Below are 54,471 nucleotides of genomic sequence, written 5' to 3' on the forward strand. Positions count from 1 at the left end.
CATGCGCCTGTCCGACCAGCCGGGCGCCGACAGCCGTCCGGGCGGCGGGGCCGCCAAGCCGTCCCCGGACGCGCGCGGCGGACGCGGCGGCCCCGGCAAGCCCGGCGGCAAGGGCGGCCCCAAGCGCGGCAATGGCGGCGGCGGGGGCACTCGGCCGCAGCAGGATGCCGGCGCCTTCGGTGGCGCTCTGGCGGAGGCCTTCGCCAAGGCCAAGGCCAAAAAATAAAAGTATCCAGGACAATTTTTCGACGCGGACGGAATACTTACTCCCATCTACGACGAAAGGTTGAATGCCGCGGTGCAGTAACCCCTGATTTATTTGCCCTCTTTCCAGCAGGGGGAAGTATCCGCTAGGGTATGCGAGGTGGGACGGTCGCGCCGTCGGCGCAACGACCGTCCCACGCCTCGTTTTCAACTGAACCGGAGGCGTGGGCATGATCACGCCGGACACGTTGCACATCCGCTGCGGATCGGACATCCGGGAAGCCCTGGCCCTCGGCGGGGTGCCCGGCGACTACCTGGAGTTCTCCGATCCCGTGTGCCAGGGTCCGCTGCCGCCGGGCATGGTCGATTCTGGCGACGCCCTGATCGAACGCCGCGCCCACTTCATCACCCGCGAATACGGGATGCCGCTGGGCGAGGCCATCCGCAAGCTCAAGGCCGAGTGGGAAGGCCTGAAGGCCGCGCGGGAGCGCGACAGCCTGGTGCTGTGGTTCGAGCACGACCTGTACGACCAGACCGTGCTGATCCGTGTCCTGTCCTGGCTGCGCCGCAACCCGCCCAAGGCGGGGTCCGAGGTGTCGCTGGTTACCATCGACCGGCATCCCGAGGTCACGGACCGCTTCATCGGCCTCGGCCAGTTGACGCCGACCCAGCTCGCCGCCCTGACGGAAACCGCCGTGCCGGTGGACGCGGCCATGCTGCGCGCGGCCTCAGACGCCTGGGCCGCCTTCCGCTCGCCCGACCCGGAAGAGGTGCAGATGCTGGCCGAGGCGGGCTCGACCCACCTGCCCTTCCTGTCGGCGGCCCTGCGGCGCCATCTTCAGGAGCTGCCGTGGACCCGCGACGGCCTCAGCCTGACCGAGCGCCTGGCCCTGCGCGCCGCCGCCTTCCGCCCGTCGTCGGATCGCGACCTGTTCCAGGCGGTGCAGCAGATCGACCCGCAGCCCTTCCTGGGCGACGCCATGTTCAACGCCGTGCTGCGCCGCCTGGAGGTTGCGCCGCGCCCGGCGCTGCGGCGCGATGATACCGGCCGCCTCGCACCCACCCGACAGGGCGAGGCCCTGTTGGCCGGCATGGGCGACTGGCTGGACTGGAACCCGCCGGAGCACTGGGTCGGCGCCGTCGACCTCGCCAACGACGCCCCGCCCTGGCGCTGGGACGAAGACGCCGGGTCGGTGGTGCGGTAAGGCCATCGACTGGTTCGCAGTGCCCGGTCGCCACCAGAGGAGTCGCAAGGGCGGCTGACGGAGCGTGTGGGTCCCTGCTTTCGCAGGGACGAAGGATTTTACTTAAGCTATTGTTTTAAAACACAAAAATGACCGTCATTCCTGCGAAAGCAGGAATCCACATCCGCTGCCGGCCATCCTGCATCTCTCCCGTCAGGGACTTCCCAACGTCCGGGATCAAACCGTCGCCGTGTGCGTCACCAGCCCGCCCGTCTTCGTCCACATGTGCATCTGAAAGCCCGGGGCCGCCGCCGGAACCAGACGGAAGTCCGCCCCCTCGCGAAGGTCGAGGGCGATCTCGAAGGAGGTCGAGGGCGCGGCGGTGACCGTGACGCCGTGCCAGCGGGTCGTCACCGGCCTGTGCAGGTGGCCGCACAGCACCCGCTCCACCTGCGGGTTGCCAGACAGGACGGACGCCAGCGCGTCCGCCCCCTCCATGGGGCTGCGGTCGAAGGGTGCGAGGCCTGTCAGGAAGGGGACATGGTGCATGAACAGCACGGTGGGGACGCCCCGCGCCTCCTCCAGCGTGCGTTCCAGCCAGTACAGCCGGTCCAGGCACAACCGCCCGCCGTCGTGGCCCTCGCGCAGGGTATCCAGGCCCACGAGCCGCACCGGAAACCCATCCACCGCATACTGCAGATAGCCGCTTTCCGGCAGATAGCCGTCCTGGCCGAACGCGGCGCGCAGGGCCTCGCGGTCGTCATGGTTGCCGGGAATGACGAAATACGGCACCTGCAAGTGCGACAGGATGCCGCGCAGGTGGTCGTAGTCCGCCGGGCCGCCGTCGTTGACCAGATCGCCGGTCACAAGCACAAGGTCGGGAGCCGGCGACGCGGCATTGAGCGCCCGCACCACCTTGAGCAGCCGCGCCGACGAATCGCCGCCCGGCTCGTGCTCCGGCGCCGCCTGGACGTGCGTGTCGGTGATCTGCGCGATCATCATGGACGGCATGGCGGTGTCCTCCCCTCCCTCACTCCGGCCCGAGTCGCCGGCGGCATCTTAAACCGGGGGCCAGGGGCAACCAACCCGGAAGAGAGGGATTTGTCTAAAATTTTCAACTTTTGCGGATCAGGAAGCCGAACACCTCGCCGTCCTCCCACTGGCGCTCCAGCACGTGCCCGGTCTGGGCACAAAGGCTTTTGAAGTCCGGCACCGCGCCGGGGTCCGTGGCGTGAACCTCCAGCAGTTGGCCGGACGCCAGGGCGTTCAGCGCCTTCTTGGCCCGCAGGACGGGCAGCGGGCATTGCAGGCCGCGCACGTCCAGCAGCGTGTCGGCGGCGGTGTCGGTCATGGCCGGGACTCCTCTTCTTTTGCAAGGGCGGGCAGGCCGTCCCATAATAGAAGCCGGAGCGCACCCGCGAAACACCGGCGAAGGGCCGTGCCGGCCCGCGACGTACCGCCGCGCCTTCGCCACGACGCGCGCCGCCACCACCGCCCCGTCATCCCGAGCCAGAGGCGCCGGCCGATGCCCCGAGACGGCTTTCCCGACGACAACCTGTCCGTCCGCGGCAGCGGCCTGCGGATGGGCCTTTACGCCGTGGCCCTGGCGCTGGGCGGCGGGGCCGTCGCTGCCATCGCCTGCGCCGGATCGTGGCTGTTGGCGGCGTCGGGCGACCCGCGCTGGCCGGCGGAGGCCGGAAGCGTCCTGTTGGGGCTGGCCGCAGGCGTGTGGCTGGGCGGATGGCTGTCGGGCCCTCTGTCCACGCTGCGCGGCACCCTGCGGCGCCTGGCGGCGGCGCTGGGCGCAGCGGCCGTGACCACGGTGGGAGCCGCAGCCCTGCCGCAGACCGCCATGCGGACGGTGGAGGCCATGGCACTGGCGCCCGAGGCGCAGCCCGTCGTCCTTTCCCTGGCCCTGCTGCTGCCGCCCAGCCTGTGCGCCGGTGCCGCGCTCGCCATGCTGCTCAAGCTGGCGGTGGACGAACGCCCGCTGGCGCGCGGCCCGGCGCTGGGCGCCATGCTGGCCAGCGGCACGCTGGGCGGGTTCGGCGGCACGCTGACGGCCGACATGCTGGCCCTGCCGCGCATGGGCGCGGCCGGGACGGTGATGGTGGCCGGCCTGGCTTTCGCGGCCCTGGCGCTGGTCTTCGTTCTGGCCGAGCCCCGCCCGGCACCACCGCCCGACCGCGCCTGACGCCGGCATGCGACCGTCAAGCCCCTTGTCCCGACGGCGCCGCGCCCCCATTCTTCCGCTGACGCAATCGTTTCCGCCCCCAGACGCGAGAGAGGACCCCGCGCCCCATGACCACGGTTCGCATGACCACGCCCGAGGAAGTGAAGACCTGGATCGACGAAGGCTCGGCCGTCATCGTCGACGTGCGCGAGCCGCACGAGTTCGCGCAGGCCCACATTCCCGGCGCCCGGATGGTGCCGTTGTCGCGCTTCGATCCCGCCGCCCTGCCCGAGGTGCCGGCGGACAAGCACCTGGTCCTGCACTGCGCCAGCGGCGTGCGCTGCGGCACGGCGGCCTCGGCGCTCAAGGCCTCGGGCTTTCAGGGCGACATCAACCGCCTGGAAGGCGGCATCATCAACTGGTACCGATCCGGCGGTGCCCTGGAATCCGGCGAATGACTTGCATCTGCCTCTTTCTTCCGTGGGCCGGACGCGATAGCGTTGCGGCAGCGCGTCGGTCGGCGCGCTTCCCCGAACACTGACGCGCCGCCGCCGAACCGCCCTTCATGGACATCTACCTTCCCGTCGCCAACCTGACCGAGAACGTCCTGCTCCTGTTCGGAGTCGGCGGCCTTGTGGGGGTGTTGTCGGGCATGTTCGGCGTGGGCGGCGGTTTCCTGCTGACCCCCCTGCTCATTTTCCTGGGCATCCCCCCCACCGTCGCCGTCGGCACCGGCGCCAACCAGGTGGTCGGCGCCTCGGTTTCGGGCGTGCTGGCCCACTGGCGGCGCGGCAACGTCGACGTGAAAATGGGCATGGTCCTGCTGCTGGGCGGCCTGGCCGGCTCCACCCTCGGTGTGTGGCTGTTCGCGCTGCTGCGCCAGGTCGGCCAGGTGGAACTGGTGGTGCAGATCCTCTACGTCGTCATGCTGGGGATCATCGGCGGCCTCATGCTGTTCGAAAGCCTGCAGCAGATCCGCCGGCGGCGCGGCGGGCGACGCCCCAAGAGCCGCAAGATGCACCGCCACGCCTGGGGCCAGAACATGCCGTTCAAGGTCCGCTTCCGGCGCTCGCGGCTTTACATCAGCGTCATCCCGCCCTTTGCCATCGGCGCCTTCGTCGGCATCCTGTCGGCCATCATGGGTGTGGGCGGCGGCTTCATCATGGTGCCCGCCATGATCTACCTGCTGGAGATGCCGACCGCCGTGGTCGTCGGAACGTCGCTGTTCCAGATCATCTTCGTCGCGGCGAACGTCACCTGGCTGCAGGCCAGCGCCAACCACGCCGTGGACGCCGTTCTGGCGGTGATCCTGCTGGCGGGAGGAGTGGTCGGCGCCCAGTTCGGCGCGCGCATCGGCTATAAGCTCAACGCCGAGCAGATGCGCAGCATGCTGGCGCTGATCGTGCTGGCGGTAGCCGGAAAGCTGCTGTTCGACCTGGTGACTCGGCCCGCCGATCTCTACAGCCTGGGCCTGCCGCCGACGGCCTGAACGGCCCCATAGCCGCACCGGTGCGGCGGTCTTCCGGTGTAGCTGTACCTCCTTGCGCTGCAACAATCGAGCAATGGGCGTGGATGCGGCCCTCTCTGTTTGTCTTGGCCTGATTCCGTTGCCATGATGGAGGCCGAGCACGAGCGGAGCCGACGCAAAAGAATTCGGCCCGACTGCCGGGAGGAACCGCAATGCAGATCGCGCAATGGGCCGCCCTGGGCGGTGGCCGCTTCTTTCCGTCCCGCGAGGCCCCGCCCCCATCGGCGCCGGAGGCCGATCCGGTCGATGGCCGGACGACCCTCGCCAGCAAGCCGCAGGGCCGCCGGGCCTTTCTGGTGGTGGTCGACGACAGCCCCGAAATGACCGCCGCCGCCCGCTTTGCCGCCCGCCGCGCCGCCCGCTCCGGCGGCCGCGTGGCGCTGCTGTCGGTGGTGGAGCCGGTGGACGGCGGCCACTGGATGTTCGTCGGCAACCTGATGGCCGAGGAAGCCCGCGAGGACGCCGAGCGGCGCCTTCAGCAAGTGGCCGCCACGGTCCATGCCTGCTCGGGCGAGCGCCCCGAACTGATCGTCCGCGAGGGCAGCCTGAAGGAACAGCTGTTCAAGCTGATCGAAGAGGATGACGAGATATCCATCCTCGTCCTGGGCGTGGCCGCCAACGGCGAGGGACCGGGGCCGCTGGTGCAGTCGCTGACCGGCAAGAACGCCGGCAAGCTGCGCATTCCCGTCACCATCGTCCCCGGAGACCTGTCGGACGCGGAACTGGAGGCCCTGACCTGAAGGGTTGGTGACCCCGCCGTCTTAGGTCCATGGTCGTCTTCCGGTCGGGGGGCGGGCGCTGCTATAGTGCGCGCCCGACACCGGTTCGCCGACCAGGAGACGCCTGCATGAAATTGTTGCGATTCGGCCCGCGCGGCGCCGAAAAGCCCGGACTGCTCGACACCACGGGCACGATCCGCGACCTGTCCGCCCTGGTGGACGACATCACCCCAGCCCTGATGACCGCCGACGACTGGACCCGCCTGCGCGCCGCCGCCGCCGACGCGGGGTCGCTGCCGGCCGTGGCCGCCGCCGATGCCGCCCGGCTGGGCCCGCCGGTGGCGGGCGTGGGCAACATCCTGTGCATCGGGCTGAACTATCGGGACCACGCCGCCGAGACCGGCTCGCCCGAGCCGACCGAACCCATCGTCTTCAACAAGCACACCAGCGCCCTGTCCGGCCCCGACGATCCCCTGCCCCTGCCGCGCGGCTCGCTGCGCACCGACTGGGAGGCGGAACTGGGCATCGTCATCGGCAAGCCCTGCAACGGCGCGCGCGAGCGGGATGCGCTGGACCATGTGGCGGGTTTCTGCGTGGGCAACGACGTGTCCGAGCGCACCTACCAGTTCGACCGCGGCGGCCAGTGGATCAAGGGCAAAAGCTGCCCCGGTTTCTGCCCGCTGGGCCCCTGGCTGGTGACGCCCGACGAGATCGACGACCCGCAAGACCTGGGGGTGTGGCTGGAGGTCAACGGCGAGCGCATGCAGGACGGTTCCACGCGCGACATGGTGTTCGGCGTCGCCCATCTGATCAGCTACCTCAGCCGCTTCTTCACGCTGATGCCGGGCGACGTGATCCTGACCGGCACGCCGGCGGGCACCGGCATGGGGCACAAACGCTACCTCAAGCAGGGCGACGAAATGCGCCTCGGCATCGACGGCCTGGGCGAGCAGCGCCAAAAGGTGGTGGAGAACGCCTTCGCGGCGGTGTGAGAACGGGCCGTTCCTGGCGGGGTGTTGACGTCCTATGCTGCGGCTTCAGCGGCTGCCGATCGATGTGAAACACCAAGGCATCAAGACACCAAGGCTTTCCGGCTGCGCCGGAAGTGAATGCGAGGGAGCCACGGGCTCCCTCGCGCTCCCTCGATGACTTAATCATCATCAACCTCCGCAAACCGGGACAAGACGGCAAACGGAGTGATGATGGCGCGCCTTCGCGCGCTGTCTTGCTGCCTTGGTGTCTTGGTGGCCTCGCCGCACCCCGGCAGGACAGAACCGCCCTACCCCAGCTTTTCCAGCTCGCCCTTGCGCAGCGACTCGAACAGGCCGGCGCAGACCATGCGCAGGTCCTCGGCGTTCTTGATGCTGCCCTGGCCCGACTGGGCATCGGCCTGGTAGTTGAAGCTGTTGTTGAACTTGGCCGGGATGGTCTGCCAGATCTTCAGGCGCTTGGGGTCGTTGCAGATGCGCGCGAAGGTTTCCTCGTCGGGGAACTCCTCGGCGGCGAACACCATGATGTCGCGGCCAAGCTCGCGGTTGTTGATCTGCTCCAGCACGCGGCTGACCGGCGGCGGGATGTGCTGCGTCAGGTGGCCGAGCGCCGGCGCCACATGTTCGGGCACGTTCATGACGTTGCGCAGCCGCTCGGGCTCGTCAAACAGGGTCCACAGCCCGTCGCCGAAAATGGGGGTCAGGCGGCGGATGGTGGCGTCGACGTTCGCACCCTGCTTGAGGACCTCCTTCAGGCCGGTGGCGTGTTCGGTCACCAGGCTTTCGAAGGTGCGGCTCTCCAGGGCGGCGATCTCGGGCTCCATCTCGTCGAGCTTGCGCTGCTGGGCCTGGGTGATCTTGCCGCGCTGGCCCGGCTTGGCCACCGGCACGCCGAGGCGCGTTTCCGCATAGGCCCGGCTGACGCCGCGCAGCACCGAGATGTCGGCGCTCTTGAGCGCCAGCACGGGTTCCAGTTCCTCGGGCGTGCGGAAGAAGCGCAGCAGGCCGCCCAGCGCCTCCGCCTGGGCGGCGCGCAGGCGGGCATAGGCGCGCACCATGGAGAACTGCCATTCCTCGCGCAGGTGCGGCTTGATGATCAGGTAGACGCCGTGACCGGGGTAGTACTCGCGGAATTCACGGGCGTCGAAGGTTTTTTCGCCCGAGATCAGCTTGCGCGTCGCCACCGAGATGCGGCCGCCGATGGACTTGCGCTCCTGCGCTTCCTCCTTGGCGTGGCGCTTGGCCTCGCGCTTGGCCTCCTTCTCCGCCCACGCCCGTTCCATGCGGTCGAGGTAGATGCGCGTCGCCCCCATGAGGTGGGCGCGCATCACCTCGTTGTAGGTGCGGCCGCAGGGGGCGATGGGGGTCTGGCGGTCCTGCACGACGGCCTCTCCACCGCCGTCCTTGGCGAGGAAGAACGGCCTGAACTGCGGCGATTCGCGCAGCTCCCAGACCATGTTCAAAAGCGCCGGCACGGTTTCGGGCAGGTCGCCCAGCACGTCGTCGACTCGGCGGCGCTCGCCCAGCGACTGGATGAAGTCCTGGCGACCGGCCTTTTCCAACAGCTTGAACAGCGCCTCGTAGCCCTTCTGCGCACGCTGGCGCAGTTCCGGACAGGCGCGGCGCTCCGACCCCGCCGAGGCCGACGACGGCCGGCCGCCGGAGGGCGCCTTCGCGGGTTTTGCCTGAGCTGTGTTACGCGCTGGAGACACGATGCGGCTTCTCCTGAACCCTTCCCACGGCACCGGGTGCGTGCCAGCGGCAGGGTATACCGCCTACCCCCAAAGGTCTAGCCAATGCCCCATTCTTTTGCCCAACGCAAGCCGGTGCGGGTGTTGATGCGCGGCTTGTACTCGCAGCCGATCCAGCCGTTGTAGCCGTGCGCGTCGATCAGATTGAACAGGTAGCGGTAGTTGATCTCCGAGTTCGCGTCGGGCTCGTGCCGGCCGGGAACGCTGGCGACCTGCATGTGCGCGATGCGCGCCATGTTGGCCTCCAGGAAATCCGTCAGGCCGCCCTGCACCATCTGGGCGTGGTACAGGTCGTACTGCAGGTACAGGTTCTTGTGGTCGACCGCCTCCAGCACCGTCAGGGCATCCTCGGGCCGGGTCATGAAGTAGCCGGGCATGTCCACGGGATTGATCGGCTCGATCAGGATCTTCACGTCCTGGGCCAGCGCCTCGTCGGCGGCATAGGCCAGGTTGGCGACATAGGTGTCGAAGGCGGCGTCGATGTCGTCCTCGTCGACGATGCCGGCCATGACGTGCAGGCGCGGGCAGTCGAGCAACTCTGCGTAGTGCAGAGCCAGTTCCAGCCCGTCGCGGAACTCCTGCTCGCGGCCCGGCACGGCGGCCAGTCCGCGCTCCCCGGCTTCCCAATCGCCGGGCGGGGCATTAAATAGAACCATCGATAGTTCCGCGCAGGCGACCATGTCGGCCAGCCGGGCGGCATCCACGTGGTAGGGAAACTGGATTTCCACGCCCTTGAATCCCACCTCCTTCGCGGCGGTGATCCGCTCGGGCAGGGGCAGGTCGGTGAACAGCGTGGACAGGTTGGCGGCGAAACGAGGCATGGCCCCTCCGGTTGACGACGCGCTAGACTAGCCGCACGGTAGCGGGATGCCAACGCCGGCACCACCGCCAAAAACAGGTGGAAACACAAGAGGACCCATGCGACACGATCTCGTCGAGAAGTACGACCTGCGGCTGCCGCGCTACACGTCGTACCCCACCGCGCCCCATTTCACCCCGCAGGTGACGGGCGAGACCTACGGCGCGTGGCTGAAGGAGTTGCCTCTCGACACCGAGTTGTCGCTCTACTTCCACATCGCCTACTGCGCGGAGATGTGCTGGTTCTGCGGCTGCCACACCAAGATCACCAAGCGCTACGACCCCATCGCCGTCTACCTGGAGGCCCTGCTGGCCGAGGTGGACCTGGTGGCATCGAAGCTGCCCGGCCGCTTCAAGGCCAAGCACGTGCACTTCGGCGGCGGCACGCCGTCCATCCTGACGGGCGAGGACTTCAAGCGCGTCATGGACAAGGTGCGCGAGCACTTCGACCTGACGCCCGAGGCCGAGGTCGCCATCGAGCTGGACCCCCGCACCGCCGACGAGGACTACATCATCGCCATGCGCGAGGCCGGCGTCACCCGCGCCAGTCTGGGCGTGCAGGACTTCAACCTAAAGGTCCAGGAGGCGGTGAACCGCGTCCAGCCCTACGACCTGGTGGCCGAGATCGCGAGCCTCTTGCGCAAGCACGGCATCAGCGAACTCAACATGGACCTGATCTACGGCCTGCCCTACCAGACCACCGACAGCGTGGTGGAGACCATCGACCAGGCCATCACGCTGAAGCCCCGGCGCATCAGCCTGTTCGGCTATGCCCACGTGCCCTGGATGCGCAAGCACCAGACGCTCATCCCCGACGAGGCCCTGCCCGGCATGGGCGAGCGCTGGAGCCAGTACGAGGCCGCCCAGGACCGCCTGAAGGAGCACGGATACGTCGCCGTCGGCCTGGACCACTTCGCCGCGCCCGACGACGAGATGGCCGAAGCCCTGGCCAACCACACCCTGCACCGCAACTTCCAGGGCTACACCACCGACACGGCGACGACCCTTCTGGGCTTCGGCGCATCCGGCATCGGCTGGCTGCCGCAGGGGTATGTGGTGAACGACGGCGGCATCCACGCCTACCAGCGCATGGTGCACGACGGCCTGCTGCCGACGGCGCGCGGCCGGGGCATCGACGACGAAGACCGCCTGCGCCGCGACGTGATCGAGCGCCTGATGTGCGACCTGGAGGTCGACCTGGCCGCCGTCTGCGCGCCGCATGGTGTCGACCCGTCGCACTTCACGCCCGAGATCGAGGCCATGAAGGACCTGGAGGACGACGGCGTGCTCATCCGCACCGACTGGCACCTGCGCGTCACCGACGACGGCCGCCCGCTGGTGCGCGCCGTGGCCGCAAAGTTCGACCAGTACCTGAAGGCCGGCGAGCAGCGGCATTCCAAGGCAGTCTAGCGCGCAGGCTCATACCGGAAGAGCAAAGGGCGTCCGTGGTCTCGCGGACGCCCTTTTCCTTTGCCGGGCCGGTCGTTCGGCGAGGCGCGCCTGCTCTCGCATTTGTGATCCGGGCCAGACGGCGGCGGTACGGAAACACCTACCACCGTCGGAGGAGCCGCCGGCGCCCGGGCAGCGCCCTGCGGGCTCCGCACGGGCGGCTCCCGGAACGGTTCGAGGGCGCCAGGATGCTCGTAATCCCGAGTCGCGGACGGTCTTTCGGTCCCGGGTCCTAATTCCGGCGCGAAGGCGGTGCGCCGCAGGACCGACCCTCCACCGATTCCTATCGCGTGCACGCATGCGCTGTTTGCGCATTACCGTGATGCCTGTGGCTGTCGGTACATTATTACCGGAAGATGCTCTTGTTCGAGTAATCGGCAGGAAAAGACGTAAAGGCCGCAAAAAAACCTGTGAACGGCCACGCCAATAGCGATGTGGATTTACATCGGGCGGCTTGACTGAACCTTGGCACGGCAAGGAGACGGGTCATGGACGAACAGACGAAACCGTGGTGGCAGTCGCGGGCCGTGTGGGGCGGCATCGTCGCCCTTGGCGCGACCATCCTCCAGGCGATCAACCCGCAACTGCAACTCGACGATGAGACCCGGGGCGGCCTCGTGGACGCCCTCCTTGCCGTCGCTCAGGGGGCCGGCGCGCTGATGGCCATCTACGGCCGCGTCGCAGCGAAGAACCGCGTCAGCGTCCGCAGCGGCCCGCAAAAGGACACGCCGCCGACCCAGCCGAACGCGGCCTGACCAATCACGACAACTCGTGGGACACGGAGGCAGTATCATGCCTGAAGACGTCAAGCAGATGCCGCAACAGGGACAGGGTCCGGCGGCGTCCACCCGTCACGACGACGCACGCGACCTGCGCGAGAGAGGCGCGGCCATGGCCCATGGCCGGGCGCCGCACGACCACGATTACGAGGCCGATCCCGCACCGGATGACCTCGCGACCTGGCGCTTCACCAAGGGGCTGACCGGCCGCGACAGCGAGGGCGTCCTGGACCCCGACCGGTACCGCACCTTCGCGGCCATGCTCCGGGACCTGCGCACGGGCATGGTGTTCGGCCAGGCGACCGGGCGGATTGCCTGGGGCGGTCCGCAGGCATCACCCTACCAGCATGTGGAGACCGTGCTCGGGGGCCTGGCCGGCGGCCGCAAGATGGTCAACCCCCTGGCCGGCATGGCGTTCGACCTGCAGGGGGCCGATGCCCACGACTTCTCGATTCCGCAGCCTCCGGGACATACCGCCGGGTCGGTGGCCGAGCGCGACTGGGAGATGGCTGAACTCTACTGGATGGCGCACCTGCGCGACGTGCCCTTCACCGCCTGGGACAACAGCGTCGAGATCATGCGTGCCGCCCAGGCGCTGGAGCATCCGTCCAAGCCGCCGACCGTCTGCACCACGTTGACGTCGCGGTCGCTGTTCCGCGGGCTGACCGGCGGCGATCACGCCGGCCCCTACATCTCGCAGTTCCTGCTGCGTGACATTCCTTACGGCACACTCGACATCCAGCAGCGCAACCGCGCCGCCCCGCGCGGCAAGGACTACATGACCGACTGGCAGTCGTGGCTGGACGTGCAGAACGGCACGGATGTGTATCCCGGCTACAAGGCGCTGAACGAACGGCGCTACCTGTCGTGCCTGCGCGACCTGGCGACCTATGTGCACTTCGACCAGCTTTACGAGGCCTATCTGAATGCGGCGCTGATCATGGTCAGCAACCCCAATGAGTTCCCGCTGAAACCGGGGCTCGGGTATGGCGCCGCCGACAAGCAGCAGGGGTTTGGGACCCTGGGCGGGCCACACATCCTGAGCCTGGTGACCGAGATCGCCACGCGGGCGCTGAAGGCGGTGTGGTTCCAGAAATGGTACGTCCACCGCCGCATGCGGCCGGAAGAATTCGGCGGCCGCATCTACGCGCAGATCCACAAGGGCCGCAACTTCGGCATTTCCATCACCGGACCGCTGGAGGCCGCGCTCGAACCCTTTGACGGCCGCGAACTGCTGCCCATGGCGTTCCCCGAGGGATCGCCGACCCATCCCGCCTATGGCGCCGGCCATGCGACGGTCGCCGGTGCCTGCGTCACCATCCTCAAGGCCTTCTTCGCCGAGGACCAGCCCATACAGAACGCGGTCCAGGCCAACGCGCTCGGCGATGCCCTGGAGCCCTATCTGGGCGGCGATCTGCTGGCCATGACCGTTGGCGGCGAGTTGAACAAGTTGGCAGCCAACATCTCCATCGGCCGCAACGCCGCCGGCGTTCACTGGCGCAGCGACTATACGGAGTCCATCATTCTGGGCGAGCGTATCGCGCTGACGGTCCTGCAGGAGCAGTCGCTGTGCCTGGCGGAGACGGGCGCGGCGTTCTCGCTGACGCTGTACGACGGCACGCCGATCACCATCGAGAACGGCGACATCTTGGCGGGCGGGCAGCCCTACGAAATCCAGCGCGTCCGCACCACGTTCGGCGCTCCCTGCACCGCATGAGGGGCCGGCCGGCAAAATGCCGAAAGGGGTGTCGCCGGGGGCGGCACCCCTCCTTTTTTCCCGGCGCCGGCGTCCCGGATTTCCCCTTCCTGACGCTTTCGCTTGTCTGTACAGTGGACTTCTAAATTAGAAAAAAACGATCCACACGATCAGGGAGACGTTCACCATGCGCTTCATCGCCATCGCCATGGCGGGCCTGCTCGCGTTCGCCGCGCCGGCCGCCGCCGAGGACGAAGTCCGCATCACCGGTGACCTGCTGGAATTCCAGGTGGAGGGCCCGGACGGCCCGATTACCGTCAAACGCATCCAGGACCAGGAAAACGAGATCACCGGCTACTACGCCATGACCTCGCGCAAGTGCCCGCCGTTCTGCATCCAGCCCATGGAGGCCGCGCCGGGCGTGAAAACCATCGGCGAGTTGGAGATGGTCGACCTCATGCGTGACCCCGACGCCATGGTGATCGACGCCCGGACGCTCGACTGGCATGTGAAGGAGACCATTCCCGGCTCCGTCAACATTCCCTACACCGAGGTCGCCTCGCGCCTGGACGAACTGGGCTGCGAGAAGGGCGACTCGGGCTGGAACTGCGAGAACGCCAAGGACGTGGCGCTGTACTGCAACGGCCTGTGGTGCGGCCAGTCGCCCATGGCGATCAAGGCCATGGTCCGCGAAGGCTACCCGCCGGAAAAGATCAACTACTACCGCGGCGGCATGCAGGCCTGGAAGGTGCTGGGCTTCAACACCGTGGAAGGCATGATGTAGGCCGCCAGCTGCATCTGCACCTTGGCCGGGGCGCCCCGATCGGTGGGGCGCCCCCTTTCGCGGCGGCGGCTCAATCCATCTCGCCCTTCAGCTCCTTCTTCACCTGCCCGTATGCGAGCAGCGAGAACAGCCCGGTTCCGCCGATCACGTTGCCGATGAAGGCGGCCGATATGAACGACACCACCTTCACGGCGTCCGCTTCGCCGACGGCCCACAGGTGGAAGGCCTCCGTCGCGCCGGCAATGACATGGGAATAGCCGCCCAGCGCGATCATGTAGGTCAGAAGCACCACGATCCAGATCTCGAACCCGCGCGAGTTGGGCAGCAGCCACACCACCGCCGCGATGATGAAGCCGGCCGTCACGCCCCTGCGCACGGTTTCTCCCCATCCATGCTCCAGGATGGGCGCCGACACCTTGGTGAAGGCGTCCAGTTGCTCGGGCGAGGCCAGGCCGCCGAACACGGCGATGAAGACGGCAAAGGCCGTGCCCACCATGTTGGCGACGAAGACCACCGTCCACAGCCGCGCCGTGGCGCGCAGGGCGTTGGGCGTGGTGCGGGCAAAGACGGGCAGGACGGCGGTGATGGTGTTCTCGGTGAACAGTTGCAGCCGGCCGATCACCACGATCACGAAGCCGATTGTGTAGCCCAGGCTGGCGATGGCGTGGTGCCATGGGCCCTGCGGCACATGCTGGTACAGCAGGCCCTCGCTGACGACCGACATGCTGATGGCGATGCCGGCGGCGAAGCCCGACCACCACAGCGACACCACGGGCCGCCGAAGCTCTGACTCACCATCGGACCGGATGATCTGGTAGATGGCCGACGCCGTCAGCCGGGCACGCTCAGCCTTGGACGGTTCGCCGGTCTTGGTTTCCTCGGGCTGTTCGCCCATGTCGCCATTCTTCATGGCTGAGGGGGGTCTCCTGACGGCGGGGAAGGATGGGCTCATATACGCGTCGATGATTGGAATCATCGACGCTGCGTTCAGGCGGCATGCAGCCTCACGCGCCAGAAGGCGCGGCGGCCAGTCGGCCTTGCCGGGCGACGAGTCTACGACTTCGTGTGTCGCCCGGTGTCACTCATGAAACGCCCTACAGACCTTCCCGCTGCCGTGGATCACTCCTCCTTGCCGCCGTGGGCGCGCGACCAGCCGATGGGATCGTCGAAAAAGGCCCGCACCTCGTCCAGCGAGGCGATGTCGAAGCGCTTCTGCTCGGCGGCGACCTCCAGCACGTCCCACCAGTTGGCCAGGTAGTGAAGCCGGATGCCCTGCTTGAGCATGTCTTCTTCCGCGCCCGGAATAATGCCGTAGAAGAATGGCACGAAGGTGTGGGCGCACTCGGCCTCGGCCTTGCGGATGGCATCGGCGAAGACGACCTTCGATCCGCCGTCGGTCGCCAGATCTTCCACCAGCAGCACCTTTCCGCCGGGCTTCAGCTCACCCTCGATCTGAGCCATGCGGCCGAACCCCTTGGGCTTCTTGCGCACGTACAGCATGGGCAGCATGAAGGCGTCGGCGATCCAGGCGGCATAGGGGATGCCGGCCGTCTCGCCGCCCGCGATGTGGGTCAGGCTTTCGGTGCCGATCTCGCGCTCGATGCATTCGCGCGCCAGTTCCACGATGCGGCGGCGGGCGCGCGGGAAGGCGATGACCTTGCGGCAGTCGATGTAGACGGGGCTCGCTCGGCCGGAGGTGAGGATGTAGGGCTCCTCGGGCCGGAAATTCACGGCCTCGATCTCCAGCAGGATGCGGGCGACGGCCAGTCCGGCCTCTTTCTGGGCTGGCGTGCGGGATGCGGCGTCCATGGCGGCGGCTCTCTTCGGGAAAAAGGCTTTGGAGAGCCCCTGTTTAAGGGTAAACCGGACGGCAGACAACGTTGAAACCGGCCCGCGCCGGCTCGTGAAAAAGGGGAACCCGCACCAATGTCCGACGTCATCGCCGTGGAGCGCGACGGCAGCCTCGCCACCGTGATGCTCAACAAGCCCGAGAAGCTGAACGCCATGGACCTGCCCATGTGGAAGGGGCTGGCGGACGCCTTCGCCGAGCTTGACGCCGACGACACCGTGCGCTGCATCGTGCTGACCGGCGCCGGAAAGGCCTTCGCGGCGGGCGCGGACATCGGAGAGTTCGAAACCGTGCGCGCGACGCCCGAGCAGGCCCGCGACTACGACGACGTCATGCGCAAGGCCCTGAAGGCGGTGCGCGAATGCCGCCAACCCGTCATTGCGCGGATCGAGGGCGCCTGCGTCGGCGGCGGACTGGAGCTGGCCGCCATGGCCGACATCCGCATCTGCAACGAGGCTGCCCGCTTCGGCGTGCCCATCAACCGCATTTCCGTCGTCATGGCCTACCCCGAAATCCAGGGCCTGATGCGCCTTGCCGGGCCGGCGAACGTGCTGGAAATCCTGCTGGAGGGCAAGGTGATCGGCGCGCCCGACGCCCTGCGCATGGGGCTGGTGAACCGCGTCATCGCCGACGACATGATGGACGCCGAGATGTCGGAGACGGTCAAGCGCATCACCGCCGGGGCACCGCGCGTGAATGCCTGGCACAAGCGTTTCGTCCGCCGCCTGCTGGACCCCGCACCGGTCACCGAGGATGAACTGGCGGAGTGCTACGCGTTCCTGAACACCGCCGACTATGCCGAGGGCATGGCCGCCTTCAAGGGCAAGCGCAAGCCCGCCTTCAAGGGGGAATAAGCGCATGGTGGCGCCGTCCGTCTGGGTGCTCGCCGACGACCGGGCCGGCAACGTGAACCAGGCGCTCGGCGTCGCGGAGGCGCTGGGCCTGCCCTACGAGGTCAAGGACATCCGCTACACGCGCTTCGCCGCCCTGCCCAACATCGTGCGCGGGGCGTCGACGCTGGGGCTGACGGACGACAGCATCAAGGGCCTGACCGCGCCCTGGCCGGAGGTCGTCATCGGCGCCGGCCGCCGTGTTGCCCCGGTGGCCCGGTGGATCAAGCGCCAGGCCGGCGGGAGGGCCTTCCTGGTGCAGGTCATGCGCCCGGCGGGCCTCACCCCCGGCGCGGTGGGCGAGTTCAACCTGATCGCCGTGCCCCGCCACGACAAGGTCGACGACATTCTGCCGACGGTCCTGCGCATCACCGGCGCGCCCCATCGCGTGACGCCCGAACGCCTGGGCCGCGAGGCCGAGACCTGGCGCGACCGCTTCGACGGCTATCCCCGCCCCTTCATCGGCGTGCTGGTGGGCGGGGCGACCAAGAACCGCCCTTTCACCACCGACATGGCCCGCGACCTGGCCGGCAAGCTGCGCGGCCTGCAGACGGAGACCGGCGGCACGCTGCTGATCACCACCAGCCGCCGCACGCCGGCGCATGTGGTGGACGTGCTGGAGCGTGAGTTGCCGCCGCCGACGTGGCTCTACAAGGTCGGCAGCCCCGGCGAGAACCCCTATTTCGGCCTTCTGTCGCTGTCCGACGCCCTGGTGGTGACGGGGGATTCGGTGTCCATGTGCTCGGAGGCCTGCGGGACGCAGGGGCCGGTGTTCATCTGGGCACCACAGGGTTTCGCCGCGCCCAAGCACGAACGCCTGCATCAGGAACTCTACCGCCTGGGCTACGCCAAGCCCCTGACCGGCGGCTTCATCGACTGGACCCACCCGCCGCTGAACGCCGCCCGCGACATCGCCTTGGCGGTGCGGGAGAACCTGGGGCTGGAGGGGCGGTAGACTTATCCCTCGTTTTCGAAGGGACATTTCCGCCCTTGACGCAGCCCCGCCAACACCCTACCCATAAGCCCATGGCACAGATTCGCGACCTCGCCCTACTGCTTCTTACCAACTGACCGACGCCGCGCGGCGTCGGGTCGGAACGTGTAAGCAGTACCCAGGGCCAGGAACCGCCGCAGCCATGATCCCCCACAGTCCGAACACCTCCGCCACTGCATCGCCCCGCGCCTTCAGTCTCGCGCGGGCGCTGGCGTTGTTGCGACTGCGCGGCGGTCGTCGGCCCCGAGCGCTTCGCGGCGCGCCGACGACCGGAACCCGCCGCGCATCCATGACGGCGTGCCCGCCGCACCCGTCCCTCGCCGCAGCCGACTGAGACAAAGAGACGCACGATGAAGGTCGATCCCGCCGTAAAATACCGCCCGTTCGAGCCCGTCAAGCTCACCGACCGCACCTGGCCGGACGCCACCATCTCCCGGCCGCCCATCTGGTGCGCGGTGGACCTGCGCGACGGCAACCAGGCGCTCATCGAGCCCATGGGCACCGACCGCAAGCTGAAGATGTTCAACCTGCTGGTCGAGATGGGCTTCAAGGAGATCGAGGTGGGCTTCCCCGCCGCCTCGCAGACCGACTTCGACTTCCTGCGCCTGCTCATCGACGAGGGCCGCATCCCCGCCGACGTCACCATCCAGGTGCTGACACAGGCGCGCGAGGAACTGATCGCGCGCACCTTCGAGGCCATCCAGGGCGCCCCGCGCGCCATCGTGCACCTCTACAACTCCACGTCCGAACTGCAGCGCCGCGTCGTCTTCCGCACGGATCGCGAGGGCATCATCGCCCTGGCCGTGAAGGGCGCGAAGATCGTCAAGCGCTACGCCGACGAGGCCCGCGCGCGGGGGCAGGAGATCGTCCACCAGTACTCGCCGGAAAGCTTCACCGGCACCGAACTGGACTTCGCCGTCGACATCTGCAAGGCCGTGATGGACGTGTGGGAGCCGACGCCCGAGAAGCGCGTCATCCTCAACCTGCCGGCCACCGTGGAAATGTCCTCGCCCAACGTGCACGCCGATCAGGTGGAATGGTTCTGCCGCGCCCTGCCCAACCGCGACTGCGCCATCATCTCCGTCCACCCGCACAACGACCGCGGCTGCGCCGTCGCGGCGGCGGAACTGGCCGTCATGGCCGGCGCCCAGCGCGTGGAAGGCACGCTGTTCGGCAATGGCGAGCGCACCGGCAACGTGGACCTGATCACGCTCGGCATGAACCTGTTCACGCAAGGCGTTGATCCCGGTATCGATTTCAGCGACATGAAGCGCATCGTGGCGATGGCCGAGGAGTGCAACCGCATTCCCGTCCACGTCCGTCACCCGTGGGCCGGCGAACTGGTGTTCACCGCCTTCTCGGGCAGCCACCAGGACGCCATCAACAAGGGCCTGAAGGCCATGCGCGAGACCAACCAGCCGCTGTGGGAAGTTCCCTACCTGCCCATCGACCCCGCCGACATCGGCCGGTCGTATGAGGCCGTGATCCGCGTCAACAGCCAGTCGGGCAAGGGCGGCGTCGCCCACATCCTGGAACGCGACTTCGACCTGAAGATCCCGCGCGGTATGCAGGTGGAGTTCGCCAAGGTCGTCCAGCAGCTGGCCGACAAGACCGGCGAGGAGCAGACAAGCGACCTCATCTGGCGCGCCTTCGAGCAGACCTACCTGTACGAGGGCTCCGGCCGCTTCAGCTTCATCGACCACCGCACCGTGCCCGTCGGCGAAGGCGTGGAGGCCAACCGCGCCATCACCGCCCGCGTGATGGACGGCAACGTGGCAAAGACGGTGGAAGGCCACGGCTCCGGCCCCATCGACGCCCTGGTCGACGCCCTGCGCACCAACCTGGACGTGGACGTGACGGTGCAGGACTACACCGAACACGCACTCGGCTCCGGCTCCGACGCCCAGGCCGCCGCCTACGTGTGCGTGGCGAACCACGACGGCCGGACGGTGTGGGGTGCGGGGCTCGACCGCAACATCGTCGCGGCATCGCTGAAGGCGGTGCTGGGGGCGGTGAACCGGCTGGAACAGGGCGAGGGTTGAGGCAGGGGTGATCGGCTGACGCCGATGCGGGGCAGCCGCCCCGCACCCCGCTCGGAGGGCGCCGCGCCCTCCGAACCTCGCGGGTTTTCTTGTTTTGGTTGTGCTGCGGAAGGCTTCCTCTTACAGTGAGGCATACTTCGTATTGTTCTTGATACCGCCGTTCTAGTCGCCGGCCTTCGCAGCAAACGCGGGGCGAGCTTTCGGCTGCTTGAGATGGTCGCGGATCGACGCGTCCTTCCCTTGGCGTCCACTGCGCTATATCTTGAATACGAGGCGGTTCTGAAACGGCCGGAACATCTGGCCGCGATGCATCTGAGCGCGGCCGACGTTGACGACTTGCTAAGCGGATTGAGCCGTGCGTTGCAACCAGTTCATTTGCATTATACTTGGCGTCCGCAGCTTCGCGATCCGGGTGACGAACTCGTGCTTGAGGTTGCCGTAAACGGTGGTGCGGACTTCATCGTCACGCATAATATCCGCGACTTCGGCAGTGCCTCGGCACTCTTTGAATTCAGCGTTTGCACGCCTGGGCAGCTTCTGAGCAGGATCATATCATGAGCGTTTCCCTGACCCTTCCCGAGTCACTGGAACAGGCCGCGCGCCAGATGGCCGACCAGAGCGGCGTGACGCTTGATGAGTTCGTGGCGTCGGCCTTGGCGGAGAAGATCGGCGCGCTCTCCACCGAGGAGTTCTTCCGTAAGAAACGCGAAGGCGCGACCTTGGACGACTTCCGGAAATATCTTGATAATGTGCCGGATGTACCGCCAGAGCCCGGTGATGAGCTGCCGGACGGTTGGTCTCAATGACGGATAAACCGGAAAAGCGAGAAGAAGAGAACGTTCCTTCTCCGCAGCAACGGACGTTAGTCGACCTGCTTCGCCAGGACGATCCGGGGGCGGACTTTGATTTTCAGCCGGAACCGCTGAGCGGCCCTCTTACCCGCCCCGTGAACCTTTCTGAAGACTAACCCGCGAGGTCCGGAGGGCGCGGCGTCCCGCCGGAGGAGCCCCCCGAACGTCATAACGAGCAGGCTAATACTGGACGACAGTTGAAAACATACACTTGTCATCCGGCAAGGCCGACTGGCCGCCGCGCCCACTGGCGCGTAAGCCAGCGTGGCGCTTGGAGCCGAAGGCGTGCGCGGAAGCGCGCACACTGTAGCCTCAATGATTTCAATCATCGAGGCGTAAAAGAGAGCCCCGCTTTCCTGAAACTCTCGGCCGTGATTTGGAACGAGCGCAAGCGGGCGCCGTGGTTGAATATCTGGGCTGTAACCATGATCTCGTCCGCGCCGGTCGCGCGCACGAATTCGGCCAGCCCCGACTGCACCGTCTCCGGCGAGCCCACGACCGAGCAGCGCAGCGCATGGCCGATCATAGCGCGCTCCGCAGGATCGCAGACGTCTTCGATGCGCTCCACCGGCGGCGGCAGCTTACCGGGCCGGCCGCGGCGCAGGGCGACGAACTGCTGCTGGAGCGACGTGAAAAGGCGCTGAGCCTCCCCATCCGTTTCCGCAGCGAAGACGTTGAGCCCAAGCATGATGTGCGGCCGATCAAGTTGCTCTGACGGCTGGAAGTCGCGCCTGTAGACGGCCATGGCCTGTTCCATCGCGTCCGGTGCGAAATGCGATGCGAAGGCAAACGGCAGTCCAAGGCGCCCGGCCAATTGGGCGCTGAACAGGCTCGACCCAAGCAACCAGATCGGCACGTTGAGGCCCGCGCCGGGGACCGCCCGCACAGCCTGACCCGGGCGTGGCTCGGCGAAAAACGCCTGAAGCTTAAGCACATCCTGCGGGAAACGGTCGCCGCTGTTGCCCATATCCCGCCGCAGAGCCATCGCCGTCCGTTGGTCAGTTCCCGGCGCGCGGCCAAGCCCAAGGTCGATGCGGCCCGGATACAGCGATTCCAGCGTCCCGAACTGCTCCGCGACCACCAAAGGCGCATGGTTCGGCAGCATCACCCCGCCGGACCCGACCCGGATGCTGCTGGTGCCTCCGGCAACGTGGCCGATGAGGACCGCCGTCGCCGCACTCCCGATCCCGGGCATGTTGTGATGCTCGGCGAGCCAGTAGCGCGTGTATCCAAGGCGCTCAGCCAGCCGCGCCAATTCGAGCGAATTTCGGAATGCAGCGGCCGCATCGCTGCCGTCAGCGATCGGTACAAGATCAAGAACGGAAAGGGCTGTCACGTGCTGTCCCTTTGACTCTGAAAAGGAATGAGCAAAGCGCTCGTCAGCACCGGATGTGGGTCTGCATGAGCGCAGCATCCACCACACTGCGAGGTCCGGAGGGCGCGGCGCCCTCCGGGCGGGGTGCGGGGGCTGCCGCCCCGCGCGGACGTCAGGCCGCTCAGGCTCAGGCTCAGGCCTCCGCCGCCGCCCGCTCCCGCAGCGCGTCCTTCTGTTCCTGCTTGAAGCCCAGCAGCACGCGGTCTCCCAGGTCGAACAGCGGGCGCTTGACCAGGGCCGGGTGCTCCAGGATCAGGGCCTTGGCGCCGGCATCATCCAGTCCCTCGCGCTGGTCTTCGGACAGGCCGCGCCAGGTGGTGCCGCGCTTGTTGATGAGCGTCTCCCATCCCAGCAGGTCCAGCCAGCCCGAAACCTCCGCTTCGGGGACGCCGTCCTTGCGCAGGTCGTGGAAGCGGTGGGGGATGCTTTCTTCCATCATCCACTTCAGCGCCTTGCGGCAGGTATCGCAGGTTTTCAGGCCGTAGACGGTGATCATGGGGTGTCCTCCCTTCCCTCGCCCTGGGATGGGCGGGTGCGTTTGCGTTGATGGGTCCGGGCATGAAAAGACCGGCCTCGGCGGGATGCCGGGCCGGTCGGCCGGACAGGTGGGAGGAAGGTCGCCCGAGCGGGTACGGCTGTCAATCGTCGTGATCGGCAGCCGGCACAACCATCGGCCGAAGGGAGGAGGCTTCAGGCCATCTCGTTGACGGTGCGGCCGCGGTCGGGGTCGGCTTCGACCGGGACCATGCGGCGGGCGCGTTCGGCTTCCTGGGCGGACTGTTCCTGCGCGGCGTGGGCGGCGGTGATGGCCACCGGGTCTTCCGTCGCCTCGCCCTGGGGCGTGAGCGCCTGCTGGGTCTGAGGCTGCTGGGTCATGGCAGCGGCGGCGGCAGCCACGGCCGCGCCGGCGATGGCGTCCTGCGAGGGATAGGGAACCGGTTGCACGTACATGTCGCTCTCCCGCGTCGGGATCGAGTCCGATATTCAATATACCACTTACGATCCCCACCCCAAAACGGTTTCGGGCGGCGTTACATCCGCCGCGCAACCGCCAGAAGGGCACCCGCGCCGATCAGCATGCCGCCGGACAGGCGGTTGACCAGCCGCCCGAAGCCCGCACGCTTGAGCAACGGCACAAGGCGGCCGCCGCCGGTGGCGTAGGTCATGATCCACAGGAACTCGCAGACGGCGAACGTCACCGCCAGGATGGCCACCTGCCCCGCCAGCGGCTGGGCGGTCTCCAGGAACTGCGGGAACAGGGCGACGAAGAAGACGATGGCCTTGGGGTTGGAGAAGCACACCAGGAACGCCTGCGCCCCCAGCTTCCAGGCCGCCGTGGGCTTGGGGGCCGCTTCCCCGGCGGCCTCGGCCTCGGAGGTATCCACGAGGCCCGGCGCCCGCCAGGTCTTCACGCCCAGGAACAGCAGGTAGGCGACGCCGCACCACTTCACGATGGAGAACGCCGTCTCCGACGCCGCCAGCAGGGCCCCGAGGCCGGTAACCGAGACGACCATCAGGATCATCAGCGCGGCGATGGTGCCGATGCCCGTCGCCACCGCCTTGCGCGGCCCGAAGCGGATGCCGTGGCTGAGCGCCAGCAGCATGTTTGGGCCGGGCGTGGCCGACAGGAAGAAGACAGTGGTGACGAACAGGACCCAGGTGTGCCAATCCATGGCGGGAGCTTTCAGAAAACAGCGGTTGCGCCAGTCAATCGGCCCGCACCATATCCGGCTTCCGGCGCCCGCGACAGGGCCATTCCGCCGCGCTCTCGACAACCGGGCGCGGCGGTGGCAAGGTGCGCCTCCGCATTCCCCCACAGACTTTACCGGAGAGCCTCGCCGATGCCGGCCGATGCCGCGGACACCTTTTTCGGCGTGATGTCCGTCGAGCGCTTCCTGTCGGAGTACTGGCAGAAGAAGCCGCTGTTCATCAAGGGCGCCCTGCCCGGTTTCGAAAGCCCCATCACGCCCGACGAGCTGGCCGGCCTGTCGGTGGAGCCGGACGTGGAAAGCCGCGTGGTGCTGGAGACCGGGCCAGAGCAGTGGGAGCTGCGCCACGGCCCCTTCGAGGACGACACCTTCCACGCCCTGCCGCGCGAGCGCTGGACGCTGCTGGTGCAGGGCGTCGACACCTGGGTGCCCGAGGTGGCGGCGCTGGTGGACCGGTTCCGCTTCATCCCCAACTGGCGCATCGACGACGTGATGATCTCCTACGCCGCCGACAAGGGCGGCGTGGGGCCGCACTACGACACCTACGACGTGTTTCTGCTGCAGGGCCTCGGCCGGCGGCGGTGGGAGATCGGCGAGATGTGCGACGGCGCGACGCCGCGCCTCGACCACCCGTCCCTGCGCATCCTCAAGGAATTCCAGGCCCAGGGCGGCTGGGACTGCGAGCCCGGCGACCTGCTCTACCTGCCGCCGCGGCTGGCGCACCTGGGCGTGGCGCTGGGCAACGACTGCATGACGTACTCCATCGGCTTCCGCGCGCCGGGTGTGGCGGACATGATCCGCAGCTTCGCCGCCACGGTGGCCGACCGGGTGGCCGACGAGGACCGCTACGAGGACTCCGACCTCGCCCGTCAGGTCAATCCCGGCGAGATCACGCCGGAGACGGTGGAGCGCGTCCGCCGCCTCATCATGGAGCGGCTGGACGACAGCGACAGCCTGGCGGCCTGGTTCGGCAAGCACGTCACCGAGCCCAAGTACGACCATGTGCCCGAGCCGCCCGAGGAGCCGGTGGGCGTGAACGAGGTGCGCGAGGCCCTCAACGACCCTGACACGGTGCTGCTGCGGGCCGAGGGTAGCCGGTTCGCCTATCAGGAGCGGCGCGGCGGCGGCTTGCGGCTGTTCGTCGACGGCGAGGGCTACCTGTGCGCCGGCGCCGCGGCGGATCTGGCCAAGGCCCTGTGCGCCGGGACCGAACTGCCGGCGGCGGAGGCGCGTCCGCTGGTGACCGATGCCCATGCGCTGGCCCTGCTGGCCGAACTGGTGGACCGGGGGTCGCTGTACCTTGGCTGAGCCCGTCGTCACCCCCTACCCCTTCACCGGCTACCTGGCGCCGGAGGGGTTCCTGGACCCGCTGCTGGAGGAACTGGGCGGGGCCGTGGACCATGTTCACGGCCGTCTGGTCTTCTGCCCCGGCCCGCCGCGCGCCGCCGCCTGGGCGCAGAACGTGTGGCGCGCGCCCGTGATGATCCGGTTCGAGAGCAACGGCGAGGCCGCGCGGGCGCTGAAATCCATCCAGCGCAACTGGTGGCCCTACACCGTGGAGCATCACCGCCGCGCCGCGCTGATCACGGAAAAGCTGCCGCATGTCTCGGCCAAGCCGCTGGTGTTCCCAAGCCCGGCTCCGGCGGCGCCGCTGGGCTCCTGGACGCTGCTGGACCGCAACACCATGATCGCGGCGGCGGATTGTTCCTCGCCCTTCCCCAACGGCGAAGTCACCTTCGTGGAGGACCGCGAAGGGCCGCCCAGCCGCGCCTATCTGAAGCTGTGGGAGGCCTTCACCCTGCTCGGCCGCATGCCGGGGCCGGGAGACCGCTGCGTCGACCTGGGCGCCTGCCCCGGCGGCTGGACCTGGGTGCTGCAGGGCCTGGGGGCCGATGTACTGGCGGTCGACAAGGCGCCGCTGGCCCCCGAGGTGGCGCGCCTTCCGCGCGTGTCCGAGCAACGCGAAAGTGCATTCGGGCTTGAGCCTGCGGATATCGGACCAGTTGATTGGCTTTTCTCTGACGTGATCTGTTATCCGGAAAGACTTCTGCGACTTGCGAATCGGTGGTGTACTTCCGGCTTGGTGCAAAACTTTATTTTCACCATAAAATTTCAGGGTGAAACGGACCATGATACCGCAAAAGCATTTGCGGCCATCCCGGGAAGCAGACTGATGCACCTCTCGTGCAACAAGCATGAATTGACCTGGATCAATTTGGCAGAACATCGCCCATAAGGTGTATTTTCCCGTTGCATCTTCCCCTCCTGTTCCGGTCAACTAAGCCGAACGGGGATCGGCCGCTCCGCCCGGACGGATGTTCCGGCGGCCGGTATCGAGGGTATGGGGAAGCAGAATGATCAGTCATGCCGACGCGCGCGCCATCATCGACATGGAAACGCGGGAGCCCGCCCGGGCCGAACAGGCCCGGGCCCTGCAACTTTGCATCACCCACTTATGCCGGGACGCGGCAGAACTGGGCCTGGACGAGACCTACCGGACCCTCATGTCCGCGGTTGCCACCATCGATGCCGAGTTGAAGCGCATCGACTGAAGCGTGATAGCGGCGGCTCCTGCTCGCCCGGGCCGGTCTCGGAGCCCCAGGCCGTCGAAAAAAAGAGCCGCGCCCCGTTCGGGGCGCGACCTTTGCAAGACGCCGGATCGTGCGTCACCTTACCACTGGGAGACCGGGGTGAAGTCGCGGCTGCCCAGCATGTGGGGACGCAGTTCCTTCGGCCCGAATGCGTGGCGCGGGGCATTGCGCACGCTGTTGAACACGAAGAAGGCATTGCTGCGCGGATACGGCGTGATGTTGCCGTTGGAGCCGTGCATGGTGTTGCACTCGAAGAACACCACCGACCCCGCCGGGCCGGTCGGCTGCACGATGCCGCAGCGCTCTTCCAGCCAGGCCATGCTGCGGTTTGACGGCACGCCGAACTCCTGCTTGCGCAGGGACTGGCGGTAGTGGTCCTCCGGCGTGCCCCCCGAGCAGTGGACGAACCACTTGTGGCTGCCGGGCATGAACATGACGGGGCCGTTGACGTCGTTGTTCTCGGTCAGCCAGATGGCGCAGGAAACCATGCGCATGCGCGGCACACCGTCCTCGACGTGCCAGGTCTCGAAGTCCGAGTGCCAGTAGAATTCCTTGCCCTTGAAGCCGGGCTTGTAGTTTATGCGGCTCTGGTGGACGTAGACGTCGTCGCCCAGAAGCTGCTGCGCCCGGCCGGCGATGGCGGCGCTGGAGGCCAGGGTGCGGAACACCTTGCTGCTTTCGTGGACGGCAAAGATGGAGCGGACGATGTCGCTGCCGGGCTCGCGGATCACCTCGTCGGCGTCGCTGTGGCGCCCCTCCTCGCACATACGGTCCAGTTCGGCCTTGAAGGCCCGCAGGTCCTCCTCGCCGAAGAAGCCCGGATAGAACAGGAAGCCGTCGCGCTCGTAGCTGTCCAGTTCATTCTGGGTGAGCGGGCCGTCTTCCGCCTTGCCGTAAACCACCGGGTCCTTCCGCTCGGAGATGGCGTCTTCGGTGGAATAGCGCGACGGGTAGAAGTCCTGCTCCTGGATCGCGTTCATGGTCGAAGCTCCTCTTATCCTTGTGGTTATCCGATGAGCCCTTTCCTCAGGGGCGAGGCCGCCCACGGGGGCGGCCTCTGAAGGGGCGGCACGCTGCCGCCCGACGGGAAAAAACCGCCGTACCCTGTTGAGAACGACGGTTTATTCCAGATAGATCAATCTTCCTCGGTGAGCAACGGGTACACCCCGTTCTCATCGTGGTCCTCACGCCCCGTCAGCGGCGGGTTGAAGACGCAGATCATGCGCAGTTCTTCCTCGGCCCGCAGGTAGTGGCGCTCGTGACCGTTCAGGGCGTACATCACGCCATCGTACAGCGGATAGGTGACGCCGTTGTCCAGGTCCTGAAGCTCGCCCTTGCCGCCGACGCAGTACACCGCTTCCAGGTGGTTGGCGTAGTGGATGTACGTTTCCGTGCCGGCGTGGATGAGCGTGTCGTGGAACGAGAAGCCCATCTTGTCGCGCGCCAGCAGCATGCGGCGGCTGGTCCAGGTGCCCTTGGCGGCCTTGAACTCGGCGTCGGTGCCCTTCAGCTCTTCAAGCTTGCGAACGATCATCTAAGGTATCCTTTCTAGTACCGGGAGGATAATGCGCGAGCGCGCCTCCCGTTGCGAAAAATGTCGTCCCGCGCCACGACCAACGGACGATCCCCTGCGACCGACGAACCAACTGATCCGCCGGGAGTTCTGCTCCGTGCAGGCCCGTGTTTGGACGCCGCCGATCCGGAGCGCGGACACGGCAAGCGCCCGACCTTGCGGCCGAGCGCTTCCGGTGTTCGTCAGGCCCGCGCAGGGGCGGGATGCTCCCGCCCGGCGCGGTCGCGCCCGGCGGCTCAGGCCGCGGACTTCTCCATCCGCTCGGCGACGGCGGCGAAGGCCTCTTCCATGATGTCCAGGCCCTTGGCCAGGGACTCGTCGGTCAGGATCAGCGGCGGCAGCAGCTTCACCACCTCGTCGTCCGGACCGGCGGTTTCCAGGATCAGGCCGTTCTTGAAGGCCTCGGCGCAGATTTCCTCGCCCTTCTCCTTGGCCACCGTCAGCTCCAGCCCCTGCATGAAGCCGCGGCCCTTGACCTTGGCCGCGAACTGCGGGAACCGGTCGCGGATGCGGCCCAGGCGCTCCTTGATGACGGCGGCGTTGTGCTGCACGCGCTGCGCCAGATCATCGTTCTCCCAGAAGCGCATGGCTTCGGCGGCGGCGATGAAGGCCAGGTTGTTGCCGCGGAAGGTGCCGTTGTGCTCACCGGGGCCGAACTTGTCGTATTCGGGCTTCACCAGCGTCATGGCGAACGGCAGGCCCATGCCGCCCAGCGACTTGGACATGCAGATCATGTCGGGCACGATGCCCGCCGGCTCAAAGCTGAAGAAGGTGCCGGAGCGGCCGCAGCCGGCCTGCACATCGTCGACGATCATGATGATGCCGTGCTCGGTGCAGATCTCGCGGATGCGCTTCAGCCATTCCATGGAGCAGGCGTTGATGCCGCCCTCGCCCTGGATGACCTCCAGGATCACGGCGGCCGGCTTGTCCATGCCCGACCCGTCGTCGTTCAGCATCTGCTCCAGCAGGTCGGCGGAGTTGATGCCGTTGCCGGTGTAGCCGTCGTAGGGCATGAAGATCGTCTCGTTCAGCGAGACGCCCGCGCCCTTGCGCTTGAACGCGTTGCCGGTGATGGCCAGCGCGCCCAGCGTCATGCCGTGGAAGGCCCGGGTGAAGCTGACGACCTTGGCGCGGCCGGTGACCTTGCGGGCCAGCTTAAGCGCACTCTCGACGGTGTTCGTGCCGGTCGGGCCGGGGAACATCATCTTGTAGTCCATCTTGCGCGGCTTCAGGATCACGTCCTGGAAGCGCTGCAGGAACTTGGCCTTCGCCTCGGTGCCCATGTCCAGGCTGTGCAGGATGCCGTCACCCTGCATGTACTCGATGACGGCCTTCTTCATGCCGTCGTCGTTGTGCCCGTAGTTCAGGGCGCCGGCGCCGGCGAAGAAGTCGATGTATTCCTTGCCCTGGTCATCCCACATCTTGTCGCCCTTGGCGCGGACGAACGTGGCCGGGAAAGACCGGATGTAGCTGCGGACGTTGGATTCGTACTGCTCGAAAACATTCATGATATCACTCCCTCCCGGGGACTTCAGGACGCCGAGGCCAGCGGGCCGATACGGAACAGGCGTTCGGGTTCGTGGGCATCGCCACCGCCTTGCGAGACGGGGAACCAGTCACCCGGGAACAGCTCTGAAATCCGAATGCTCGCCTCGTGGCGCTTGGCCGTGCCGCGGAACAGCATCTCGGACGCCGTGTTGGACGGAGTCACGGTCGCTTCAAGATAACGCGGACGGCGGCCCTGCGGTCCCGGAAGATCAAGCAGCGCGTCGATCATTTTCTTGCCCAGGCCCCGACCCTTCTCCGAGGGGGCGACGCCGACCTGCCACACGAAGACCGTGTCAGGCTGGCGCGGCGGCACGAAACCCACGATGAAGCCGACGATATCGCCGTCGCGCTCGGCCACGACCGAACTGTCGGCGAACCAGTGCCCCATCATCAGGTAGGCGTAGGGACTGTTGACGTCCAGCGACCCGGTGTCGCGCACCAGGTCGAACATGGCGGCGCCGTCCTCTCCCGTGGCCCGGCGGATGAGGGTCTCCTCGTCCGCGAAAACCTGGAACCCGGGAAGAACAGCGCCCCTAGTGAGGGGCTCCTCGTCGAGAGGAGTGCGCGCCGGCCGAGCGGAAAGGCCCTCGGGGGCACGCGGGGCGACGGTGGGAGTGCGAGAAATCGTCATCACCTCGTCACAAATCTTGTTTGGGGGCGGAAGACTATTCGTCATCCACCCGGATAATCGTGGCGTTCCGACGGATATCCGGTGATGCGGAGACGGGCCCTTGCTCCGCGTGCCTTGCAAGCGAACCGTGGAACCCGACCTTCATCTTCACCGAAATATCCCCGCCGCGTCAGCCACGGCTTGATGAGTAAAATACGGGTAGCGGCTGAAATGTCAACCCCGGCCCCTGCCGGCTCGTCTCGTTTCCGGCTCTATTTGTACTCATATAAATTTTGCTTAGCGCCAAGTTTTACTCATGTAAAATGCACTTTTTTTAACTAGCTGATTACAATAAAATACATTTTTACTCATTTTTAGGGTTGATCCCGCCGGCGCCGGGCATATGATCCATATCAATCGCGGCACCCGACCACGATCGCAGTCCAGATTTCCCCCGTATTCATTCTGGACCGTCGAAAGCATGTACGTGTTCCGACGACAGGACTGCGAATTCTCGGGCCGTGGGTCCGGAATATTGCTCGCTTAGAAACGAGAACCGGTAAGGAGGTCCACGAGACCATGAAAGGCTACATCACCATCGTTCGACGCGGTCAGAACGACGCCTATCAGGCGGAAGTCCTGGGCGTGCCGGATTGCAAGGCAACGGCTGCGACGGTGGATGAGGCCCTGGACGCCGCCAACAAGACCCTGCGGCGCCGGGCGACGGAGCTGAACACCAAGGGCATGACCCTGCCCCAGCCCCGCCCGTCCCACGACATGTTCGCCGAGGTTTCCAAGCGTTCCGCGGTCGCCGGCGCCTGCCTGCGCGCGCCGCAGATGAGCGCCTGACGCCCGGCATAACGCCGAATCGGCCACCCTGCTCCGGTGGCCATGAGAAAGGGCCGGAGGTCATCCTCCGGCCCTTTTTCTTGTGCCAGGCGGGCGGGCAGGCGTGCCCTTTACTTAGGCATTATTGCCCCAGAGCGGCCTGCCCCGCCGGCTGCGGCGGCGAAAAAAGTGCCTGCAGCCGCATCATTCGGCCGCCTCGCCTTCTTCGATGGAGTAGCCGGACGGCGGATCGCCCTTGGTCAGCGGCGGCGAGTCGTCGGTCTGCACGCCGCCGCCCTCGCCGACCGCCGGCATGGTTGTCGGCGGCTGCGAGGACCACTGGTCGAACACCCACCAGGCGCCGATCGCCAGCACCACCACCACCAGAATGCCGATCCAGCGGCCCTTGCCGCCACCCGATCCCTTGTCCTTGTCGGCCATGTCGTCCTCCTCTTTTCACCGTTGAGCGCGCCTGGGGCGTTACCCTGCCCCGCGCGTGGCGTTGATGATGTCGTCGGCATCGCCCGCCAGGTCCGTACGGACCAGCCCGGCCATCAGCCGCGCCAGATCCTTGCCGTTCACCAGGTCGGCCAGTTGCCCGGGATCGCCGCTTTCGGTATCCAAGAGGCCGAGCGCGACGGCAGCCTTGCGGGCCCGCTTGTCGGCGAAGGGGCGCAGGCTCTGCCACGGCTCCTGCGCCTCGCGGAAAAAGATGTCGACGCCCACGTCGCCCAGGCCCTTGGCCCGCTTGAGTTCGTTGCGCAGGCAGTCGGCATCGCCTTCGCAGCTGTCGTGCAGGCGGCGCAGGTCGCCGTGCCATTCCTCCTCCACCAGTTGCGCCGTCTCGCCCAGGAACGTGGCGGTCTTCTCGTCATAGCGGGCATAGCCGTTGTCTGTGAGCGGCTTGCGGCGCTGGTCCCATGTCGCATCGGCCATCTTCCGGGACGTGGTCAGGCCGGCATCCTTCAGCGCCCGCGCCCCGGCCACCGCCTGCGGCGCGCCGATGGGAGCGGAAAACAGGATCGCCGCGCACAGCCACTGGAACAGGGCCGAGGGCGTGTTGTCGGCGAGCTTGATGCCGATTTCGTGGGCGTAGGTTTCGCCGTGGCGGTTCAGGACCTCTTGTGCGATGGCGCGGCGCCCGGCCGCGCTGGACGCGCCGCTGCTCATGGCATTCCTCCGTTCGAAGCATCTCTTCTGGTATCGAAACGGGGCCTGAGCGGCCGGGGTTCGGGATCCGTGCGCCGCCCCGGTGGCGGAAACCGCTTGCACCGGATCGCCCCGGCCGCTAACGCTATCCCTCCACCCGGCCCGGCAACCCCTGCTCGAAGTCGCATCCCATGAGCCGCATCTCCCTCGTTCTCCGCCATCCGCAGCTCAAGGCCCTGTACAACTTCTGGGTCGCGCAGTGCGAAGGCGACCAGTTGCCCATGGCCGAGGACATCGAGCCCGCCGACCTGCGCCCCTGGATCGGCAACATGGTGGTGATGGACGTCATTCCCGACGAGGATGACGAGGACGCCGACGCCTACACCTACGCCTACTATTCCAGCGGTTTCGCCAGCACCTTCGGCGACAAGGCCGGGCGGTCGCTCGACGACCTGCCGGAGGAACAGCGGGCGCTGATCAAGGCGGAATACGACCACGTCCGCCGCGACCGCATCCCCACCTCGCGCGTCTATACGGCCGACTTCCCGGAAGGCCGCCAGACCTGGGAGCGTCTGGTGCTGCCCTTCTTCGACCCCGACGGCGACGTGGTGAAGCTGCTGGTGGCGGCCTATCGCCTTGATACCTGACTCGGCAGCTTTCGTGCCGAGTCGCGCGGGTTTCTGTTGATCCCGCGCACCCCATCCTGAGATAACAGGGCATCCGTCGCGTTCGCCGGTCGGGCGAACGCCCCCGCCTTTTGTTGCCGTATTGGATACGCCGCATGACCACAAGCGACCTCGACCACCGCAACGCACCCGACAAGTTCGACGTGATGACCGCGGACGAGTTCAACCTGTGGTGCGCGCTCAACGGCAAGCCCTACCGCCTGGCCCGCCACGTCTGGCCCGACGGGCGCGCGGAGTGGGACGTGGAGGTGGACCCCGGCAAGGCCGAGGGCATGGTGTGCTACGGCACCGGCCGCGAGGACGAGGCCGTGGCCGCCGCCGCCGCCTTCGCCTTCATCGCCGGCGTGGAATGGGCCGAAGCCGCCACCCGCGCCCGCATGGAGGACGAAATCCTGGCCGGGGAAGAGGCGGACGACGACTACGAGGGCGAGGAGGACATGCCCGCCGCCCCCCTCGCCGCCAACGAGGACGACGCCGACCTTGCCGCCGTCGACGAGACGGACGCCGATGACGATGCGGGTGAGGTCGAGGCCGAGGGCGGGCTTGAGGCGGTCGACGACGACGCCGAGGATGCGGACGGCACGGCATCCGGCGCATTCGATGAAAGCGCCGACGCCGTGGACGGTGCGCCGGTCCTGGAGGTGGACGCCGAGGCGGAGATCGCCGCCGAAGCCGGGCCCGCCGACGATGGCGACGAAGAGGCCGCGCCCGCCGCGTGGGACGAGGCGGACGACGGATACGGGAACGAGAACGGTGCCGCCGCCGATGACGACGAAGACGGCGCCGAGGGCTACGACTACCCGCCGCTGGCCCTGCTCGGCGAGCCCGACAGCCACGACAAGACGCCCGAGGACGAACAGAAGCTGGCCGACAACGCCCGCACGCTGGAAACGGTGCTGAAGAACTTCCGCGTGCGCGGCGAGATCATGGAGGTCAAGGTCGGCCCCGTGGTCACGCTTTACGAGCTTGAGCCCGTGCCCGGCACCAAGTCGGCGACCATCATCAACCTGGCCGACGACATCGCGCGCAGCATGTCGGCGGTGACGGCCCGCATCGCGGTGGTGCCCGGCCGCAGCGTCATCGGCATCGAGCTTCCCAACGAGACGCGCGAGACTGTCTATCTGCGCGAGATCATGGACAGCGACGCCTTCCAGACCGGCGAGCACAAGCTGCCGCTCGCCCTCGGCAAGGACATCGGCGGCAAGCCCACCGTGGTGGACCTGGCGCGCATGCCGCACCTGCTCATCGCCGGCACCACGGGCTCGGGCAAGTCGGTGGGCATCAACGGCATGATCCTGTCGCTGCTCTACCACCTGCCGCCGGAAAAGTGCCGCCTCATCATGGTGGACCCGAAGATGCTGGAGCTGTCGGTCTACGACGGCATCCCGCATCTGCTGACCCCCGTCGTGACCGACCCCAAGAAAGCCGTCCAGGCGCTGAAATGGGCGGTGCGCGAGATGGAAAGCCGCTACAAGGCCATGGCGACGCTGGGCGTGCGCAACATCGAGGGCTACAACGCCCGCGTGGCCGAACTGGTGGAGAAGGGCGAGCGCGTCATGCGCCAGGTACAGGTGGGCTTCGACCGCGACCGGCGCGAGCCCATCTACGAAGAACAGCCCATGGACCTGCGCCCCCTGCCCTACATCGTCATCGTGGTCGACGAGATGGCCGACCTGATGCTGGTGGCCGGCAAGGAGATCGAGGCCGCCATCCAGCGCCTCGCCCAGATGGCGCGCGCGGCCGGCATCCACCTCATCATGGCCACGCAGCGCCCGTCGGTGGACGTCATCACGGGCACCATCAAGGCGAATTTCCCGACGCGCATCTCCTTCATGGTGACCAGCAAGATCGACAGCCGCACCATCCTGGGCGAAGCCGGGGCGGAGCAGCTGCTGGGCCAGGGCGACATGCTCTACATGAAGGCCGGCGGCCGCATCACCCGCGTGCACGGCCCCTTCGTGGCCGACAGCGAGGTTGAGAAGGTCGTGCGCTACCTGAAGGACCGCGGCGAGCCCGAATACCTCCACACCGTCACCGAGGAAGACGGGATGGAGGCCGAAAGCCTCGCCCCCGACATGGGCGGCAACGGCGGTGGTGGTGGCGCCGGGGCCGGCGTGCTGGAGAACCTGCCGTCCTCGGGCGACGACCTGTACGATCAGGCGCTGGCGCTGGTGCTGCGGGAGCAGAAGGTCTCCGTCAGCTTCATCCAGCGGCATTTGCAGATCGGCTACAACCGCTCCGCCCGTCTGGTGGAGCGCATGGAGAACGAGGGCGTGGTCAGCCCCGCCAACCACGTCGGCAAGCGCGAGATCCTGGTCTCGGCGGCCAGCCTCTACGGCCAGGCCACCGCCGAGGACTGAGGCGCCGGCCGAGTTGCCTCTTGCGGGCGGCGGGTTCCGGGAGTAGGACTCGCCGCTTTCCGCGTTGACACCCAGTTTGAAAGACCGCGACGTCATGAGCATCGACGACGACCAGCAGCAGCAGAAGGGCGACCCGCTGGCCCAATGCATCCTCGACCTCTGCGCCGCCAAGGGCAGCATCCGCCCCGAGGACGCCGCGCAGGCCTACTTCGAGGAGCACCGCCGCCCCAAGGACACCGACGAGGGCTGGCGCCGCTACATGGTGCCGACCAAGCAGCAGATCGTCGCGCTGGCCCGGCAGGGAAAAGTGGAAATCGTGCGCAAGGGCGTCGTCCAGGACCCCGAGGACTTCAAGGGTCTGGTGCGGATTCGTCTGCCGCAGGGGTGAGAGGTCCGCTTTCGTCGCGCTGAATCCCGCGATGGCGTCGGATGAAACAGAAAAAGGGGCGTCCGACGGGACGCCCCTTTCATCTTGACCATCAGGCACTGCCTCACCCCGCCGAGTAATCGCACCAGTCGGCGGTCACCTCGATGAAGCCGCGGGAGCCCGGGGCGGCGGTGAAGCGGTATTCCTTGCCCTTGAACACCATGGAGTGCTGCAGCGGCAACTCGCCCTGCACCGTCTGCGCGTCCTCGCCAAGCGGCGTGAAGGTCATGGTGACGGGCTCGGCCGGGTCGAACCACTGCTCGCGCCCCTCGTTGGCCGCGGCACCCGTGCCGCTCACGGTGATCGCATCGTCGAAGCGCACCCAGGTATTGGCGCCGTCGTAGTTCTCGGTCTTGGCGATGAAGCGCCGCGTCTCGGTGTCGGAGCACTCGCGCGGCGGATGCGCCTGACTGACGACGAAGGCCAGACGGTCGGCCGACAGGCCCTCGTTCATCTTCTCGCGCACCTCGCTCAGAACCTCCTGCACCGCCGCCGGCGCCACTTCCTCGTAGCGCAGGCGGTAGTCCTCGGCCGTCTGGCGCGCCTCGGTCAGCAGCGACTCAAGCTCTTGCGAGCGGGTCAACTGCGCCTGTTCGGACTCCGACAGACGGGTGATCTCGGACTTCAGGTCGGCGATCTCCTGGGCCGACAGCCGGGTGCCCGCCTCGTAGGCGTAATAGGCCGTCGCGCCGATCAGCCCCAGGAAGACGACGAACTTGAACAATCCCTTCCAGAAACGCGCCCGGCGCTCGCGCTGGTGACGGCTGCGCGGTCGTGCCATCGCTCTTCGCTGTCCTCTTGTTGTAAAGCCGCGGCAAGTCCTACGTCGGCTTTATGACCGGAGCAAGGCAAACCCGCCCCGGATACCCCCAAAGACGCAGGGCGGCCCCGTTCGGAACCGCCCTGACATGAGGTGTTTCCCACCAGGATCAACCCCGGCCGGAAAAACCCTTCACGCGCCTCAGAGCCCGACCCGGCCTTCAGCGGCTGAGGCTGAGTTTCAGGTCGCGCCTCAGTGCGACATCAGCACCGGCACGGTCATGTGGCGCAGGATGTGGCGCGTCGCCCCGCCCAGCACCAGCTCGCGCAGGCGGGAGCGGCCGTAGGCACCCATGACCAGCATGTCGATGCCCTCGTCCGTGACGCGGGAGAGCAGCATGGAGCCGGGATCGACGTCGTCGGAGAACACATGCTCGGCATTGGCATGGACATTGTGGCGCGCCAGGTGCAGGGCGATGTCCGCCCCCGGCACGTCGCCGTGGCCGCGGGCCCCGCCGCGCGGGTTGATGGCCATGACCTCGACGTGCTTGGCCTTCTGCAGCAGCGGCATCGCGTCGTTGACGGCGCGGGTCGCCTCGCGGCCGCCGTTCCAGGCAACCATGATCTTGCGGCCGACATGCGGGAAGGTGCCGGCGTAGGGAACGACCAGCACCGGGCGGCCGGCGTCCAGCACCACCTGGTCCACCAGCTGCTCCTCGCCCTCCATGGCCTCGACGCTGGTGTCGCGCTGGCCGATGACGACCAGGTCGGTGTACTTGGCGTGCAGGCAGACCTGATCGATCAGGTTGCCTTCCACCGAACGCCATTCGGCGCGCACGCCGCCGGCGCGCACCTTGTCCTCGAACAGCTTGTGGGCGCGGTCCGAAGCCTCCTGGGCGTACTGGTTCTGGACCTTCTGCACCTCGGGGCCGAGCTGGCTCATGACGAACTGCGGCACGTGCGGCACCATGCGGACGAACAGGCCCGTCAGGTGGGCGTCGTGGTCATTGGCGAGCTGGATGGCGACGTCCAGACGCGTCGCCGCGTGCCGCGACCCATCGACGACAACCATGATGTCCTTCAGCGCCATGCGTTCCTCCTGTTTCGATCGCCGGCGAGGCCTTGGCGCGCCCATCGCCGCCACTGCGTTTGTGGGGTTAAACCCTTGAAACGGAAGCAGCATACCCCAACCGGACCGGGCTGCACAGGGGGCACGCGCGCGCCCCGGCGGGAAGATCACCCGCGGGCCGCGAGACGGCGGCACAACTTGCCACTCCGGACGGGCGAAGCCATATAGGCGGTCCCAGCCACGGAAACGTGAGGAAACGGAAGGGCATGTACGGCCTCGTCACGGCGCCGGAGATCGACCGCAAAGGACTCGCATGGTTCAACACGCCCGACCCGCTGTCGCTGAAGTCGCTGCGGGGGCGGATCGTGATCCTGGATTTCTGGACCTACTGCTGCATCAACTGCGTGCAGGTCCTGCCGACCCTGCGCCAGATCGAGGAAGCCTTCCCCCACCAGGTCGCCGTCATTGGCGTTCACAGCCCGAAGTTTGCCGCCGAGCGCTGCCCCGAGGCGGTTGAACACGCCATTCGGCGATACGGCATCCGCCATCCCGTGGTTCACGACCCCTACATGACCCTGTGGGACGAGTACGCCGTGCGGGCGTGGCCGACGCTGGTTCTCATCTGCCCCGACGGCAAGGTGATCGGACAATTGTCCGGCGAGCCCGACCCGGCCCTCATGATCCAGGGCTTGAGCGACCTGATCGACACCCTGGGCGGCGTCAGCCCGCGCATGCCGGTGGAGATGCCCCTTTCCACCCCATCGGCGGCGGGAGACGGTCCGTTGCGGTTCCCCGGCAAGGTCAAGCCGCTGGCCGGCGCGGAAGGCCGATGGGCCGTCGCCGACGGCGGCAACCATCAGGTTCTCGTGTGCGAGTCCGACGGCCGCGTGCTGGCGCGCTACGGCACCGGGCTGCCGGGCACCGACGACGGCCAGGCCGAACGTGCCGCCTTCACCTCGCCGCAGGGACTGGCGTGTACCGAGGACGCCATCTTCGTCGCCGACACCGGCAATCATCTGGTACGGCGCATCGACCTGTGCTCGGGCGCGGTGACCACGGTTGCCGGCCTGCGGTTCCGCGGCCTGCCCGTGTCCATGCGCCAGCCGGCGGCCGAGACGGCGCTGGCCTCGCCCTGGGACATTGAGATCACGCCCGACGGCGGCACGCTGTTCATCGCCAACGCCGGCACGCACCAGATCCTGGCCATGAACATGCGGGCTGGCACGGTGGAACCGCTGGCCGGCACGGGCGGCGAGAACATTCACGACGGCCCCGCCACCAGCGCCCTGCTCGCCCAACCCAGCGGGCTGGCGCTGGCGCCCGACGCCTCGGCCCTGTATTTCGCCGACAGCGAGACCTCGGCCGTACGGAAGGTGATTTTGGACGGCTGGCGCCTGGGCCAGACGGCGCGGGTCGAGACGCTGGTCGGCCGCGGCCTGTTCGATTTCGGTCACGACGACGGCCCCATGACGGCGGCGCGCATGCAGCATCCGCTGGGCGTCGCCGTCATGCCGGATGGGCGCGTCGCCGTCGCCGACAGCTACAACCACGCCATCCGCCTCATCGATGAAGCCGCCGGCACGGTGGAAACCCTCAAGACCGGCCGCCTGCACTGCACCGGCGCCGCCTGCCGCCGCCCGCTGTGGGAGCCGGCGGGCCTGTGGCCGACGCCCAAGGGGCGGTTGCTGGTGTCCGACACCAACAACCATCGCATCGTCGAGGTCGATCCCGCCACCCGCCGTATGCGAAGCTGGCTTGGCTGACACAGATTGGTGTAAGGTGTTCGTGACGGCTCATGGCACGAAGGCGCTACTTGCAGCGAGTCGCCGGCCTGCTTTAGAGTCGCCTGATGTACCCGACGCGGCGCGCTGGCGCGCCTTGGCGCTGGACGATCCGGCAACGGACGCGATACCGTATGCACCGATATCGTGATACCGCTCCGGACGGACCGACGCTCCGGAGGAAAACGTCGGCGACGGCGACGCGCGGAAGGCGCTGACGCCGTGCCACCAGACAAGGTGACCCTGCCCATGGACTACGAGGCCTACTTCGCCGAGCGCCTGGACGCGCTCAAGAGCGAGGGCAACTACCGCATCTTCGCCGATCTGGAGCGCAAGGTGGGTGCCTTCCCGCGTGCGGCCAACCACCGCGACGGCGGCGTGCGCGACATCACCATCTGGTGCAGCAACGACTACCTCGGCATGGGGATGCACGACACCGTGCGCGGCGCCATGTGCGAGGCCATCAACCGCTCCGGCGCCGGCGCGGGCGGCACCCGCAACATCAGCGGCACCACGCACTATCATGTGCTGCTGGAGCAGGAACTGGCCGCCTGGCACCGCAAGGAAGCGGCGTTGACCTTCACGTCGGGCTACGTCGCCAACCTGACGACGCTGATGACGCTGGGCGCCCAGATTCCCGACGTCGTGCTGTTCTCCGACGAGTTGAACCACAACTCCATGATCGAGGGCGTGCGCCATTCCCGCGCGCCCAAGAAGATCTGGAAGCACAACGACGTGGCGCACCTCGACAAGCTCATGTCCGAATACCCCAAGGACCAGCCCAAGGTCGTGGTGTTCGAAAGCGTCTACTCCATGGACGGCGACATCGCGCCGCTGGACGAGATCATCTCCTGCGCCGAGGAGCATGGCGCGATGACCTTCCTGGACGAGGTCCACGCGGTCGGCATGTACGGCCAGCGGGGCTCGGGCGTGGCGGAGCGCGACGGCGTGGCCGACCGGGTCGACATCATCCAGGGCACCATGGGCAAGGCCATCGGCGTCGTCGGGGGCTACATCGCCGGCTCGGCCCGCATGATCGACTTCATCCGCAGCTTCGGCGCCGGCTTCATCTTCACCACCAGCCTGCCGCCGGCCGTCGCCGCCGGCGCGCTGGAAAGCGTCCGGTACCTGAAGGACCACAACGAACTGCGCGAGCGCCACCAGGAGCGCGCCGCCACGGCCAAGCACCGCCTGCGCGAGCGCGGGATTCCGGTGATGCCCTCGGTCAGCCACATCGTGCCGGTGCTGGTGGGCGACCCGACGCTGTGCAAGCAGGCCAGCGACCTGCTGCTGGACCGTTATTCCATCTACGTCCAGCCCATCAACTACCCGACGGTGCCCAAGGGAACGGAGCGCCTGCGCATCACGCCGACGCCGCTGCACGACGACGACGCCATGGATTACCTGGTGGATGCGCTGTGCGACGTTTGGCAGACACTGGGCATCCAGAAGGTTCCGGAGGCGGCGGAGTAACCTCCGCCGGCCGGGCGGCGGGCCGCCATTCAGGTCTGAGCCATACCCCCTGTTCCCCACGCGCAGCCGTCATCGGATATGTCGTGCGCAACCCGTGTTACATCCTATATTACGTCACAGAGACACACCGCCCGGCCGCGCGCTGGGTTCTGCACGAACGGGCCGCCCCATGATCGCACCTCCCGCCCCAGCCGACGAGGCCCTGCGCCTTCTCGTCCTTGAGGAGTGCGCTCTGCTGGACACGCCGCCGGACCCGGTCTTCGACGCCATGACCGACCTGGCGGCGACACTGTGCGACACGCCCATCGCGCTGGTCAGCCTGGTGGACAAATCGCGCCAGTGGTTCAAGGCGCGTCGCGGACTTGAGCCGCAGGAGACGCCGCGCGAGTACGCCTTCTGCGGCCATGCCATCGCCGCAGCCGAGCCCCTGGTGGTGGAGGACGCCGCCGCCGACTCGCGGTTTGCCGACAATCCGCTGGTGACGGGGGCGCCCGGCATCCGGTTCTACGCCGGATGCCCCATCGTGGCGGGCGACGGCGCGCTGCTGGGAACCGTCTGCGTCATCGACCGCGTGCCCCGAACCCTCAGCGAAGACCAGTTCCACGGCCTTGGCCGCATTGCCGAAATGGCGTCGGCCCTGATCGACGAGCGCCGCCGCAACCGCATGCTGCTCGATCAGACGGCCAAAGCGTCGGAGCAGCTTCGCCGCCTGGCCCTGACCGACAGCGTGACCGGCGCCCTCAACCGCCGCGGCTTCCTGGACCAGGCGACGTGGATGGGCTCGGGACCCGGCGCCCTGGTGCTTATGGAAATCGACAGCCTGGACCTGATCCGGGCCGAACTGGGCCTGTCCGCCGCCGAGTCGGTGGTCAAGGAGGTCACCGCCCTCGCCCAGCGCGTCGGCCACGACGGCGTGGTGGGGCGGCTGCAAAGTGCGGTCCTGGCCGTCTACCTGCCCGACAGCGACCTGGACGAGGGCCGCGCCCTGGCGGAACGCCTGCGCGCCATTCTGGCGGCGGCGCCCGTGGATGCAGCCGGGGAACCCTACTCCGCCACCATCACCGCCGGCGTGGCCGCCGTGGTCGGACCGCGCGGGGTGGAAGCGGCGTTGACCGCCGCCGACACGGCCCTGACCGAGGCGCGCACCATGGGCGGGGACCAGGTGGTCATCTGCGCCCGCGCCGCACCACCGCCGCCGCGGCAATCATTGGCGTGATCCGGTCCTGTCCGGCGCGCGTATAGTGTCAAGGCGAATGCGGCATTGGACATCGGCGCCAAGCCGCGTATAATTTGCGAAAGATTCGCAATTCGCCCGCCTCCATCCCGGACCAGGAGACCGAGCCATGTTCGCCGACAAGACATTGACCCCGCGCGAGGCGGTGCGTCTGTGTGCCCTCGGCACCATCGCATCGCAGCCCATGCGTTACAGCGAGCTGGCCTCCAGCGTCCGCCATTTCATCAGCCGCCTCACGGGGCCGAGCGTCGACCTTCTGGGCACCTCGATCGAGTTGCTGCGATACGAGGGTCTGGTGGATGCCGTCGGTGGCGAAGGCATGGAGGATGACGCCGAGCTGGCCATCACCGAAGCGGGCCGCCGCGAGTTCCGCAACCTGATGGTCGCGCCCCTGCGTCCGGCTTCGGACCTGTCCAAGCTGATCACGGCGCTGAAATTTCGGTTCCTGCACCTGCTGGACAAGGAAGACCAGAAGGCGCAGGTCGACCTGCTGCTGGACACGTCGGAAACGGGCCTGAACCGCCTGATCGACCTGCGTGACGCCATGGAGGGTGAAGGCGGCTACCTGGCCGACTGGCTGGACGACGAGGTCCAGCGTGCCGAAGCCCGCATCGCCTGGCTCAACAGCCTGCGGGCGAAGGTTGGCGCGCTCTGAGACTTTGCGGTCGGTCTACGAGTGAAAAGAAGGGCGGCTCCTCCGGGGGAGCCGCCCTTTTCATTGGCCTGTGCAGTGGGGGTCATACCTGCGCGGCCAACGGTTCGGAGAGCATGGCCAGCACGGCGCCGGCCGGCCGCCGCGGCCGGGATGCACGACACCTGGGCGGCGCGCCCTCGGTCAGCCGGTATCCTTGTGCCGCGGCGAATTGCCGCGGCGACTCCGCATCGGGAAAGCACAGGCGGACATGGCGGCGGGGATCGCGGCCCGCCTCCCATCCCATGAGCGGCTCCACCACCTGCGCGCTGCGCCGTTCGAACTCCGGCACCCAAGGGGCCGCCGCCGCGCGTGCTCCGGCCTGCGTCACCCCGGGGGATCGACAAAGGAGACGGACCAGCGGACCGCGCGGCGGCGGCGCGGCCGGCTCGGGACGAACAAGCCGGCCGTGTTCAAAGGGTTCGGAAGGCTTTGGCAACACGTCCCCGGCCGCCGGCGCGGGCCCGGGCGGGGGCCGGACGGCAGGCGGCAACGCAGAAAGGTCGCGAAAGGCGGACGTGGAAACGAAGGACATCGCCGCATCTCCCAGCGCGTCAACGTGTCGTTGAAAGGGAAATGTGCGCCGGAGTGCCGGCTTCAAGCGCGGCGGTGTCGGCGGTCTTTACACCCGGACGGCCTCAGCCATCGGTGGTGGCTGGAGGGCTTTCCCATCAGACGCGGTCGCGCCTGACCGCAGCTCTGGCGCGACCGCGTCAAAGCGCACGCCGATCTAGTACAGGTGCTGTCCGCCGGTGACGAAGATTTCCGTGCCCGTCACATAGTTGAACTCGTCGGAGCACAGGCGGAAGACCGCCGCCGCCACATCCTCGGGCTTGCCCATGCGGTCGAGCGGAATGCGCGGGATCAGGGCCTCGTATTCGGGGCTGATCATCTCCGTCTGGATTTCGCCCGGCGCCACGGCGTTGACGCGGATGCCAAGCTGCGCCATCTCGGCGGCCATCTCCCGCGTCAGGCCCGACAGCGCCGCCTTCGAGGTCGAATAGGCCGAGCCGGCGAAGGGATGGACGTAGTGCCCCGCAATGGAGGTGATGTTCACCACGGCGCCCTTGGATTTCGCCAGGTCGCCGGCGAAACCGCGGCCCAGGCGCAGCGGCGCGAAGAAGTTCAGCTCGAACACGTCGCGCCAGCCGTCGATGGACCCGTTGAGGATGCCGAGGCGCTCCTTGAAGGGCGTCTTGGGCGACACGCCGGCATTGTTCACCAGCGCGTGCAGTGGCGCGCCGTCGAGAATGCCGCGGACGTCCTTGATGAAGTCCAGCACGGCCTGGCACCCCTGCAGGTCCACCTGGAAATGATGGGCCCAGTTGTCCTCGCGGATCAGGTCGTCCGGCAGGCCGCGGCGGGCGCAGGTGATGACGCGCCAGCCCTCCTGCATGAATCGCAAGGCGGTGGTCTGGCCGATGCCCTGGCTGGCACCGGTGATGACGACGGTCTTCTGGTCGCTGCTCATGGGCTTAGGTAATCTGAACACAGGCTGTTCCGCAACAGAGGAAAATCGTTCCGGCCCATGTGCTCCCGCTATGCCCTGAACTGCGCCCCGATGGACCTGGTCCACCGCTACGGCCTGACCGCGCCGCCGCGCGCGCCCTTGCCCATTCCGGAAATCCGCCCGACGGATGCCGCGCCGGTCGTGAAGGGGGGCAGCGGCGTGCTGCTCCGCAAGCACTTCGGCATCGCAAGCCGCAAGGACGGCAAGCCGCTCATCAACGCCCGGTCGGAGACGCTGACGGAAAAGCCGACCTTCCGCCGCCTGCTGGACAACCGCGTGCTGGTGCCGGCGACGGCCTATTTCGAGTGGCGCAAGGATGGCAAGGCGAAACACCGCAACACCATCGCGCCGGGCCAGGGCGACCCCGAGCCGCGTGGCGAGGTGGCGCTGTTCAGCTTTGCCGCGCTGTACGAGGGCGAGCATTTCACCATCATCACCGGTGCTCCCTCGCCCTCGATCGCGCATGTGCACGATCGCATGCCGCTGATTCTCCCGCGCGAGGCGGAGGCGCTGTGGCTGTCGAACGCTCCTTTCGACGATGTCGCCCACCTGCTGCGCCCCTACGAGGACCCGATCGCCGCTGTCGAGGACGCCCCGGCGGGCCCCGGCGGGCTGTTCGACTGAAGATCGAGCCCTCGGATCGACAATAGTTGATCCGCACGCTCAGGCTTGCCGTATCGAAGGGCGTACACGGAAGCCAAATGGGAGGCACCCTTGAACCTGCATCAGATCGTCTACTACAGCCGCAACACCGTCGGCGGCGACACGCGGTCCATGCTCCAGGGCCTGCGCGACATCGTTTCGGTGTCGCAAAAGAACAATTCGCGGGACGGGATCACCGGCGCCCTGATCTTCGACAAAACATGGTTCCTGCAGGTGCTGGAAGGCGACGTCACCGCCATCACCAGGACTTACGACCGCATCGCCAAGGACGCGCGCCACGGCGAGGTGACGCTGATGAAGAAGGAACCCATTTCCGAGCGGCGTTTCGCCGACTGGTCCATGGGCGGCACCATGCGTTCGCCGGAAATGCAGGAAATCTTCCTGAACCACGGCATCGCCGGCGCCATCGACCCGACGAAGCTGGATGCGGGCACGGTGGTGGCGCTGGCCCAGGACCTCAAGGCCTTCGAGGCCGGGCGCAAGGCTTCGGTGGCGTAACAGTTCCTACTGGCCGGTGCGGCTGTCCATGACCAGCAGCCGCACCGCAAGCCCGATGAAGATCACGCCGGACACCTTTCCCAGCGCCCCCGCCGCCCAGGGCAGGCGACGCAGAAGCCGCGTCATGGCGCCGCCGGCCGCCGCCACGGGCGCGAGCGTCACGAAACTGGTCAGCAGGAAGGTGCCGCCCAGGAACAGGATCTGCGCCGTCACCGGATCGGCGGTGGCGGACCGGTCGACGAACTGCGGCAGGAAGGCGACGAAGAACAGTCCCACCTTGGGGTTGAGCAGGCAGGTGACAAAGCCGTCGCGCACCACCCTGCCCTTGCGCTCGCCCCGGCCGGCGGCCTCGGCTGTGTCGGCCATGGCACCGCCAAGCGGCGACGGCCCGGTAAGCGCCTTCCAGCCCAGCCACAACAGGTAAAGCGCGCCGGCGATCCGCACCGCATCCAGAGCCACCGGTGCGGCGGCCACCAGCGCCGTCAGGCCCAGCGCGGCAAGCATCACATGCCCGGCCGCTCCAAACGTGATCCCCAGGTTGGCGGCGATGCCGCCGCGCAGGCCGCCGCGCAGGCCGTTGGCGAGCACGTACATCATGTCCGGCCCCGGCGTGACGTTCATCGCCAGGCTGGCCGCCACGAACAGCGCAAGCGTGTGCGGGGCGACGGGAAGAAGACTGTCGAGCACACAGGGCTCCATCAGTGCGACAGCAGGACGGGCAGCTTGGCATGCTCCAGAACGTGCCGCGTGACGCCGCCGATGAACAGCTGGCGCAGACGCGAGTGCGTGTAGGCGCCCATCACCAGCAGGTCGGCGCCCACCTCCTCGCTGGTCTTCAACAGCATGCTGCCCACGCTGGCGCCTTCTCCGTGGAGATGGCGGACATGCACCGGCACCTCGTGCCAGGCCAGATGCGAGACCAGGTCCTGCGGTCCGGCGCCCTCGCCGCCACGCTCCACCACCAGAAGCGTCACGGTCTTGGCCCGGGTCAGCAGCGACATCGCGCCGGCGACGGCTCGGGCGGCCTCGGCACTGCCGTTCCAGGCGATGGCGATGTGCCCGCCGATGCCCGACGGCGTTTCGGACGGCGCCAGAAGCACGCAGCGGCCGCTTTCCATGAGCGCCGTGTGCAGGGTGACCATGGCGGAGGGTTCGCTCTCCTCGCCGCCGCGACCGACGACGATCAGGTCGGCCACGCGCCCGGCGGTGGCGACCACCTCGTCCTCGGCTCCGGTTTCCTCGCGGTATTCCGCCGACATTTCAGGCAGGCCCGGCGGCTCCACGTTCACCGGCACGGCATAGCGGCCGCAATACTCATCGAACATGGCGCGGGTGGCCTGGGCGCGGTTTTTGCCCTCGCGCTCGGCCACCTGCATCATCTCGTCGACCATGGCGCCCGACATGGCTTCGCCCACCAGCGGCACCGACTGGGCCGGATCGGGTCGGACGTGCATGACCTGGACGTGGGCCGACAGACCGCGGGCAACGACGAAGGCCGTCTCCATGGGCACGCGGCCGGCCTGGGCATCCCCGACGACGGCCAGGATGGTCTTGATCCCGGGCATGGTGCGATCCTCCTGCGGTTGGGGCGACGCGGCGCGCTATGAGGAACCGCCCCGCAACGGTCTGTATTCCTTGAAGTATGCCCCCTATCGCGGCACGGGAAAAGAGCCGTTCCGGATAGGCCCGGCGGACCGCGCGGCTATACGCCCAGCACCGCTCGTCCGGCCATCAGGGCCTCGTCCTTGGGCTGGGCGGTGTCGATGCGGGTCCAGGTGATGGTGCCGAGATCGTATTGCAACTGCTTTTCGAGGACCGAGGCCGTGGCGTCCGAGACATTGCCCTTGCGGTCCGTCACCCGTGCCCGCGCCACCTCGGGCGGGGCCTCCAGCCACAGGCCGGTGAAGGGCACGCCGGCCTCCTGCGCCACCTGTTCGATGGCGGCGCGCTCCTCCGGCCTGGCGAAGACGGCGTCGGCGACGACCGAATGCCCGGCGGCGAGCGCGCGGCGGGCGTGGTCGTAAAGAGCCTGATAGGTGCGGGCCGACATCTCATTGCTGTAGGCGTCGGGCGGCAGGCGGTCGTAGGGATCGACGCCGGCCAGTTGCTTGCGCAGGACGTCGGTGCGGACCACCGCCGCCCCCGGCGCGGCCCCGATGAACGGCGCCAGTTCCCGGCCCATGCGGCTCTTGCCCGACCCCGAGAGCCCGCCGACCGCCAGCAGGGAGGGCGGCGGCGGATCAAGATAGTCCGACGCGCGCCGGAACAGGCGGCGGGCCTCCTCGCGCATGGCCTCGGCGTCGGCCTCCGTCTGCTGCTGACCGGCGGCGGCGGCGGCGACGTGGGAGCGGATGGCGGCGCGCAAGCTGAGCATGAGGGGCAGCAGCGCCAGGCCCTCCACCTCCGGCCGTTTCTCGCCGTAGGCGTTCAGCGCGATGTTGGCGAGGCGCCGGTGCCCCCGGTCGTCCAGGTCCATGAGCAGGAACGCCAGGTCATAGAGCGTGTCGATGACGGCGAAGGCGTCGTTGAACTCGATGGCGTCGAACAGGATGGGCGCGCCGTCGTGCAGGGCCATGTTGCGCAGGTGCAGGTCGCCGTGGCAGCGGCGGACGCAGCCCTGCTCGCGGCGCTGGTCGAGCATCGCGGCGTGGCGCTCCACAGCCTTCAGCGATGCGTCCGTCAGGGCCTCCAGTGCTTCGGCGTCGATGACGTCGGGCACGTTGGGGCGGAAGGCCTCGCGGTTGCCGAGGACGGTGGAGCGCAGCGCCTCCGCCCCGCCGAAATCCTGGCGGGGTTCGGCCTTGTCGTGCAGGTCGGCGGCCAGGTGCGCAGCCTGCTGCATGAGCTTGCGGTTCAGCCTGCCGTCCGCCGCCAAGCGGTCGAACAGGGTGGACTGATCGAAGCGCGTCATGCGGACGACGTAGTCCACGGCCTCACCGGTGCCGTTGAAGGCGAGCGTGCCGTCGGCCTCGCGGGTGATGACGTCGACGGCCTGGTAGATGCCCGGCGCGCCGACCTGGTTGACGCGCAGTTCGGTGTCGCAGGCGGCCTTGCGGTTTTCCAGCGGCGCGAAGTCCACGAAGGACAGCGTGACGGCCTTCTTGAGCTTGTAGACCGTGTCACTGGCCAGGAAGACGGTGGAGATATGGGTATCGATCCGCTCCGGCTTCTGCCCGCCGTGGGTGGCGGGATCGGAGAGGAAGGCGATGACGTCGGATTGGATGTCGGGGGCGTGCGACACGGGCACAACTCCTGCCGGCTGGGTTTCGCTGGCGGGAGCGTAGCGCGGCCAAGGCGCAGGGGGAAGGGTCAGGCCGTGAAGAGACGGGGAAACCGATCCTTCACGTAGGCGCTAATGGCGCCCTGCACCTCCAGCAGATAAGGCGTCTCTAGCAGGGAGTCGTTGATGGAATCGGCCAGCCGCCTCTCATCTTCGTCGTAGACGTGCGTGAAGTTGTTTCGCAGACCTCTCACCGTATACCACCGAGAGACGGTCAGGAGTCCCCACGCTTCCAACCGGTCCAGGGCATCGCGGGACCCTGGCGCATCCTCCATCTCAAGGCAGGCGACAGCGTTTGGAAACAACTGCGCCCCCATGATGTCCTGCAAGCGGGAAAACCGCATGACGAAGGACTCGCAGATGGAAGCGGTAGATCCACCGTCCGGATTCAGGTCCGCGGGTGATACCGGCCGCACCGGCTCGATTTCCCGAAGCGACGCCTGTAGCGCCCTCGCCGCCCTGTCAGTGGCGATGACGGCGCGTTTCAGCCGTTCTCCATAATCGACCATTAGTGCAGCACCACCCCGTCGCGCTGGGCCACCTTGTCCACCGGCCGGTCGGGTTCGTCGGGCAGGTGGACGACCACGTCGATCTTCCGCTCCCCCATGCGCATCCACATGCCGGCAAGGAACTTCGCGCGTTTCATGGCCCAGCCCTCGCGGTCGGGGATGGTGACGTGGAGGTCGATGTCGCCGCCGCGCGCGGTGTCGTCGACGCGCGAGCCGAACAGGCGCACCACCGCGTCATCGCCAAATGCCTCGCGGCTGGCTTCCAGGATGGCGCGCACCTCGTAATCGGACAGACGCATGGCTCCCATATCCTCTGTCGAACCCAAGCCTCTTCCATATAACGCAAAACCGGCGCCCCCACCACTGGCAGGGGCGCCGGCTTGCGCGGTGTTCGGGCCCTATTCCCTGGTGGCCGCGAAGCCCTTTCCGTCGTCCCGCAGCACCACATAGATCGCAGGGATCACCAGCAGCGTCAGCGCGGTCGAGCTTGCCAGACCGAAGACCAGGCTGATGGCAAGCCCCTGGAAGATGGGGTCGGCCAGAATGAAGGCCGCGCCGATCATCGCCGCCACCGCCGTCAGGAAGATCGGCTTGAAGCGGATCGCGCCGGCCTCCAGAAGCGCATCGCGCAGGGTCAGCTCCCCGCGCTCCCGCAGGTGGCGGATGAAGTCCACCAGCAGGATGGAGTTGCGCACGATGATACCCGCCAGGGCGATGAAGCCGATCATGCTGGTCGCCGTGAAGGGCGCGCCGAACATCCAGTGGCCCAGCACGATGCCGATCAACGTCAGCGGCACCGGCACCAGGATCACCAGCGGCACCTTGAAGCTGCCGAACTGCCCCACCACCAGCAGATAGATGCCCAGGATCGCCACCGCGAAGGCGGCACCCATGTCGCGGAAGGTGACGTAGGTGATCTCCCACTCGCCGTCCCACAGCAGCGTCAACTGCCGCTGGTCCATGGGCTGGCCGTGGTAGGCGATCTCGGGCGGGCCGCCGACGGCGCTCCAGTCGGCCTCGGCGATGCGGTCCTCCACGGCGAACATGCCGTAGATGGGGGCTTCGTATTCGCCGGCCAGGTCGGCCATGACCATTTCCACGTCGTGCCCGTCGCGGCGGAAAAGCACCTGACTGGAGGGCTCGCGGGTCAGCGTCACCACGTCGCCCAACTCTACAATCCCTTCCCGGCCGGGGATGGGGGTGGTGAGCAGGCGCTCATCCGGGGTCAGGTCGGACTTGGGCAGGCGCAGGGCGATCTCGATGGGGTCGCGCCCCTGGCCCCGGTGGGAATAGCCGACGCTCACCCCGCCGAGCAGCGCGCCGATGGTGTCGTACACGGCCTCTTCCTGGACGCCGTGATACTCCAGCGCCTCCTGATTGATGGCGATGCGCAGGCGGTCGGTGACGGCCCCGGCGCTGTCGTCCACGTCCACGATGAAGGGGACGTCGCGGAAGATCTCCTTCACCTTGTCCGCCGCCGCGCGCCGGGTCTCGGCATCCGGACCGTAGATTTCCGCCAGCAGGGTGGACAGAACCGGCGGGCCGGGCGGAACCTCGACCACCTTGACCACCGTGCCCTCGGGCACCGGCATGTCGGCCAGGGTCTCGCGGACCTCCAGCGCGACGGCGTGGCTTTCACGCTCGCGGTCGGCCTTGGCGGCCAGATTGACCTGAAGGTCGCCCAGTTCCGGGCTCTCGCGCAGGTAGTAATGCCGCACCAAGCCGTTGAAGTTGAACGGCGAGGCCGTGCCGGCGTAGGCCTGGATGTCCTTCAGTTCAGGGATGTCCGCCAGCCGTTGCGCGGCGGCCATCAGCACCCGCTCGGTATCCTCGACCGAGGATCCCTCCGGCAGGTCGACCACCACCTGAAGCTCCGACTTGTTGTCGAAGGGCAGCAGCTTGACGGTGACGTCCTTGGTGTAGAACAGCACGCAGACGCCCGCCGTCGCGATGCCCACGGCGATCAGGAACACCCACGACCGCTTGCGGCCCTTCAGCAGGGGTGCCGCCAGCTTGCGGTAGAACCGGCCCATGCCGCTGTCGGAGCCTTCATGCCCATGGCTGTCGGCGATCTGCTGCGCCCGGCCGCCGGCCAGCTTCAGCAGAAGCCAGGGCGTGATGGTCACGGCGACGAAGAAGCTGAAGATCATCGCCGCGCTGGCGTTGGCCGGGATGGGGCTCATGTACGGCCCCATGAGGCCGGAGACGAACATCATGGGCAGCAGGGCGGCCACGATGGTCAGCGTCGCGATGATGGTCGGATTGCCGACCTCGGCCACGCCCTCGATGGACTTGCGCAGGATGGAGCGATCATCGCGCATCTGCCAGTGGCGCACGATGTTCTCCACCACCACGATGGCGTCGTCCACCAGGATGCCGATGGAGAAAATCAGCGCGAACAGGCTGACGCGGTTGATGGTGTAGCCCATCAGCCAGCTTGCGAACAGCGTGAGAAGGATGGTCGTCGGGATGACGACGGCCACCACCACGCCCTCGCGCCAGCCGATGGTCAGCGTGATGAGCACGACGATGGAGACCGTCGCAAGCCCCAGGTGGAACAGCAGCTCGTCGGCCTTTTCCAGCGCCGTTTCGCCGTAGTTCCGCGTGACCTCCACCCGCACGCCCTCGGGGATGAGGTCGCCCTCCAGCCGCTCCAACTGCTCAAGGATCGAGTCCGCCACCACCACGGCGTTCGCGCCCTGGCGCTTGGCGAGGGCGATGGAGACCGCCGGGCGGGCCGACAGCCTGTCCGCGTCATCTGCCTTCATCATCTGCCACACGCGCGCGTCGGTGGGCTTGGAGCCGACCACCACGTCGGCCACGTCCTTGAGATACACCGGCCGCCCGTCCATGGTGGTGACCAGAAGCTGGCCCACGTCCGGCACGCCCTGGAGCGTCTGCCCCGCCACCACGGGCAGGCTGGCACCCTGCTCGCGCACGCGACCGACCATGAAGGACCGGTTGGCGTTCTCCACCTTGTCCATCAGGTCCTTCAGCGTCACCCCGTAGAGCGCCAGCTTCTCCGGGTCCGGCTCGACGCGGATCTGGTCGGGCCGGCCGCCGACGATGAAGGTGAGGCCGACGTTCTCCACCTTCATCAGTTCCGGGAGCAGGCTGTCGGCCACGTTGTAGAGCGCGTTGTCGTCCCAGCGCTCCATGGGCTGCCCGTCCTCGGCATACAGCGTCAGCACGACGATGGGCACGTCGTTGATGCCCCGGCCGACGATCAGCGGGTCGGGGATGCCGATGGGGATGTCGCCATAGTTGGCGCGGATGGTTTCATGCACCCGCAGGATCGCCACGTCCTCGTCGGTGCCCACCTCGAAGCGGGCGGTGACGGTGACGAAGTCGTCCACCGTCTGGGAATAGACGTGCTTGACGTCGTCGATCCCCTTGACGATGTCCTCCAGCGGCTTGGTGACCAGTTCGGCGGCGTCCACCGCCTTCAGCCCGTTGGCCGGCACCATGATGTCGACCATGGGCACGCTGATCTGCGGCTCCTCCTCGCGCGGCAGGACCATGAGCGCGATGATGCCCACCACCAGCGCCGCCAGCAGCAGAAGCGGCGTCAGCGGCGACTGGATGAAGCCCTTGGTGATGGTTCCCGAGATGCCCAGCTTCATGGCGCGACCACCTCATCCCCCGGCTTCAGGCCCGAGAGGATTTCCACGCCGCCATCCACGTCGCGGCCAGGCTGGACTACGATGCGCGTTCCGTCGGCCAGCTTGGCGAAGGTCAGGCCCCACTGGGTGGTCAGGTAGTCGGCCGGCACCACGAAGGTCTGGCGCTCGCCCGTCGGCACGTAGACCAGCACGCGCTCGCCGACGAAAAAATCGCCCAGCCCGTCCACCTGCACGTCGGCGACGACGCGCCCTTGCGTCAGGCGCGGGTAGACCTGGGTGACGGTGCCCCGGCGCAATTCGGCCTCAGCCGGGTTTTCCTCCAGCCCGCGCGGGCCGACCAGCACCGTGTCCCCTTCATCGAGGAACCGGGCGTGGCGCTCGGGCAGTTCCATGCGCAGGATGTAGCGGTCGGCGGCGATGGTGGCGATGGTCTCGCCGGGCATCACCACGCTGCCGCTCTGCACCGGCACGGTCAGCACGCGGCCGCCGGCGGGGGCGAGCACGGCGCCCTGGCTCGCCTGTTCCTCGATGACGGAGCGTTCGGCCTTCACCGACTCCACGTTGCGGCTGAGCACCTGGACGCGGGTGCGCGCCTCGTCCAGCCGAGCCTGGGGGATGACGCCCTGGCGGCGCAGTTGCTCGGCGCGGTTGAGGTCGGTGCGCCCTTGCGCCAGTTCGGCCTCCAGGCTGCGGATGCGGGCGTCCAGCGCCTGCATCTGAAGGGCCAGTTTCTCATCGGTGACCACGGCCAGCTTCTCGCCGGTTTCCACCGTGTCGCCCTCGTCCACCGACAGGTCGGCGACGGTGCCGCCGATGCGGGCGCGGGCGGCCAGTTCATCGACGCTTTCCACCTGGGCGAAGACGGCCTTGCGGTCCTGGATGGTGACCGGCTCGATCACCAGCGCCTCGGCGGCGGAGGCCGGCGCGGGGGACGCCAGCCCGGCCAGAACCGCAAGCGCGGCCAGGGCGGATGTTGCTTTCATCACAAAGTGCCTCGTCATGTCGTGAGGACCGCCGCGCCCGGCTCTCCCTCCGGGCGTGACGGCCGCAATTCCTGTTGACCATGATATAAGCATTCGCTAATTTAGCAACCATGAATGTCGATGACTTCGCCTCCAGCGCCAAGGCGGCGGCGGCCCTGCTTCGGGCCCTGAGCAACGACCGGCGGCTGATGATCCTCTGCCAGTTGTCCACCGGCGAGAAGACGGTGGGCGCGCTGGAACCCCTTGTGGGCCTGCGCCAGTCGGCGCTGTCGCAGCATCTGGCGAAGCTGCGGCGCGAGGGGCTGGTCGGCACGCGCCGCGACGGGCAGCACATCTACTACCGCCTGGTCAGCCCGGAAGCTCTGCAGGTCATCGAGACGCTGGCCGGCCTCTACTGCCCCATGCCGGAGCAGCCAGAGCAGGAGCAGGAGCGGAGCGGCGGCGACGTCATCCCCCTCAACCACACGGCTTCAACGAATTGAACAGGGAGCATCCCATCATGAGCATCGATCGAGTCGTCATGGCCTTTGCCGGCACCGTCATCCTGGTCACCGTCGCCGCCGCCCTTTTTGCGGGCGTGCAGTGGGCGCTGTGGATCACGGGCTTCGTCGGCCTGAACATGCTGCAGGCCGCCTTCACCGGCTTCTGCCCGCTGGCCATCATTCTGAAGAAGATGGGTGTGAAGCCGGGCGTGGCGTTTTCGTAAGGGATTCCCTGCGGCAGGGCGATCCACCGCGGATGCAGATTCCCGCTTTCGCGGGAATGACGATTTCTTAAGCTGCGTCGGATCCTTAGAAACTCG

Annotated in this window: 58 protein-coding genes (1 of these 58 cut by a window edge); 31 read left to right on the forward strand and 27 right to left on the reverse strand. The window is 67.7% G+C overall.

Annotated elements, in window-relative coordinates:
- Positions 1–226 carry the 3' end of a Tex family protein gene (locus C882_RS17705; RefSeq protein WP_009542034.1) on the forward strand. Its footprint begins 2,153 nt before the window's first position, so only the last 226 of its 2,379 coding nucleotides appear in the window; its start codon lies beyond the left edge, outside the window; the stop codon is at positions 224–226.
- A gap of 208 nt (positions 227–434) precedes the next feature.
- Entirely contained in the window at positions 435–1,409 is a 975-nt protein-coding gene (locus tag C882_RS17710; protein ID WP_009542035.1) for a DUF1835 domain-containing protein, read from the forward strand.
- 216 nt (positions 1,410–1,625) lie between these two features.
- On the opposite strand, the gene C882_RS17715 is transcribed toward C882_RS17710, so the two are convergent.
- Positions 1,626–2,399: a phosphodiesterase gene (locus tag C882_RS17715; protein ID WP_009542036.1), complete on the reverse strand. Its 774-nt coding sequence runs from the start codon at positions 2,397–2,399 to the stop codon at positions 1,626–1,628.
- A 103-nt stretch (positions 2,400–2,502) separates the two neighbouring features.
- Complete coding sequence (locus C882_RS17720; RefSeq protein ID WP_009542037.1) at positions 2,503–2,739, reverse strand: sulfurtransferase TusA family protein; 237 nt, start codon at positions 2,737–2,739, stop codon at positions 2,503–2,505.
- Positions 2,740–2,913: 174 nt separating this feature from the next.
- On the opposite strand from C882_RS17720, the gene C882_RS17725 reads away from it, so the two are divergent.
- The 5 genes from C882_RS17725 (at position 2,914) to C882_RS17745 (ending at position 6,800) form a co-directional block, all read left to right on the forward strand.
- Positions 2,914–3,582, forward strand: a complete 669-nt coding sequence (locus C882_RS17725) for a fused MFS/spermidine synthase (RefSeq protein ID WP_009542038.1) — start codon at positions 2,914–2,916, stop codon at positions 3,580–3,582.
- Between the two features lie 107 nt (positions 3,583–3,689).
- The gene (locus C882_RS17730) at positions 3,690–4,019 is read left to right on the forward strand and encodes a rhodanese-like domain-containing protein (RefSeq protein WP_009542039.1); all 330 of its coding nucleotides are present in this window, start codon (positions 3,690–3,692) and stop codon (positions 4,017–4,019) included.
- Positions 4,020–4,126: 107 nt separating this feature from the next.
- Positions 4,127–5,050 (forward strand): sulfite exporter TauE/SafE family protein, encoded by a 924-nt coding sequence (locus C882_RS17735; protein WP_009542040.1) that lies wholly within the window; start codon positions 4,127–4,129, stop codon positions 5,048–5,050.
- Positions 5,051–5,241: 191 nt separating this feature from the next.
- Positions 5,242–5,829 (forward strand): universal stress protein, encoded by a 588-nt coding sequence (locus C882_RS17740; RefSeq protein WP_009542041.1) that lies wholly within the window; start codon positions 5,242–5,244, stop codon positions 5,827–5,829.
- Between the two features lie 107 nt (positions 5,830–5,936).
- Positions 5,937–6,800: a fumarylacetoacetate hydrolase family protein gene (locus C882_RS17745; protein ID WP_009542042.1), complete on the forward strand. Its 864-nt coding sequence runs from the start codon at positions 5,937–5,939 to the stop codon at positions 6,798–6,800.
- Positions 6,801–7,087: 287 nt separating this feature from the next.
- Here the strand turns inward: C882_RS17745 and C882_RS17750 are convergent, their stop codons facing one another.
- Positions 7,088–8,509: a hypothetical protein gene (locus C882_RS17750; RefSeq protein WP_009542043.1), complete on the reverse strand. Its 1,422-nt coding sequence runs from the start codon at positions 8,507–8,509 to the stop codon at positions 7,088–7,090.
- A 77-nt stretch (positions 8,510–8,586) separates the two neighbouring features.
- Positions 8,587–9,369 (reverse strand): 2-oxo-tetronate isomerase, encoded by a 783-nt coding sequence (otnI, locus tag C882_RS17755; RefSeq protein ID WP_009542044.1) that lies wholly within the window; start codon positions 9,367–9,369, stop codon positions 8,587–8,589.
- 97 nt (positions 9,370–9,466) lie between these two features.
- Between otnI and hemN the strand changes: the two genes are divergently transcribed.
- The 4 genes from hemN (at position 9,467) to C882_RS17775 (ending at position 14,114) form a co-directional block, all read left to right on the forward strand.
- Positions 9,467–10,816 carry an oxygen-independent coproporphyrinogen III oxidase gene (gene hemN / locus C882_RS17760; protein WP_009542045.1) on the forward strand — a complete coding sequence of 450 codons (1,350 nt, stop codon included), beginning with the start codon at positions 9,467–9,469 and terminating at the stop codon, positions 10,814–10,816.
- A gap of 527 nt (positions 10,817–11,343) precedes the next feature.
- Positions 11,344–11,610 carry a hypothetical protein gene (locus C882_RS17765; RefSeq protein ID WP_009542047.1) on the forward strand — a complete coding sequence of 89 codons (267 nt, stop codon included), beginning with the start codon at positions 11,344–11,346 and terminating at the stop codon, positions 11,608–11,610.
- Positions 11,611–11,647: 37 nt separating this feature from the next.
- The gene (locus C882_RS17770) at positions 11,648–13,351 is read left to right on the forward strand and encodes a vanadium-dependent haloperoxidase (RefSeq protein WP_009542048.1); all 1,704 of its coding nucleotides are present in this window, start codon (positions 11,648–11,650) and stop codon (positions 13,349–13,351) included.
- A 166-nt stretch (positions 13,352–13,517) separates the two neighbouring features.
- Positions 13,518–14,114 (forward strand): rhodanese-like domain-containing protein, encoded by a 597-nt coding sequence (locus C882_RS17775; protein ID WP_009542049.1) that lies wholly within the window; start codon positions 13,518–13,520, stop codon positions 14,112–14,114.
- 70 nt (positions 14,115–14,184) lie between these two features.
- Here the strand turns inward: C882_RS17775 and C882_RS17780 are convergent, their stop codons facing one another.
- Both C882_RS17780 and C882_RS17785 read right to left on the reverse strand, forming a co-directional pair.
- Entirely contained in the window at positions 14,185–15,024 is an 840-nt protein-coding gene (locus tag C882_RS17780) for a formate/nitrite transporter family protein (RefSeq protein ID WP_009542050.1), read from the reverse strand.
- Between the two features lie 209 nt (positions 15,025–15,233).
- A complete protein-coding gene (locus tag C882_RS17785; RefSeq protein ID WP_009542051.1) occupies positions 15,234–15,923 on the reverse strand; it encodes an orotate phosphoribosyltransferase in 690 nt (229 codons plus the stop codon).
- 117 nt (positions 15,924–16,040) lie between these two features.
- Between C882_RS17785 and C882_RS17790 the strand changes: the two genes are divergently transcribed.
- From C882_RS17790 to C882_RS17805, 5 genes are all read left to right on the forward strand, one after another.
- A complete protein-coding gene (locus C882_RS17790) occupies positions 16,041–16,817 on the forward strand; it encodes an enoyl-CoA hydratase/isomerase family protein (protein WP_009542052.1) in 777 nt (258 codons plus the stop codon).
- 4 nt (positions 16,818–16,821) lie between these two features.
- Complete coding sequence (locus tag C882_RS17795) at positions 16,822–17,808, forward strand: mitochondrial fission ELM1 family protein (protein ID WP_009542053.1); 987 nt, start codon at positions 16,822–16,824, stop codon at positions 17,806–17,808.
- Positions 17,809–18,197: 389 nt separating this feature from the next.
- A complete protein-coding gene (gene leuA, locus C882_RS17800; protein WP_009542054.1) occupies positions 18,198–19,889 on the forward strand; it encodes a 2-isopropylmalate synthase in 1,692 nt (563 codons plus the stop codon).
- 141 nt (positions 19,890–20,030) lie between these two features.
- A complete protein-coding gene (locus C882_RS24130) occupies positions 20,031–20,447 on the forward strand; it encodes a putative toxin-antitoxin system toxin component, PIN family (protein ID WP_236262715.1) in 417 nt (138 codons plus the stop codon).
- On the forward strand, positions 20,444–20,695 hold the full coding sequence (locus C882_RS17805; RefSeq protein ID WP_009542055.1) for a hypothetical protein: 252 nt from the start codon (positions 20,444–20,446) through the stop codon (positions 20,693–20,695). The genes C882_RS24130 and C882_RS17805 overlap by 4 nt, the downstream gene beginning before the upstream one ends.
- Positions 20,696–21,065: 370 nt before the next feature.
- Here the strand turns inward: C882_RS17805 and C882_RS17810 are convergent, their stop codons facing one another.
- The 4 genes from C882_RS17810 to C882_RS17825 form a co-directional block, all read right to left on the reverse strand.
- Complete coding sequence (locus C882_RS17810) at positions 21,066–22,076, reverse strand: LLM class flavin-dependent oxidoreductase (RefSeq protein ID WP_043646284.1); 1,011 nt, start codon at positions 22,074–22,076, stop codon at positions 21,066–21,068.
- 172 nt (positions 22,077–22,248) lie between these two features.
- Positions 22,249–22,611 (reverse strand): ArsC family reductase, encoded by a 363-nt coding sequence (locus tag C882_RS17815; protein ID WP_009542057.1) that lies wholly within the window; start codon positions 22,609–22,611, stop codon positions 22,249–22,251.
- Between the two features lie 194 nt (positions 22,612–22,805).
- Entirely contained in the window at positions 22,806–23,066 is a 261-nt protein-coding gene (locus C882_RS17820) for a hypothetical protein (RefSeq protein ID WP_009542058.1), read from the reverse strand.
- An 80-nt stretch (positions 23,067–23,146) separates the two neighbouring features.
- Positions 23,147–23,788 (reverse strand): LysE family translocator, encoded by a 642-nt coding sequence (locus C882_RS17825; protein WP_009542059.1) that lies wholly within the window; start codon positions 23,786–23,788, stop codon positions 23,147–23,149.
- A gap of 168 nt (positions 23,789–23,956) precedes the next feature.
- Between C882_RS17825 and C882_RS17830 the strand changes: the two genes are divergently transcribed.
- From C882_RS17830 to C882_RS17840, 3 genes are all read left to right on the forward strand, one after another.
- A complete protein-coding gene (locus tag C882_RS17830) occupies positions 23,957–25,132 on the forward strand; it encodes a cupin domain-containing protein (RefSeq protein ID WP_009542060.1) in 1,176 nt (391 codons plus the stop codon).
- Complete coding sequence (locus C882_RS17835) at positions 25,077–26,060, forward strand: SAM-dependent methyltransferase (RefSeq protein ID WP_085952451.1); 984 nt, start codon at positions 25,077–25,079, stop codon at positions 26,058–26,060. Before C882_RS17830 ends, C882_RS17835 begins: the two co-directional genes overlap by 56 nt.
- A 118-nt stretch (positions 26,061–26,178) precedes the next feature.
- Positions 26,179–26,376 (forward strand): hypothetical protein, encoded by a 198-nt coding sequence (locus tag C882_RS17840; RefSeq protein WP_009542062.1) that lies wholly within the window; start codon positions 26,179–26,181, stop codon positions 26,374–26,376.
- A gap of 119 nt (positions 26,377–26,495) precedes the next feature.
- Here the strand turns inward: C882_RS17840 and thpD are convergent, their stop codons facing one another.
- From thpD to ectA, 4 genes are all read right to left on the reverse strand, one after another.
- Complete coding sequence (thpD, locus tag C882_RS17845; RefSeq protein ID WP_009542063.1) at positions 26,496–27,395, reverse strand: ectoine hydroxylase; 900 nt, start codon at positions 27,393–27,395, stop codon at positions 26,496–26,498.
- Between the two features lie 155 nt (positions 27,396–27,550).
- A complete protein-coding gene (locus C882_RS17850; RefSeq protein ID WP_009542064.1) occupies positions 27,551–27,949 on the reverse strand; it encodes an ectoine synthase in 399 nt (132 codons plus the stop codon).
- A gap of 275 nt (positions 27,950–28,224) precedes the next feature.
- The gene (gene ectB, locus C882_RS17855) at positions 28,225–29,496 is read right to left on the reverse strand and encodes a diaminobutyrate--2-oxoglutarate transaminase (protein WP_009542065.1); all 1,272 of its coding nucleotides are present in this window, start codon (positions 29,494–29,496) and stop codon (positions 28,225–28,227) included.
- Positions 29,497–29,519: 23 nt separating this feature from the next.
- Complete coding sequence (gene ectA / locus C882_RS17860) at positions 29,520–30,212, reverse strand: diaminobutyrate acetyltransferase (protein WP_322090756.1); 693 nt, start codon at positions 30,210–30,212, stop codon at positions 29,520–29,522.
- A 513-nt stretch (positions 30,213–30,725) separates the two neighbouring features.
- Here ectA and C882_RS17865 point away from each other — a divergent pair.
- Positions 30,726–30,995, forward strand: coding sequence for a type II toxin-antitoxin system HicB family antitoxin (locus tag C882_RS17865; RefSeq protein WP_009542067.1), 270 nt, complete (start codon positions 30,726–30,728; stop codon positions 30,993–30,995).
- A 183-nt stretch (positions 30,996–31,178) separates the two neighbouring features.
- Here the strand turns inward: C882_RS17865 and C882_RS17870 are convergent, their stop codons facing one another.
- Together C882_RS17870 and C882_RS17875 are read right to left on the reverse strand one after the other, a co-directional pair.
- Complete coding sequence (locus tag C882_RS17870; RefSeq protein ID WP_009542068.1) at positions 31,179–31,415, reverse strand: hypothetical protein; 237 nt, start codon at positions 31,413–31,415, stop codon at positions 31,179–31,181.
- Positions 31,416–31,454: 39 nt separating this feature from the next.
- Complete coding sequence (locus tag C882_RS17875) at positions 31,455–32,144, reverse strand: hypothetical protein (RefSeq protein WP_009542069.1); 690 nt, start codon at positions 32,142–32,144, stop codon at positions 31,455–31,457.
- A gap of 170 nt (positions 32,145–32,314) precedes the next feature.
- Here C882_RS17875 and C882_RS17880 point away from each other — a divergent pair, with 170 nt between their 5' ends.
- The 3 genes from C882_RS17880 to C882_RS17890 all read left to right on the forward strand — a co-directional run bounded on the left by C882_RS17880 (position 32,315) and on the right by C882_RS17890 (position 35,557).
- The gene (locus C882_RS17880) at positions 32,315–32,770 is read left to right on the forward strand and encodes a PAS domain-containing protein (protein ID WP_009542070.1); all 456 of its coding nucleotides are present in this window, start codon (positions 32,315–32,317) and stop codon (positions 32,768–32,770) included.
- 134 nt (positions 32,771–32,904) lie between these two features.
- Entirely contained in the window at positions 32,905–35,169 is a 2,265-nt protein-coding gene (locus tag C882_RS17885) for a DNA translocase FtsK (RefSeq protein ID WP_009542072.1), read from the forward strand.
- A 94-nt stretch (positions 35,170–35,263) separates the two neighbouring features.
- Entirely contained in the window at positions 35,264–35,557 is a 294-nt protein-coding gene (locus C882_RS17890) for a DUF3253 domain-containing protein (protein WP_152415394.1), read from the forward strand.
- 103 nt (positions 35,558–35,660) lie between these two features.
- On the opposite strand, the gene C882_RS17895 is transcribed toward C882_RS17890, so the two are convergent.
- Together C882_RS17895 and C882_RS17900 are read right to left on the reverse strand one after the other, a co-directional pair.
- Entirely contained in the window at positions 35,661–36,377 is a 717-nt protein-coding gene (locus C882_RS17895) for a hypothetical protein (RefSeq protein WP_009542074.1), read from the reverse strand.
- 231 nt (positions 36,378–36,608) lie between these two features.
- On the reverse strand, positions 36,609–37,445 hold the full coding sequence (locus tag C882_RS17900) for a universal stress protein (protein ID WP_009542075.1): 837 nt from the start codon (positions 37,443–37,445) through the stop codon (positions 36,609–36,611).
- Between the two features lie 245 nt (positions 37,446–37,690).
- Between C882_RS17900 and C882_RS17905 the strand changes: the two genes are divergently transcribed.
- The 4 genes from C882_RS17905 (at position 37,691) to C882_RS17920 (ending at position 42,567) form a co-directional block, all read left to right on the forward strand.
- Positions 37,691–39,187, forward strand: coding sequence for a thioredoxin-like domain-containing protein (locus C882_RS17905; protein WP_009542076.1), 1,497 nt, complete (start codon positions 37,691–37,693; stop codon positions 39,185–39,187).
- Between the two features lie 267 nt (positions 39,188–39,454).
- Entirely contained in the window at positions 39,455–40,678 is a 1,224-nt protein-coding gene (hemA, locus tag C882_RS17910) for a 5-aminolevulinate synthase (protein WP_043646289.1), read from the forward strand.
- Positions 40,679–40,847: 169 nt separating this feature from the next.
- Positions 40,848–41,894, forward strand: a complete 1,047-nt coding sequence (locus tag C882_RS17915; protein ID WP_009542078.1) for a GGDEF domain-containing protein — start codon at positions 40,848–40,850, stop codon at positions 41,892–41,894.
- A 127-nt stretch (positions 41,895–42,021) separates the two neighbouring features.
- Positions 42,022–42,567 carry a hypothetical protein gene (locus C882_RS17920; RefSeq protein ID WP_009542079.1) on the forward strand — a complete coding sequence of 182 codons (546 nt, stop codon included), beginning with the start codon at positions 42,022–42,024 and terminating at the stop codon, positions 42,565–42,567.
- Between the two features lie 82 nt (positions 42,568–42,649).
- On the opposite strand, the gene C882_RS24135 is transcribed toward C882_RS17920, so the two are convergent.
- On the reverse strand, positions 42,650–43,138 hold the full coding sequence (locus C882_RS24135; RefSeq protein WP_085952450.1) for an NADH dehydrogenase ubiquinone Fe-S protein 4: 489 nt from the start codon (positions 43,136–43,138) through the stop codon (positions 42,650–42,652).
- Positions 43,139–43,333: 195 nt separating this feature from the next.
- Positions 43,334–44,074, reverse strand: coding sequence for an SDR family NAD(P)-dependent oxidoreductase (locus tag C882_RS17930; protein ID WP_009542080.1), 741 nt, complete (start codon positions 44,072–44,074; stop codon positions 43,334–43,336).
- Between the two features lie 57 nt (positions 44,075–44,131).
- Between C882_RS17930 and C882_RS17935 the strand changes: the two genes are divergently transcribed.
- Entirely contained in the window at positions 44,132–44,737 is a 606-nt protein-coding gene (locus C882_RS17935) for an SOS response-associated peptidase (protein ID WP_043646294.1), read from the forward strand.
- 90 nt (positions 44,738–44,827) lie between these two features.
- Complete coding sequence (locus C882_RS17940) at positions 44,828–45,274, forward strand: BLUF domain-containing protein (RefSeq protein ID WP_009542082.1); 447 nt, start codon at positions 44,828–44,830, stop codon at positions 45,272–45,274.
- Between the two features lie 6 nt (positions 45,275–45,280).
- Here the strand turns inward: C882_RS17940 and C882_RS17945 are convergent, their stop codons facing one another.
- The 7 genes from C882_RS17945 to C882_RS17975 form a co-directional block, all read right to left on the reverse strand.
- The gene (locus tag C882_RS17945; protein WP_009542083.1) at positions 45,281–45,961 is read right to left on the reverse strand and encodes a LysE family translocator; all 681 of its coding nucleotides are present in this window, start codon (positions 45,959–45,961) and stop codon (positions 45,281–45,283) included.
- 11 nt (positions 45,962–45,972) lie between these two features.
- Complete coding sequence (locus C882_RS17950; RefSeq protein ID WP_009542084.1) at positions 45,973–46,839, reverse strand: universal stress protein; 867 nt, start codon at positions 46,837–46,839, stop codon at positions 45,973–45,975.
- A gap of 137 nt (positions 46,840–46,976) precedes the next feature.
- The gene (locus C882_RS17955; RefSeq protein WP_009542085.1) at positions 46,977–48,515 is read right to left on the reverse strand and encodes a bifunctional aminoglycoside phosphotransferase/ATP-binding protein; all 1,539 of its coding nucleotides are present in this window, start codon (positions 48,513–48,515) and stop codon (positions 46,977–46,979) included.
- A gap of 68 nt (positions 48,516–48,583) precedes the next feature.
- Positions 48,584–49,063, reverse strand: a complete 480-nt coding sequence (locus tag C882_RS23520; RefSeq protein ID WP_052000214.1) for a hypothetical protein — start codon at positions 49,061–49,063, stop codon at positions 48,584–48,586.
- Complete coding sequence (locus tag C882_RS17965; protein WP_009542087.1) at positions 49,063–49,362, reverse strand: nucleotidyltransferase domain-containing protein; 300 nt, start codon at positions 49,360–49,362, stop codon at positions 49,063–49,065. The genes C882_RS23520 and C882_RS17965 overlap by 1 nt, the downstream gene beginning before the upstream one ends.
- 99 nt (positions 49,363–49,461) lie before the next feature.
- Positions 49,462–52,686 (reverse strand): efflux RND transporter permease subunit, encoded by a 3,225-nt coding sequence (locus C882_RS17970; RefSeq protein ID WP_009542088.1) that lies wholly within the window; start codon positions 52,684–52,686, stop codon positions 49,462–49,464.
- On the reverse strand, positions 52,683–53,669 hold the full coding sequence (locus C882_RS17975) for an efflux RND transporter periplasmic adaptor subunit (RefSeq protein WP_152415395.1): 987 nt from the start codon (positions 53,667–53,669) through the stop codon (positions 52,683–52,685). Before C882_RS17975 ends, C882_RS17970 begins: the two co-directional genes overlap by 4 nt.
- A 110-nt stretch (positions 53,670–53,779) precedes the next feature.
- On the opposite strand from C882_RS17975, the gene C882_RS17980 reads away from it, so the two are divergent.
- Complete coding sequence (locus C882_RS17980; protein ID WP_009542090.1) at positions 53,780–54,151, forward strand: ArsR/SmtB family transcription factor; 372 nt, start codon at positions 53,780–53,782, stop codon at positions 54,149–54,151.
- A gap of 17 nt (positions 54,152–54,168) precedes the next feature.
- Positions 54,169–54,375: a YgaP family membrane protein gene (locus C882_RS17985; RefSeq protein WP_009542091.1), complete on the forward strand. Its 207-nt coding sequence runs from the start codon at positions 54,169–54,171 to the stop codon at positions 54,373–54,375.
- Positions 54,376–54,471 lie beyond the last annotated feature (96 nt).

The organism is Caenispirillum salinarum AK4, assembly GCF_000315795.1.
In the GTDB taxonomy this organism is placed as follows: domain Bacteria; phylum Pseudomonadota; class Alphaproteobacteria; order Rhodospirillales; family Rhodospirillaceae; genus Caenispirillum; species Caenispirillum salinarum.

What these genes read in the sequence shown, in the direction of transcription:
- C882_RS17710 (WP_009542035.1), top strand. Translation starts at nt 435, where the DNA reads ATGATCACGCCGGACACGTTGCACATCCGCTGCGGATCGGACATCCGG.
- C882_RS17715 (WP_009542036.1), bottom strand. Translation starts at nt 2,399, where the DNA reads ATGCCGTCCATGATGATCGCGCAGATCACCGACACGCACGTCCAGGCG.
- C882_RS17720 (WP_009542037.1), bottom strand. Translation starts at nt 2,739, where the DNA reads ATGACCGACACCGCCGCCGACACGCTGCTGGACGTGCGCGGCCTGCAA.
- C882_RS17725 (WP_009542038.1), top strand. Translation starts at nt 2,914, where the DNA reads ATGCCCCGAGACGGCTTTCCCGACGACAACCTGTCCGTCCGCGGCAGC.
- C882_RS17730 (WP_009542039.1), top strand. Translation starts at nt 3,690, where the DNA reads ATGACCACGGTTCGCATGACCACGCCCGAGGAAGTGAAGACCTGGATC.
- C882_RS17735 (WP_009542040.1), top strand. Translation starts at nt 4,127, where the DNA reads ATGGACATCTACCTTCCCGTCGCCAACCTGACCGAGAACGTCCTGCTC.
- C882_RS17740 (WP_009542041.1), top strand. Translation starts at nt 5,242, where the DNA reads ATGCAGATCGCGCAATGGGCCGCCCTGGGCGGTGGCCGCTTCTTTCCG.
- C882_RS17745 (WP_009542042.1), top strand. Translation starts at nt 5,937, where the DNA reads ATGAAATTGTTGCGATTCGGCCCGCGCGGCGCCGAAAAGCCCGGACTG.
- otnI (WP_009542044.1), bottom strand. Translation starts at nt 9,369, where the DNA reads ATGCCTCGTTTCGCCGCCAACCTGTCCACGCTGTTCACCGACCTGCCC.
- hemN (WP_009542045.1), top strand. Translation starts at nt 9,467, where the DNA reads ATGCGACACGATCTCGTCGAGAAGTACGACCTGCGGCTGCCGCGCTAC.
- C882_RS17765 (WP_009542047.1), top strand. Translation starts at nt 11,344, where the DNA reads ATGGACGAACAGACGAAACCGTGGTGGCAGTCGCGGGCCGTGTGGGGC.
- C882_RS17770 (WP_009542048.1), top strand. Translation starts at nt 11,648, where the DNA reads ATGCCTGAAGACGTCAAGCAGATGCCGCAACAGGGACAGGGTCCGGCG.
- C882_RS17775 (WP_009542049.1), top strand. Translation starts at nt 13,518, where the DNA reads ATGCGCTTCATCGCCATCGCCATGGCGGGCCTGCTCGCGTTCGCCGCG.
- C882_RS17780 (WP_009542050.1), bottom strand. Translation starts at nt 15,024, where the DNA reads ATGAAGAATGGCGACATGGGCGAACAGCCCGAGGAAACCAAGACCGGC.
- C882_RS17785 (WP_009542051.1), bottom strand. Translation starts at nt 15,923, where the DNA reads ATGGACGCCGCATCCCGCACGCCAGCCCAGAAAGAGGCCGGACTGGCC.
- C882_RS17790 (WP_009542052.1), top strand. Translation starts at nt 16,041, where the DNA reads ATGTCCGACGTCATCGCCGTGGAGCGCGACGGCAGCCTCGCCACCGTG.
- C882_RS17795 (WP_009542053.1), top strand. Translation starts at nt 16,822, where the DNA reads ATGGTGGCGCCGTCCGTCTGGGTGCTCGCCGACGACCGGGCCGGCAAC.
- leuA (WP_009542054.1), top strand. Translation starts at nt 18,198, where the DNA reads ATGAAGGTCGATCCCGCCGTAAAATACCGCCCGTTCGAGCCCGTCAAG.
- C882_RS17805 (WP_009542055.1), top strand. Translation starts at nt 20,444, where the DNA reads ATGAGCGTTTCCCTGACCCTTCCCGAGTCACTGGAACAGGCCGCGCGC.
- C882_RS17815 (WP_009542057.1), bottom strand. Translation starts at nt 22,611, where the DNA reads ATGATCACCGTCTACGGCCTGAAAACCTGCGATACCTGCCGCAAGGCG.
- C882_RS17820 (WP_009542058.1), bottom strand. Translation starts at nt 23,066, where the DNA reads ATGTACGTGCAACCGGTTCCCTATCCCTCGCAGGACGCCATCGCCGGC.
- C882_RS17825 (WP_009542059.1), bottom strand. Translation starts at nt 23,788, where the DNA reads ATGGATTGGCACACCTGGGTCCTGTTCGTCACCACTGTCTTCTTCCTG.
- C882_RS17830 (WP_009542060.1), top strand. Translation starts at nt 23,957, where the DNA reads ATGCCGGCCGATGCCGCGGACACCTTTTTCGGCGTGATGTCCGTCGAG.
- C882_RS17835 (WP_085952451.1), top strand. Translation starts at nt 25,077, where the DNA reads ATGCGCTGGCCCTGCTGGCCGAACTGGTGGACCGGGGGTCGCTGTACC.
- C882_RS17840 (WP_009542062.1), top strand. Translation starts at nt 26,179, where the DNA reads ATGATCAGTCATGCCGACGCGCGCGCCATCATCGACATGGAAACGCGG.
- thpD (WP_009542063.1), bottom strand. Translation starts at nt 27,395, where the DNA reads ATGAACGCGATCCAGGAGCAGGACTTCTACCCGTCGCGCTATTCCACC.
- C882_RS17850 (WP_009542064.1), bottom strand. Translation starts at nt 27,949, where the DNA reads ATGATCGTTCGCAAGCTTGAAGAGCTGAAGGGCACCGACGCCGAGTTC.
- ectB (WP_009542065.1), bottom strand. Translation starts at nt 29,496, where the DNA reads ATGAATGTTTTCGAGCAGTACGAATCCAACGTCCGCAGCTACATCCGG.
- ectA (WP_322090756.1), bottom strand. Translation starts at nt 30,212, where the DNA reads ATGACGAATAGTCTTCCGCCCCCAAACAAGATTTGTGACGAGGTGATG.
- C882_RS17865 (WP_009542067.1), top strand. Translation starts at nt 30,726, where the DNA reads ATGAAAGGCTACATCACCATCGTTCGACGCGGTCAGAACGACGCCTAT.
- C882_RS17870 (WP_009542068.1), bottom strand. Translation starts at nt 31,415, where the DNA reads ATGGCCGACAAGGACAAGGGATCGGGTGGCGGCAAGGGCCGCTGGATC.
- C882_RS17875 (WP_009542069.1), bottom strand. Translation starts at nt 32,144, where the DNA reads ATGAGCAGCGGCGCGTCCAGCGCGGCCGGGCGCCGCGCCATCGCACAA.
- C882_RS17880 (WP_009542070.1), top strand. Translation starts at nt 32,315, where the DNA reads ATGAGCCGCATCTCCCTCGTTCTCCGCCATCCGCAGCTCAAGGCCCTG.
- C882_RS17885 (WP_009542072.1), top strand. Translation starts at nt 32,905, where the DNA reads ATGACCACAAGCGACCTCGACCACCGCAACGCACCCGACAAGTTCGAC.
- C882_RS17890 (WP_152415394.1), top strand. Translation starts at nt 35,264, where the DNA reads ATGAGCATCGACGACGACCAGCAGCAGCAGAAGGGCGACCCGCTGGCC.
- C882_RS17895 (WP_009542074.1), bottom strand. Translation starts at nt 36,377, where the DNA reads ATGGCACGACCGCGCAGCCGTCACCAGCGCGAGCGCCGGGCGCGTTTC.
- C882_RS17900 (WP_009542075.1), bottom strand. Translation starts at nt 37,445, where the DNA reads ATGGCGCTGAAGGACATCATGGTTGTCGTCGATGGGTCGCGGCACGCG.
- C882_RS17905 (WP_009542076.1), top strand. Translation starts at nt 37,691, where the DNA reads ATGTACGGCCTCGTCACGGCGCCGGAGATCGACCGCAAAGGACTCGCA.
- hemA (WP_043646289.1), top strand. Translation starts at nt 39,455, where the DNA reads ATGGACTACGAGGCCTACTTCGCCGAGCGCCTGGACGCGCTCAAGAGC.
- C882_RS17915 (WP_009542078.1), top strand. Translation starts at nt 40,848, where the DNA reads ATGATCGCACCTCCCGCCCCAGCCGACGAGGCCCTGCGCCTTCTCGTC.
- C882_RS17920 (WP_009542079.1), top strand. Translation starts at nt 42,022, where the DNA reads ATGTTCGCCGACAAGACATTGACCCCGCGCGAGGCGGTGCGTCTGTGT.
- C882_RS24135 (WP_085952450.1), bottom strand. Translation starts at nt 43,138, where the DNA reads ATGTCCTTCGTTTCCACGTCCGCCTTTCGCGACCTTTCTGCGTTGCCG.
- C882_RS17930 (WP_009542080.1), bottom strand. Translation starts at nt 44,074, where the DNA reads ATGAGCAGCGACCAGAAGACCGTCGTCATCACCGGTGCCAGCCAGGGC.
- C882_RS17935 (WP_043646294.1), top strand. Translation starts at nt 44,132, where the DNA reads ATGTGCTCCCGCTATGCCCTGAACTGCGCCCCGATGGACCTGGTCCAC.
- C882_RS17950 (WP_009542084.1), bottom strand. Translation starts at nt 46,839, where the DNA reads ATGCCCGGGATCAAGACCATCCTGGCCGTCGTCGGGGATGCCCAGGCC.
- C882_RS23520 (WP_052000214.1), bottom strand. Translation starts at nt 49,063, where the DNA reads ATGGTCGATTATGGAGAACGGCTGAAACGCGCCGTCATCGCCACTGAC.
- C882_RS17965 (WP_009542087.1), bottom strand. Translation starts at nt 49,362, where the DNA reads ATGCGTCTGTCCGATTACGAGGTGCGCGCCATCCTGGAAGCCAGCCGC.
- C882_RS17970 (WP_009542088.1), bottom strand. Translation starts at nt 52,686, where the DNA reads ATGAAGCTGGGCATCTCGGGAACCATCACCAAGGGCTTCATCCAGTCG.
- C882_RS17975 (WP_152415395.1), bottom strand. Translation starts at nt 53,669, where the DNA reads ATGAAAGCAACATCCGCCCTGGCCGCGCTTGCGGTTCTGGCCGGGCTG.
- C882_RS17980 (WP_009542090.1), top strand. Translation starts at nt 53,780, where the DNA reads ATGAATGTCGATGACTTCGCCTCCAGCGCCAAGGCGGCGGCGGCCCTG.
- C882_RS17985 (WP_009542091.1), top strand. Translation starts at nt 54,169, where the DNA reads ATGAGCATCGATCGAGTCGTCATGGCCTTTGCCGGCACCGTCATCCTG.